This window comes from Myxococcus sp. AB025B (assembly GCF_006518215.1).
GTDB classification, from domain to species: Bacteria; Myxococcota; Myxococcia; order Myxococcales; family Myxococcaceae; genus Myxococcus; species Myxococcus fulvus.
This window is the reverse complement of sequence record NZ_SRLW01000009.1, coordinates 1-57,671: the sequence shown is the minus strand read 5'-3', so window position 1 is coordinate 57,671 and position 57,671 is coordinate 1. Positions and strand designations below refer to the sequence as shown.

27 protein-coding genes and 1 tRNA gene (2 of these 28 only partly in view) are annotated in these 57,671 nt (G+C 70.7%); 7 read left to right on the top strand and 21 right to left on the bottom strand.

Translation table 11 applies throughout. From position 1 onward, the window contains the following. Positions 1–3: the beginning of a dihydroorotase gene (locus FL311_RS02980; RefSeq protein ID WP_141323313.1), read on the bottom strand. 1,302 nt of this gene lie to the left of the window's left edge; the window shows 3 of its 1,305 coding nt (coding positions 1–3); its start codon is at positions 1–3; its stop codon lies beyond the left edge, outside the window. Next, a protein-coding gene (locus tag FL311_RS02975) for an aspartate carbamoyltransferase catalytic subunit (RefSeq protein ID WP_141323311.1) crosses the window boundary here: on the bottom strand, positions 1–893 show its 5' portion. It extends 1 nt beyond the left edge of the window; 893 of the gene's 894 nt are visible here — the first part of the coding sequence; it begins with the start codon at positions 891–893; the stop codon is cut by the window's left edge — 2 of its three bases fall inside, at positions 1–2. The genes FL311_RS02980 and FL311_RS02975 overlap by 4 nt, the downstream gene beginning before the upstream one ends. A gap of 85 nt (positions 894–978) precedes the next feature. Beyond that, positions 979–2,226 (bottom strand): signal peptidase I, encoded by a 1,248-nt coding sequence (gene lepB / locus FL311_RS02970; protein ID WP_141323309.1) that lies wholly within the window; start codon positions 2,224–2,226, stop codon positions 979–981. A gap of 76 nt (positions 2,227–2,302) precedes the next feature. Next, positions 2,303–3,559 (bottom strand): signal peptidase I, encoded by a 1,257-nt coding sequence (gene lepB, locus FL311_RS02965; protein ID WP_141323307.1) that lies wholly within the window; start codon positions 3,557–3,559, stop codon positions 2,303–2,305. Between the two features lie 3 nt (positions 3,560–3,562). Beyond that, entirely contained in the window at positions 3,563–5,374 is a 1,812-nt protein-coding gene (lepA, locus tag FL311_RS02960) for a translation elongation factor 4 (protein ID WP_141323305.1), read from the bottom strand. 213 nt (positions 5,375–5,587) lie between these two features. Next, positions 5,588–6,529 carry an NAD-dependent epimerase/dehydratase family protein gene (locus FL311_RS02955; RefSeq protein WP_046714082.1) on the bottom strand — a complete coding sequence of 314 codons (942 nt, stop codon included), beginning with the start codon at positions 6,527–6,529 and terminating at the stop codon, positions 5,588–5,590. A gap of 71 nt (positions 6,530–6,600) precedes the next feature. Continuing rightward, positions 6,601–7,557 (bottom strand): UDP-glucuronic acid decarboxylase family protein, encoded by a 957-nt coding sequence (locus FL311_RS02950; RefSeq protein ID WP_141323332.1) that lies wholly within the window; start codon positions 7,555–7,557, stop codon positions 6,601–6,603. Positions 7,558–7,585: 28 nt separating this feature from the next. Then, positions 7,586–7,765: a ribbon-helix-helix domain-containing protein gene (locus tag FL311_RS02945; protein ID WP_046714083.1), complete on the bottom strand. Its 180-nt coding sequence runs from the start codon at positions 7,763–7,765 to the stop codon at positions 7,586–7,588. Between the two features lie 94 nt (positions 7,766–7,859). On the opposite strand from FL311_RS02945, the gene FL311_RS02940 reads away from it, so the two are divergent. Further along, positions 7,860–8,483, top strand: coding sequence for a hypothetical protein (locus tag FL311_RS02940; protein ID WP_141323303.1), 624 nt, complete (start codon positions 7,860–7,862; stop codon positions 8,481–8,483). A gap of 42 nt (positions 8,484–8,525) precedes the next feature. Here FL311_RS02940 and FL311_RS02935 read toward each other — a convergent pair whose 3' ends face one another. From FL311_RS02935 to FL311_RS02900, 8 genes are all read right to left on the bottom strand, one after another. Further along, positions 8,526–8,888, bottom strand: coding sequence for a cupin domain-containing protein (locus FL311_RS02935; RefSeq protein WP_046714085.1), 363 nt, complete (start codon positions 8,886–8,888; stop codon positions 8,526–8,528). 28 nt (positions 8,889–8,916) lie between these two features. Next, positions 8,917–9,804: an SPOR domain-containing protein gene (locus FL311_RS02930; RefSeq protein WP_141323301.1), complete on the bottom strand. Its 888-nt coding sequence runs from the start codon at positions 9,802–9,804 to the stop codon at positions 8,917–8,919. A 136-nt stretch (positions 9,805–9,940) separates the two neighbouring features. Further along, on the bottom strand, positions 9,941–10,306 hold the full coding sequence (locus FL311_RS02925; protein ID WP_141323299.1) for an integration host factor subunit beta: 366 nt from the start codon (positions 10,304–10,306) through the stop codon (positions 9,941–9,943). A 77-nt stretch (positions 10,307–10,383) separates the two neighbouring features. Continuing rightward, positions 10,384–11,151: a hypothetical protein gene (locus tag FL311_RS02920; RefSeq protein WP_141323298.1), complete on the bottom strand. Its 768-nt coding sequence runs from the start codon at positions 11,149–11,151 to the stop codon at positions 10,384–10,386. Between the two features lie 29 nt (positions 11,152–11,180). Then, entirely contained in the window at positions 11,181–12,227 is a 1,047-nt protein-coding gene (gene mnmA / locus FL311_RS02915; protein ID WP_141323296.1) for a tRNA 2-thiouridine(34) synthase MnmA, read from the bottom strand. A 324-nt stretch (positions 12,228–12,551) separates the two neighbouring features. Next, the gene (locus tag FL311_RS02910; RefSeq protein WP_141323294.1) at positions 12,552–13,823 is read right to left on the bottom strand and encodes a CCA tRNA nucleotidyltransferase; all 1,272 of its coding nucleotides are present in this window, start codon (positions 13,821–13,823) and stop codon (positions 12,552–12,554) included. Positions 13,824–13,916: 93 nt separating this feature from the next. After that, the gene (locus FL311_RS02905) at positions 13,917–15,443 is read right to left on the bottom strand and encodes a kelch repeat-containing protein (protein WP_194869026.1); all 1,527 of its coding nucleotides are present in this window, start codon (positions 15,441–15,443) and stop codon (positions 13,917–13,919) included. A gap of 111 nt (positions 15,444–15,554) precedes the next feature. Beyond that, complete coding sequence (locus tag FL311_RS02900; protein WP_141323291.1) at positions 15,555–16,526, bottom strand: M91 family zinc metallopeptidase; 972 nt, start codon at positions 16,524–16,526, stop codon at positions 15,555–15,557. A 306-nt stretch (positions 16,527–16,832) separates the two neighbouring features. On the opposite strand from FL311_RS02900, the gene FL311_RS02895 reads away from it, so the two are divergent. From FL311_RS02895 to FL311_RS02875, 5 genes are all read left to right on the top strand, one after another. Beyond that, a complete protein-coding gene (locus tag FL311_RS02895) occupies positions 16,833–17,252 on the top strand; it encodes a hypothetical protein (protein ID WP_141323290.1) in 420 nt (139 codons plus the stop codon). 343 nt (positions 17,253–17,595) lie between these two features. Next, the gene (locus FL311_RS02890; RefSeq protein ID WP_228556635.1) at positions 17,596–18,018 is read left to right on the top strand and encodes a DUF1579 domain-containing protein; all 423 of its coding nucleotides are present in this window, start codon (positions 17,596–17,598) and stop codon (positions 18,016–18,018) included. 222 nt (positions 18,019–18,240) lie between these two features. Beyond that, on the top strand, positions 18,241–18,663 hold the full coding sequence (locus FL311_RS02885; RefSeq protein WP_141323287.1) for a hypothetical protein: 423 nt from the start codon (positions 18,241–18,243) through the stop codon (positions 18,661–18,663). A 191-nt stretch (positions 18,664–18,854) separates the two neighbouring features. After that, on the top strand, positions 18,855–20,333 hold the full coding sequence (locus tag FL311_RS02880) for an FAD-dependent monooxygenase (RefSeq protein ID WP_141323286.1): 1,479 nt from the start codon (positions 18,855–18,857) through the stop codon (positions 20,331–20,333). Between the two features lie 39 nt (positions 20,334–20,372). Further along, the gene (locus tag FL311_RS02875) at positions 20,373–21,587 is read left to right on the top strand and encodes a methyltransferase (RefSeq protein WP_141323284.1); all 1,215 of its coding nucleotides are present in this window, start codon (positions 20,373–20,375) and stop codon (positions 21,585–21,587) included. A gap of 606 nt (positions 21,588–22,193) precedes the next feature. Here FL311_RS02875 and FL311_RS02870 read toward each other — a convergent pair. Then, positions 22,194–22,267, bottom strand: a tRNA-Arg gene (locus FL311_RS02870). A gap of 516 nt (positions 22,268–22,783) precedes the next feature. On the opposite strand from FL311_RS02870, the gene FL311_RS43940 reads away from it, so the two are divergent. Continuing rightward, the gene (locus FL311_RS43940; protein WP_194869025.1) at positions 22,784–23,215 is read left to right on the top strand and encodes a hypothetical protein; all 432 of its coding nucleotides are present in this window, start codon (positions 22,784–22,786) and stop codon (positions 23,213–23,215) included. Between the two features lie 51 nt (positions 23,216–23,266). On the opposite strand, the gene FL311_RS02860 is transcribed toward FL311_RS43940, so the two are convergent. The 4 genes from FL311_RS02860 to FL311_RS02845 all read right to left on the bottom strand — a co-directional run. Further along, on the bottom strand, positions 23,267–55,345 hold the full coding sequence (locus FL311_RS02860; RefSeq protein ID WP_194869024.1) for an Ig-like domain-containing protein: 32,079 nt from the start codon (positions 55,343–55,345) through the stop codon (positions 23,267–23,269). 464 nt (positions 55,346–55,809) lie between these two features. Next, entirely contained in the window at positions 55,810–55,959 is a 150-nt protein-coding gene (locus tag FL311_RS02855; protein ID WP_153882664.1) for a hypothetical protein, read from the bottom strand. Between the two features lie 178 nt (positions 55,960–56,137). After that, entirely contained in the window at positions 56,138–56,467 is a 330-nt protein-coding gene (locus FL311_RS02850; protein ID WP_141323281.1) for a hypothetical protein, read from the bottom strand. Next, positions 56,464–57,671: RHS repeat-associated core domain-containing protein (locus tag FL311_RS02845; protein WP_141323280.1), on the bottom strand; the 1,208-nt coding region annotated here is incomplete at its 5' end. The genes FL311_RS02845 and FL311_RS02850, both read right to left, overlap by 4 nt.

The following is a 57,671-nucleotide window of genomic DNA, read 5'->3' as shown; positions in this document are numbered from 1 at the left end:
CATGACGTGCAGACCTCGAGGATGGCCCGCCGCACGGCGACGCCGTTGGACACCTGCTCCAGGATGACGCTGCGCGCTCCGTCCGCCACCGAGGGCGCCAGCTCCAGCCCCCGGTTGATGGGGCCCGGGTGCATCACCAGCGCGCCCGCCTTCATCCGCTCCTCGCGCGCGGCGGTGAGCCCGAACAGCCGCGAGTACTCCTTCGTGGAGGGCAGGAACGCCTCGCCCATCCGCTCCAGTTGCAGCCGCAGGCACATCACCGCGTCCGCCTGCGGCAGCGCGGCGTCCAGGTTGTGCGTCACCTCCGCGCCCAGTTCCTCCAGCCCCGGCGGCATCAGCGTGGGCGGGCCGCAGAACACCACGCGCGCCCCCAGCGCCTTCAGGCACCAGAGGTTGGAGCGGGCCACGCGGCTGTGGAGGATGTCGCCGACGATGAGCACCGTGCGGCCGTCCAGGCCGCCCCAGCGCTGGCGCAGGGTGAAGGCGTCCAGCAGCGCCTGGGAGGGGTGCTCGTGGGTGCCGTCGCCCGCGTTGATGACGGCGCAGCGCACGTGCCTGGCGACGAGGTGCGGCGCGCCCGAGGAGCGGTGCCGCATGACGATGGCCACCGGCCCCGTCGCCTCGATGTTCCGGGCGGTGTCCAGCAGCGTCTCGCCCTTGGAGGTGGACGAGCCGGAGGGGCTCCAGTTGAGCACGCCCGCTCCCAGGCCGCGGGCGGCCATGTGGAACGAGGTGCGAGTGCGCGTCGAGTCCTCGAAGAAGAGGTTGGCGACGACCTTGCCGCGCAGGGTGTGGGTGGCATCCGGGCCACCGGGCAGGTGCGCACGCGCCCTGTCGAGCACCGCTTCGAGCTCGTCCCGGCGCCAGCCTTCGATTCCAAGGAGGTGTCTCATGGCCGGGGCCGCCGCGTACCCCGGGCCGTGCGGCGCGTCAAGCACCGTCCGAGGGACGGCGGGTCGCTCGCCCCCCCGGTGTGGTTCAGCGCACGGGCTCGAAGAAGCGGTCCACCCGCAGACCGGTGCCGCCGAACAGTCCGTGCAACAGACCGCCGTGGCTCACCGACAGCCACATCACCAGCGCCTTGCCCTTGATGTGGCCATACGGGACGTAGGCCGGCTCGCCGTAGCCCCCGGGCCTGCCGAGCCCATGGCGGCTGTCCGCGCTGTTGTCCCGGTTGTCCCCCAGGACGAAGACATGGCCCTCGGGGACGACGTAGGGCCCCTCGTGGCGAGGCGTCCGCGTGGGCGTCTGGAGCACCGCGTGGGACACACCACCCAGGTCCTCCCGGTAGAGCGCCTCCTTCCGCTCGAACCACGTCCCCTCCGCGAGGTCGTGCACGACGAACTCCGGGTCCTCGAGCTGGCGGGCCTGCGGCTGGCCGTTGATGTGCACCACGCCGTCGAACAGCTCCACCGTGTCCCCCGGCACGGCCACCACGCGCTTGATGTAGTCGGCAGACGTGTCGACCGGGTTGTTGAACACGATGACATCCCCGCGGGCCGGGGGACGCAGGATGACGAACGGAACCACGTTGGCGAACGGCACGCGCACGCCGTAGATGAACTTGTTGATGAGGACGAAGTCGCCGATGTGCAGCGTGGGCAGCATGGAGCCGGACGGAATCCGATAGGGCTCCACGCAGGCGGTGCGGAACACCAGGGCGATGAGCAGGAACTTCGCCACGCCGCCGAAGAGCTCCACGGTGGACTCCTTGCGGAAGGCGCCCAGGTGCCGCTCCGTGAGGGCCGACAGGAGCTTCACCTCGCCGTGCAGCACGTCCGCGTCCCCGCGCACCGAGGCTGACTCCACCTTCAGCGCCTGCTCGGGGAAGAGCTCGCCCGTCCCCGCCGCCAATGCCTGCTTCGCCTGCGCCCGGGACAGCGCCCGCTCGCTCTCGTCGAGCTGCTCACGTGCCGCGCGGCGGGCCTGGAACCAGGTGGACTGGACGCCACGCCGGACCCAGAGGACGACGTAGTACGCCACCATGAGCAGCCCCAGCCCCTTCATCAGCGGCTGCGCCCAGCTCGCCGCCGAGGGCACGTACGCAATCAGCGTCATGTACGGGAACAGCGCCGCGGCGAGGATGAGCACCGGGGCCCACAGGCTGGCGAGCCGCTCTCGCCACCGGAGCCGCTGGTAGGCCTGCCGTTGCGCGACGGTGCGCCGGGCCGCCATCTGGGAGGGCAACGACACCACGGACACGGCGGAGGGACGCGAGGAGCTCATGGTCGACCGCTCCCCTCTACGAACCACGAGGGGCAGCGATTGCCAGGGAACTCCCGTCAGCCCGGGACGGGCGACGTCAGCGCACGGGCTCGAAGAAGCGGTCCAGCCGCAGGCCGGTGCCACCGAACAGCCCGTGGAACAGGCCGTGGTAGCCCAGGGACAGCCACACCACCATGGCCTTGCCCTTGATGTGGCCGTACGGCACGAACTCCGTGCGGCCGTAGCCGGTGACGCCCAGGCCGTGGCGGCTGTCGGAGCTGTTGTCCCGGTTGTCACCCATCACGAAGACGTGGCCCTCGGGGACGACATAGGGGCCCTCGTGGCGGGGCATGCGCGTGGGCGTCTGGAGCACGCTGTGCGGCACGCCGCTCAGGTTCTCCTGGTAGAGCGCCTCCTGCTGGTCGTACCACTGGCCGCTGTCGGTGATGTTGTGGACGATGTACTCGCCGTCCACCAGCTGGCGCGCCTGCGGCTGGCCGTTGATGTGGACCACGCCGTCGTACATCTCCACCGTGTCGCCCGGCACGCCCACCACACGCTTGATGTAGTCGGTGGCCTCGTTGACGGGGTTGTTGAACACGATGACGTCGCCGCGCGCGGGGGGCCGGACGATGACGAACGGCACCACGTTGGCGAACGGCACACGCACGCCGTAGATGAACTTGTTGATGAAGACCTGGTCGCCGATCTGCAGCGTGGGCAGCATGGAGCCGGACGGAATCCGGTAGGGCTCCACGATGAAGGTGCGGAACACCAGCGCCACCAGCAGCATCTTCACGAAGCCGCCCACGAAGTCCGCCGCCGACTCCTTGCGGAACGCCCCCAGGTGCTGCGTGGTCAGCGCCTCCAGCGCCTTCACCTCGCGCACCAGCGCGTCCGAGTCACCCGCCGCCGACGCGCCCTCCACCTTCAGCGCCTGCTCGGCGATCTGCTCCGCCACCGCCGGGGAGACCTTCTCCCGCACGCCCGGCTTCTGGAGGATGCGCTCGTTCTCCGAGATGAGCTCGTGCGCCTCGTGCCGCAGGCGCCGCAGCTGCTTCTCCTTGGGCGACACGTTGCGCCACACGAGCAGCGCCGCGAAGTACGCCACCATCAACAGCCCCAGCCCCTTCATCGCCGGCTGCGCCCACGAGGCCGCCGTGGGCACGTACTCGATGAGCACCGTGTACGGGAACAGGACGATGGCGATGATGCACAGCGGGGCCCACAGACTGGTGAGCATCTCCCGCCACACCAGCGTGCGCCGGGCGCGCACCTGTTCAGGGGTGCGCCGGGCCGCCATCACGGACGCCAGCTTCGCGGGAGGGGTGGCCGAAGGACTGGCGGCGTTCATGGGCTACTGCTCCGTCTTCAGGACCGCGAGGAAGGCCTCCTGCGGAATCTCCACCGTGCCCACCTGCTTCATGCGCTTCTTGCCCTCCTTCTGCTTCTCAAGGAGCTTGCGCTTGCGGCTGATGTCGCCGCCATAGCACTTGGCGAGCACGTTCTTGCGCATGGCGGAGATGGTCTCGCGCGAGATGATCTTCGCGCCGATGGCCGCCTGGATGGCCACCTCGTACATCTGCTTCGGGATGACCTCCTTGAGCTTCTGGCACACCTCGCGGCCGCGCAGGTACGCGCGCTCGCGGTGCACGATGACGCTCAGCGCGTCCACCGGGTCCCCGTTGATGAGGATGTCCAGGCGCGCCAGGTCCGCCTCCTCGTAGCCCGTCAGCTCGTAGTCCAGGCTCGCGTAGCCGCGCGACACGCTCTTGAGCTTGTCGAAGAAGTCGAAGACCACCTCCGCCATCGGCATCTCGTACGTCACCTGCACGCGCTGACCGCTGCTGCCCAGGTACTTCATGTCCTTCTGCACGCCGCGGCGCTCCTGGCACAGCTTCAGGATGGCGCCCAGGTGATCATTCGGGACGTGGATGTGACAGGTGAGGATGGGCTCCTCGAACTTCTCGATGCTCTGCACCGGCGGCAGCTTCGCGGGGTTGTCCACGAGCAGGACGTCCCCCTTGCTGGTGGTGATGCGGTACACCACGCTGGGCGCCGTGGTGATGAGGTCCAGGTTGTACTCGCGCTCCAGGCGCTCCTGGACGATCTCCATGTGGAGCAGGCCCAGGTAGCCGCAGCGGAAGCCGAAGCCGAGCGCCGTGGAGGACTCGGGCTCGTACGTGAAGGCGGAGTCGTTGAGCTTCAGCTTCGCCAGCGCGTCGCGCAGGTTCTCGTACTGGTCCGAGTCCACCGGGAAGATGCCGGAGAACACCATCGGCTTGACTTCCTGGAAGCCGGGGAACGGCGCGTCCGTGGGACGGGCCTCCTCCGTGACGGTGTCACCGACCTTGGCGTCCTGGAGCTCCTTGATGTTGGCCACCAGCACGCCCACCTCGCCGGCCATCAGCTGCTGCACCGGACGGGAGAACGGGCTGAAGACCCCCAGCTCCTGGACCTCGAAGACCTTGTTGTTGCTCCACAGCTTGATCTTCTGCTTGAGCTTCAGCGTGCCCTCGAGCACGCGCACCAGCGTCACCACGCCCCGGTAGTTGTCGTACCAGGAGTCGAACACGAGCGCCTTGAGGGGCGCGTCCGGCATGCCCGTCGGCGGGGGCACGCGGGCCACCACGGACTCGAGGATCTCGTGGATGCCGATGCCCTCCTTCGCGGACGCGGGCACGGCCACCGACGCGTCGATGCCGATGACGTCTTCAATCTCGGCGCGCGTGCGGTCCACGTCGGCGCTGGGCAGGTCGATCTTGTTGATGACCGGGATGATCTCCAGGTCGTGATCCAACGCCATGTAGACGTTGGCGAGCGTCTGCGCCTCCACGCCCTGCGACGCGTCCACCACCAGCAGCGCGCCCTCGCACGCGGCCAGGCTGCGGCTCACCTCGTAGGCGAAGTCGACGTGCCCCGGCGTGTCGATGAGGTTCAGGACGTACTGCTTGCCGTCCTTCGCCGTGTAGTTCATCCGCACGGACTGGGCCTTGATGGTGATGCCCCGTTCGCGCTCGATGTCCATGTTGTCGAGGAACTGGGCCTGCGCCTCGCGCTTGCTCAGCGTCCCCGTCTTGTCGAGGAGGCGGTCGGCCAGCGTCGACTTCCCATGGTCGATATGGGCGATGATGCAGAAGTTGCGGATGTGCGCGTTTTCAGCCGGCATGTTCGGGGCGCTCGTCGAAAGAAGCGGGCGTGAGTAACATCGAACCGCGCGAAAATCTACGCGCGAACGACTGCCCGACGAGCAACCCGTCAGGGGCGCTCGATTGTTCCCCAAGCATCATGCCGCCCGAGGCACGCCCCAGGCCATGACAGGACGCCGGGAGGCGCCCCGAGGGCCCCACCCGGACTCCCCTGCCCTGCGACCCGGCGGGCTTCAGCCGTGGGCGCGGCCGGGCTCGGCCTTCTCGCGGAAGTACGCCACCGTGCGGCGGGCGCCCTCGCGCAGGTCCACGGTGGGCTCCCAGCCCAGGACCTTCTTCGCGAGCGAGTTGTCGATACACGAGCGCAGCTGCTCACCCGGCTTGCCCGGGGCGTGGGCCGCGGGCGCGGACGAGCCGGCCGCCTCGGCCAGCAGACCATAGAGGCGGTTGATGTCCGTCTCCACGCCGGTGCCGATGTTGATGGCGCCCACGTAGTCCTTCTCGAAGGCCAGCCGGTTGGCGCGGGCCACGTCGGGACCGAAGACGAAGTCACGCGTCTGCTTGCCCTCGCCGAAGATGGTGCAGCCCTGCCCGGACAAGAGGCGCTGGCAGAAGATGGCCACCACGCCCGCCTCGCCGTGCGGATTCTGGCGCGGGCCGTAGACGTTCGCGTACCGGAGGGCGACGTACGGCAGGCCGTACTGGGCCTTGTAGTAGCCCAGGTACAGCTCACCGGCCGCCTTGGAGACGCCATAGGGCGACACCGGCCGCGTGGCGTGGGACTCCGGCGCGGGGAACACGTCCTGCTCGCCGTAGATGGCGCCGCCCGTGGAGCTGAAGATGACCTTCTTGACGCCGGAGACGCGCGCGGCCTCCAGGAGGTTGAGCATGCCCCGGATGTTCACGTCCGCGTCGAAGCCCGGGTCATCCACGCTGCGCCGCACGTCCATCTGCGCGGCCAGGTGACAGAGGACGTCCGGCTTCTCCGCCTTGATGAGCTCCGAGGCCTCCCGGCTGCGGATGTCATGCACCGCCAGCCGGACGCGAGGGTCCAGGTTCTCCTTCCGGCCGCCGGACAGGTCATCCAGGGCGATGACCTCATGCCCACCCCGGAGGAACTCGTCACACACGTGCGAGCCAATGAAGCCCGCGCCACCCGTCACCAGGACTTTCACGCTATCGCTCTCCCCGCCATCCGGCCGTGGCCGGACCCGTCTTCACATCCAGGATCACTCGCGGCGGCAACCTATGCCGGGGAGCGTCGCACGGCAACCTCGCGGAAGTACGCGATGGTCTCTCGCAAACCCTCTTCCAGCGGCACCTTGGGCTCCCAGTTCAGGATCGTGCGGGCCCGGGTGATGTCTGGCTGACGCTGCTTGGGGTCGTCCTTGGGCAGGGGCTTCTCGATGATCTTCCCGCCCCCGCCCGCCGCCGTGCGCACGGCCTCCGCGAACTGGCGGATGGTCATCTCCCGGGGGTTGCCGATGTTGACCGGGTTGGGCTCGTCCGACAGCGCCAGCCGCACCAGCCCGTCCACCAGGTCCTTCACGTAACAGAACGAGCGCGTCTGGCTGCCGTCACCGAACACCGTGAAGTCCTCGCCCTGCAGCGCCTGGCCCACGAAGGCCGGCACCACGCGGCCGTCGTTGAGGCGCATGCGCGGGCCGTAGGTGTTGAAGATGCGCACGATGCGCACCTGCACGCCCTTGCGCCCGTAGGCCGCGGTGATCGCCTCCGAGTAGCGCTTGGCCTCGTCGTACACCGAGCGCGGACCGATGGGATTGACGTTGCCCCAGTAGTCCTCGCGCTGCGGGTGCACCAACGGGTCTCCATACACCTCGGAGGTGGAGGCCATCAGGAAGACGGCGTGGTGCTTCTCCGCCAGCTTCAGCCCGTTCTCCGTGCCGATGGAGCCCACGCGCAAGGTCTCCAGCGGGAGGTTCGCGTAGTCGATGGGCGAGGCGGGCGAGGCCAGGTTCAACACGTAGTCGAGCGGCCCCTCCACGGGGATGCCCTCGGTGATGTCCGCCTTCACGTACGAGAAGCCCGGGCGCCCCTTCAGCGTGCGCAGGTTCTCCTCATTGCCCGTGATCAGGTTGTCCACCGCCGTCACCGCGGCCGCGCCGTCATCCAGCAGGCGCTCACACAGGTGCGAGCCAACGAAGCCCGCGCCCCCCAGGACCACCACTCGCTTCCCCTGCATGCTCTTCACGTGCCGCCTCTTTCTTCTCTCAAATCTCGTCGAAGGTCGCCTGCCCCGGCAGCTGCGCCTTGTACTTCTCCAGGACCAGGTCGATGCCCTGGCGGATGTACTCGGCCACGGGCACCTTGGTCTTCTGGTTCAGCGCCTTGAGGAGCTCGTTCTGCTCCGGGGTAATGTAGATGGTGGTGCTGACTTTCTTTCGGGCCATGGCGATATGTGAAAATATATGGAATGACGTGGCGCGCGGAAGCATCTCGTGCACATGTCCTGGCCCAGACGCCCCATCGTCGCGGGAGCCCCGGATGACAGTCGGCAAGCGCTGGATTTTCCTCGGATTCGTCACCACGGGCCTGCTCGCGGGCTGCGCCGGGAACAAGGCCTCCGGGCCCAGCCAGGGCGCCTCGGGTCAATCCTCACCCACCACCACGGGCGAGTCCGTGCAGCCCGAGCGGGCGCGGGGCGAGCACGTCACGGCGCAGGATGTGAATGGCGACGGCAGGCCCGACGTGTGGACGTACACGGTGGACGTGGAGGGCTCGGACACGCTGCGCAAGGTGCGCCAGGAGCTGGACCTGAACTGGGACGGCCGCGTGGACCTGACGCGCTACTTCGACGAGTCCGGCGCGCTGATGCGCGAGGTGATGGACCTGGACTACGACGGCAAGGTGGACGCCACCTACTTCTACGAGAAGGGGGCCAACACGCGCCGCGAGCGGGACTTCGACGGGGACGGCAAGCCCGACAGCGTCACGTACTACGAGCGCGGCGTGCTGGTGCGCAAGGAGCGCGACACCAACGGCGACGGCCGCGTGGACTACTGGGAGTACTGGGAGAAGGGCCAGGTGGACCGCATCGGCGAGGACCTGGACGGCGACGGCACCGTCGACAAGTGGACCCGCAATCCCAACAACGCGGCCAGCGACTGAGGGCGCCGGGCCGCGTCCACCTTCCGGGTACGGCGAGGACGGCTACGGCTTGCTGGTGCCGGTGCGACCGTAGGAGTCCTCCAGCCGGACGACGTCATCCAGCTCGGGGGTGCTCACCTCGAGGATGTCGCAGTCGGTGAGGGCCACCATGCGGTGCTTGGTGAGCGGCTTGATGTGGTAGCTCTCGCCCGGGTTCATCTCCTTCTCGATGAGCCCTTGTCCCTCGTCGACGACGAAGAGCAGCTTGCCGCTCTGGACGTGGATCGTCTCGTCCTTCTGGTTGTGGTACTGCAGGCTGAGCTTGTGGCCCTGCTTCACGTGCAGCAGCTTGCCCACATAGCGCTCGGTGTGGGCCCAGATGAGCTCGTGGCCCCAGGGCTTCTCCACCCGCCTCGTCGTCGTCATGGTGCTTCCTGTCTTCCTCGGCCGCTCTTCAGTTCGTGCCGGCCACGAACGCGTCGAGCTGCGTCTCTCGCTTGAAGTCTGACAGATACCGGGTGGCAGCGTCCTTCGAGGCGAAGGTGCCCATGCGCACGCGATACCAGGTGCCCTTGCCGGCCACCTCCGCGGTGACGATATACGGGGCATAGCCGCGGTCGCGCAACCGACCCATGAACCGCTCGGCCTCCTGCTTGTCCTGGAACGCCGAGAGCTGGAGCGTGAACGCCCCACCCTTCACCGCGGGGTCCGGCAGCTGCGCGGCCCGGGCGATGGCCTCCTTCAGTCCGCCACCCTCCTTCTGCGTGGTGCGCGTGGGGACGGCCGCCACCTCCACCTTGCCGGACACCACCGCGGGCTTCACCGCGAGGGCCGCGGGCTTCTCGGCGGCGGGGGCGGGCTTCTCCACCGGCTTCTCGGCGGCCACGGGCTTGGGCGCCTCGGCGACGGCCTTGGGCTCCTCGGCCGGCTCCTCCGGGGGCAGCTCACCGGTGTCCGGGTCCGGCGTCGGGGCGAGCGCGGCGGTCTTCACCGGCTCGGCGGGCTTCGCCACGGGCTTCTCGGCGACGACGGGCGCCTTGGGGGCGGGCTTGGGCGCGGCAGGCGCGATGGGCTCCGCGCTGGCCTTGCGCGTCAGCTCGTCCTGGAACGTCAGCTGCGGCTCCTTGCGCACCGCCTGCAGCGCCTGGGCGTTGGCGTCCAGGGCGGAGAGCAGGTCCGGGGCGCTGGCCGTCTGGGCATCGCCCGCGAGCTTCTTGCCCACGACGACGCCCAGCACGAAGACGGCGCCGAGCACCACGATGCCGGCGATCAACAGGCTGACAATCTGCCGGTTGTCCAGAGAGACATCGAACTTCTCTTTCATCCGGTGGGCATCACGCATGACTCAGGAATCCTCGCGCGCGGACAGAGCGGGCCACACGAGTCCGTGTTGCGGCCTGTAGCGTCGGCGTCGAGGGAAGGTACGCCCCACCTCCCACACGGTCAAATTCACGGAAAGCCGCGCGCCCGCGCCCCCGCTACGGTGCGAGCGACGTCGACGCGAGCGGCTGCGTGGCGAGCACCGCCGGGGGCAGCACGGAGCCCACGGGCTCCTGTCGGGGCGCTGGCGCGTTGAGGCGCGCGCGCAGCTCCTTGCCCGCGGCGAACGAGAGCGTGCGGCGCTCCGGCACGGCGACGCTCTTGCCCGTCTTCGGGTTGCGGCCGGTGCGCGCGCGCCGGGTGCGCAGTGAGAAGACGCCGAAGCCGCGCAGCTCGATGCGCCGGCCGGCCACGAGGGCCTCCGCCATGCAGTCGAAGACGGCGTGGACGATGGACTCCAACTCACGTCGCGGCACGTGGGGCGCACGCTCCGCGATGCGTTCGATGAGCTCACTCCTCGTCATGGCACACCCCGGCCGAGAGGGACGAGGGACTCTACAGAAGCCGGCCCCGCGAGGACAAACCGTCCCCGGGTCCAGGCTCAACGCAGGCGCACGTCGGCGGGCCCTTCCACCTCCACCTCGACGCCGCCCGCGCCCTTGAGGGTGACCTCCGCGCCGTCCGGCACCAGCAGGCGCACGGTGCGGCCCAGCGGCACCTCGCGCCCCTCCAGCAGCACCGCGGTGGCCAGGTCATCCGTCTCCGCCACGGCGAAGCCGTCCTCCACCACCGCCACCAGCCCGCCCTCGCCCAGGTCTCCGGCGTGGATGAAGGGGACCTTGGGGCGGAACGGCGGCGCGGGCAGCGGCTGGTGGGGCCCCTCGTGCTTCGTGTCGGAGCCGAGCCGGCTCAAGCCGTTGGGCGTGAAGAAGGCGACGAAGTACTGGGTGGACGTGTACGCGTCCTCGTGCGCGCTCTTGGGCGTCACCTGCACGTTGGTGTAGCGGGCGGCGACGATGCGCAGCGCGCGGGGCGCCTCCTGCACGCCGCCGTCCGCCCAGCGGTACGACGGGAGGTTGGAGCCGTGCAGCTTCGCCTCGTCCGCGTCGCCCACCTCCAGCGTGTCGCCCTTCTCCAGGAAGCGCAGGCCGCCGCCGAAGTACTCGAGCACCGCGGGCCCGGTGGCGGTGAGCTTCACGTCGCCCAAGAGCTGCGCGCCCACGGCGATGGTGTACTCGGCCTTGCCTTCCTTGCGCACCACGGGGGCGCCGGCCGCGAGCAGTCCGGCGATGGGCTTGTCCGAGCGCTCCTTGCAGCCAGCGACGAGACTGGCCGCGACCAGCAGGCATCCCACGAGGCGCTGCGCCATGTCCCGTACTCCTCCCGGTTGACTCGAGCTCAGACGATCCACCCACCACCCAGGACCCGGTCCTGAGCGTAGACCACGGCGGCCTGTCCCGGCGTGACGGCGCGCGCCGGCGCCTCCAGCTTCACCGAAACGAGCCCGTGGGGGGAGATCTCCACGCGCCCGGCGGCGCCGGCGTGGCGGTGGCGGATGCGGACCTCCACGGGCGTCTCGGGCGACGGGGGCGCGTCCACCCAGTGGGGCTGGAGCAGCCCGAAGCGATCCCGCCCCGTGTCCTCGGCGGTGCCCACGACGACGCGGTGGGTGTCCGGCTCCAGGCGCTGGACGTAGCGCACCTGGCCGCCGCCCAGGTTGAGGCCCTTGCGCTGGCCCACCGTGTAGCGATGGATGCCGTGGTGCTTGCCGAGCACCTGCCCTTCCGCGTCGACGATGTCGCCCTCGGGCTGGGGGCCGGCGACCTTCTCCACGAAGCCCGCGTAGTCGCCGTCCGGCACGAAGCAGATCTCCATGCTCTCCGGCTTGTGGCTGGTGGGCAGCGCGTGGCGCTCGGCGACGGCACGCACCTGGGCCTTGGTCATGTCGCCCACGGGGAAGACGATGTCGCGCAGTTCGTCCTGGCCCAGCGTGAAGAGGAAGTAGCTCTGGTCCTTGGCCAGGTCCGCGGCGCGGCGCAGGACGTAGCGGCCGTCCTGCTCCTCGACGCGCGCGTAGTGGCCGGTGGCCAACCTGGCGCCGAGCGCCCGGGCCCGCTTGAGCAGGAAGTTGAACTTCACGTCGCGGTTGCAGGCCACGCACGGGATGGGCGTGCGTCCGCCCAGGTACGACTGGACGAAGGGGTTGACGACGCGGTCCTGGAAGATCTCCTCCGCGTTGGCGACGTAGTACGGGATGCCCAGCGCCTGGGCGACGGCGCGCGCGTCATCGATGTCGTCGGGACTGCAGCAACTGCCGCACTTCGCCTTGCCCTCGTAGGACCAGACGCGCAGGGTGATGCCGATGACCTCGTGGCCCTGCTCCTTGAGCAGGGCGGCAGCGGCCGAGGAATCCACCCCGCCGCTCATCGCAACGACGACTCGCATGGTGCCCTTCCTACACGCCCCGGCCTCCGGGCGCACGCGGCAGGACGCCCGATGCCCCCGGAACCCGACCGGGAGCCCCCCCTTGGACAGGGCAGCCCCGGCCGACACGAGAGCAGGCGCGCCCTCGTGCGCCCCGGTGGGCCCACGCCCGACAGGGGAAGCGAGCCGCCCTGGCGGCGCTGGCAAGCCACGTGTCAGCTCGGGCGCCGGGCCGCCAACCTCGGCCCCTCTGACAAGCCATGCGCCGCCGCGCGAGGGGCTCACCTCGGGCCTTCGACCGAGCCAGGTGTCAGCCCGCGCACCGCCGCGCGAGCAGTCCCCGCCTCAAGCCTTCGGGCGGGCCGCGTGCCAGTCCTTGAGCCGCTGCGCCAGGGCCTCGCGGGTGTTCAGCGCCGGGTCATCCAGCACGGAGTCCATGAGGAAGCGGGTGGCCTCTCCGACGATGGGCGACGGGCCGACCCCGAGCGTGGACATGATGTCGCCGCCGGTGAGCGCCAGGTCCTTGGCCACCAGGGGCGGCTTCGCGGCGGCGAGCGCCTCCAGCCGCGCACACAGCCGCTCCAGCTCCGCCGAACGCTCGGGCGCCCGGACCTGGACGCGGGCCCGGGCCACGGTGAGCAGCGCGGGCAGTTGCGCCAGCCCCACCCGGGCCAGGAGCCGGCGCAGCGCGGGGTCCGGGTCCGCGAAGCGCTCCTCGAGCTTCGCGGTCTCCACGAGCAGCGCCACCAGGTCCGCGACCTTGTTGGGGAACTTCAGGCGCAGGCCGATGTCCCGGGCCTGGCTCCGGTCCACCAGGTCCGCGAGGAGCGCGGCCATCCGGACCTCCACCTCCGCCGGCGCGGCCTGCACGGCGGCGCGCGCGAGCCGGGCCTCTTCGGGCGCGGCGCGGGCCACCTCGGGGAGGAACACGTCCAGCAAGCCCGTCTCCACGAGCAACACGAGCCCGCCCTCGGCGCGCGGGGACAACAGCAGCTTGACCAGCTCCTCGCGCACGCGCTCCAGCGCGACCTTGCGGAAGACGCCGAGCGTGGCGGGGATGGCGTCGCGCGTGGCCGAGTCCAGCGAGAAGCCGAGCACCGCGGCGAAGCGGACCGCGCGCATGGGGCGCAGGCCATCCTCGGAGAAGCGCTCGAACGCGGAGCCCACGCACTTGATGAGCTGGGCCCGCAGGTCCGTCTGGCCGCCGAACGGGTCCACCAGGTCGCGGTCCAACGGGTTGTAGGCCATCGCGTTGATGGTGAAGTCGCGGCGGGACAGGTCCTTGACGATGTCGCGCTCGAAGGCGACGGAGCTGGGCCGGCGCCCGTCCAGGTAGTCCCCCTCCGAGCGGAACGTCGTCACCTCCACATGCGTGCCGCCCTGGACGACGGTGACGGTGCCGTGCTGGATGCCGGTGGGGATGACCTTGCGGAAGGCGCGCTGGACCTCCTCAGGCAGCGCGCTGGTGGCCACGTCGAAGTCCTTCGGGGGGACCTGGCGCACCATGTCCCGCACGCAGCCGCCCACCAGGTACACGGCGTGGTTGAGCTCCCGCAGCCGCGCGATGACGTCGAGCACGGGGCGGGGAATGTCGGCGTTATGGAGATTGGCGAGCATGCGTCCCAGGTCGGCGGGCGTCGTGCCCGCCTGACACCTGGGTTGTACTTGCGCCCCCCGCTCTGGATCCAGGCCCAGGATGCGCCGTCGTGTTCAGGACTCCGGCGCGCAGGACAGTCCGACGGACGCTTGGGGCTGCGCGGAGTTGGCGCAGGCGATGATGAAACACTCGTTCTTGGAGCGGCACACCCCGTCACAGCACAACTGCTGCCCCGTCGGGCACGCGCCACCGTCCGGGCACGGGCCGCAGTTCACCGACGTCCCACAGTTGTTGGCAACGCAGCCGCAGCGGTTCTCGCAGGTGGTGAGGAGGGGGTCCGGCACACAGCTCGACTCGCAGTAGTTCAGCGGGTTGCACTCGTAGCCGACCCCGCAGGAGCCACACTCCAGCTTGCCGCCGCAGCCATCCGAGGGGCTGCCGCACTGCCAGTTGTTCGCCAGGCACGACGTCTTCGGCACGCAGCCCGTCGAGTACAGCTCGCTGGGCTGGCGGGACCACACGCCATTCGAGTCGACGTTCCACCCGCCGTTGAGCAGCACCTGGTCCGGCGCGTTTCCGACGAGCGACATGCCGAAGTCCCGCCGCGCCAGCGCGAGCGCCGTCAACGCGGACCAGCCGCCCGTGCCGATGTCGTAGCGCGAGACCCACTGCGCCGGCGCGCCCGTCGTCGGGTGATATCCGCCGACCACCAGCACCGAGCCGTTGCTCAGCTCCACCGCGCCGTGTCCGACGCGAGGGAACGGCGCCCAGATGGCGGTCGTCCAGGTGTTCGCGACAGGGTCGTAGCGGGAGGCCATCTGGCTGGGCACATCGCTCTGCCACTGCGGTCCCACGACGAGCACCTCGCCATTGACCGTGGTCGTCAGCAACGTCGCCGAGTGTCCCGCCGCGAGCACCGCGCCGCTGTTCGCCGTGGCGATCCACGTGTTGGTGCTCGGCCGATAGCGCTCGTGCTGGTTGCGGTTTCCCAGGAGCAGCACGTCGCCATTGCGCAGCAGCGTCGCGGTGTGGCCGGAGTACCCGCCCCTCGAAGGCGAGGCGGCGAGGGTCCACGTACCGGTCGCTGGGTCATACAGCTCCGCGGAGCCAAGGCCCTGCGTGGTGGCGGTGCCGTCGCCGCCCACCACCAGCACCTTGCCGTTCTGGAGCAGCGTCTGGGTGTGTCGGGCCCGCGCCGCGATGAGCGAGCCGGTGGCGGTCCACGTCCCCGTGGCCGGGTCATACAGCTCCGCGTCGCGGCCATTTCCCAGGGGGGTGATGCCTCCGGACACGAGCACGCGCCCGTCCTGGAGCCGGGTGGCGGCATGCTCGTACCGCGCCACCACCATGTCCCCGGTGGCGCTCCACGGCGTCGAGGCGCCCGGCGTGTAGAGCTCGGTGGCGCGGAAGTCGGCGGGAGCGCCCTGCGCGGTGCCTCCGGCCACGAGCACCCGCCCATCCGCGAGCGTCGTCTGCGTGAAGCCCGTCCGGTTGTACGTGGGCGAGGCCGTCAGGACCCGCGTCTGTTGGGACACCAGCGCGGCGGGCTCGGCGCTCTTCGGCGCGGGCGAGCCGCACGCCATCACGAAGAACACTCCCAGGAGCGCGGCGCCCCTCTTCATCCCAGCCTGCTGGCTCACGACGCCTCCGGAGAACAGTCCGTGACGTATACGGAGCGGGCCCGGAAGTCCGGCAGTTGCCTCCTCGCATTCCCCTACCCGGCCCCTTGTGGGAGCCGGGCGTCGGGGGGCTCAGCCCTCGATGTCGCCGAGGATCTTCCCGATGGGGGTCGGGGTGCCGATCATCTTCTGGAAGACGCTCCGGTTGTCGGAGCCCTCGTCGTAGCGCTGGATGGCCTCGTTCGTCGGGTTGGGCAGGTTCGGCGCGCGGCCCGAGTAGTCATTGCGGCTGGGCAGGCCGTGCTCGGCGCGGATCTTGTTCTCCGTGGGCGCCCAGCCCGCGGGCGTGTGCGGCGTGGGCTTCAGGCCCACCGTCTCGAACTCCTCGGTCAGCATCGTGCGACGGTTGAGGTTCGCCTTCATGTTGTCGGCGAAGTCGGGGTAGCGCTTGAAGACGTCGGCGTTGGCGTGCTTGCTCGACTCGATGGAGCCCACCTGGAGGCCGTTGGAGGCGCGCCACGCGTGGACCGACTCGTGGCCCAGGCTGTTGAAGCGCATGTTGCCGGGGGCCGTCTCATCGTAGTTGATGCGGCTGGGCAGGCCCGCGCTGGGCTGACCATCGTGACGGTAGGCCGGGCGGATGGACTCGTAGGTGCCCTGGTGCCGCGGCAGGTGCGACATGGGCATGTCGGCGTTGCGGCCCGAGTAGATGTCCGTGGAGGTGATGGGGTTGCGCACGGTGCCCGTCTGGCCGGGGTTGAGCGCCTGGGTGCGGCCGTCCAGCTCCGTCAACATGCGATTGCCGGTGGGCCGGTTCATCAACGTGTGGGTGGACTCGCGCGTGTCGCGGGTGAAGTCCGCGAACTGGGCGCCGCTCTGGCCGCCATCGCGGCGGGTCCGGATGCCTGGGAGGTCCGGGTGCGTGACGCCGTAGTCGGTGGGCTTGAGGTGGTTCTTCCCATCCTGGAGCTCCGTGGCGGACGGGCGGGCCTTGGGCAGCGACGTCGTTTCGGGCTTCGCCGGGGTGCTGTTGGAGCGGGGGCGCGACGTCGTGTCCGTCTTGGGGGCCGGCGAGGAGAACGACGGGCGGGAGCGGAGCTTCATGGGGGATCGCCTCGGAGTGGGAGTCGGTGACGAGGAAGCCCTGGAGCATTCGCCGTGCCGACCCTTCCCCACCCCGGCTCTGACCATCGGGTGTCGTGATTTCAGTGGGTTGGAGCGTCGAGGCGGCGGTTTCGGGCTGCGGCGGTGATGTCTGGAGGCAAGGGGGTGATGACGGTCGTCATCAGGGGCGGGGGCCGGGATTGGAGGCGCGGGGCCTGGACGTGGCACGCTGGGCGGTGGCCTTGGGCCGTGCGCATGGCCAAGGTGCAGAAGCGGGGTACCCCACCGGTTGCTGGAGGGTCGCTGATGCTTCGCCACACGCTCACGCAGGCATTGAAGGAACTCCGGACCCGGATTGCCTCGGGCGACCCGGACCTGACAGCCGCGCGGCACCTGGTCGAGCGACAGGTGCGAATGTCACCCGAGGCCCACGCGTACCTCGACAAGCTCCTGGCCGAGATGCGCGAGGAGTCGAGTCGCGAGGAGCTGCTGCGGCCGTTCCCGGAGGAGCTACCGGCGGCCCAGGTCGTCGAGCACCGGGTCTGGGAGGAGGCCTGTGAGAGCGCGCGGCGGAACATGGCGCCGCCGTTGAGCCTCACGGTGTGGCGGGATGAGGGAGGTCTGACGCGCCTGGAGGTGCTGGGGTTGTTGACGTTGGCGTTGCGCAGGCTCGCGGCGACGCCGGAGTTCGGCGCCGGGCCGCTGCTGCCCGGACTGCAGCGGTGAGGTGAGACGCTTCGTCGGCGAGCCCTCCTGACGCAAGCTCACCGGGCCTGCCTGGACCTCCCAGATTCGCGGGATGCACGTGCCCGCAGCGCTCCACGCTTCCTGAGATGGCGGGCCCTGTGCCGAGCGAGGGCCCGCCACCCTCGGATCCGCCGATCCGGACGTAAACGGCGCTCTCCCCCGAGGCAAGCGGCTCCTCTAGATGCAAGGCGTTTCCACCGCGGCCTTGCCAGAGGAATCCATGTCCATCCGTCCATCCACCGTCTTGTTCGTCGCCATGGTCAGCCTGATGGGATGTCGAGGCACCTCCCCTGCCTCCCCCCATGCAAGAACCCCGGCCCCGATGGCTGACGTTGCCAGGGAGCTGACCGGGACCTGGACCTGCAATGGCTCCATCCATGGTCCAGGAGGCGCGAGCCCGAGCAAGGTCCGATTCGAGGCCCGGCTCGAGCTCGACAAGGCCTGGCTGCGCACCGACTTCGTGGCGGTGTCCGGTGCGTACCCCTACAAGTTCACGTCGTACCGGACGTTCGATTCGAAGTCTCGCACGTGGAGGAATGTCATCCTCGACAACATGGGCGGCGAGGCCACGTCGTCGTCCACGGACGGCAGCACCTGGGTCGGCGAGTCGACCGGCCCCATGGGCAGGATGAAGATCCAGGACACCGAGCACCTCGTCTCGCCTGGGAAGCTGACCCTGCGTGGCCAGTACTCGATGGATGGCATGAGTTGGAGCACCGGCTATGACCTGACCTGCGAGAAGTGACGAGGCTCTGGATGCGGGGCCTGGGCGACGCAGGTGTCTGGCATCGACCCAGGTTGCTCCTCGCATTTGAATTCCGGACGATGCGCGCGGCCCGGTGGTCCTTCGCTCGCACATCTTCACTTCACGAGCGACCCGAACGGCACTGTGGAGCTGCGTCCGACTCAGCCCATCGTGCCGAGCGGGTTCATCGGATGCCCGCTCTTCAACTTCGAGCCCAGGTGCATGAATGATCGGCTGATGGCCGCGGTGATTGCGTTACCGGGGGACATCTCTCGGACGGAGTCGGTGGAAGAACTTCGTCCGCAGATTGAGAGCGTCTGCGGGAACTGGGCCTCGCCACGAAGGGGTGAAGTGCTCACGGTGCAAGGCGACTCGGGGCAGATGCGATTAATTACCTGCCACTCCGGAGAGCTCAGCAACGCCTTCTTTGCCTATCGGGAGGTGCTGTTCACCCAAGGCGAGGAGAAAGAGATCGCATCCATCGAATATGAGGTCTCGGGCTCCGAGTTCCTCACGATGCCCTTCTTCTTCACGTATCTGCTGCCCTTCAACATCTGCCTCTATGTGATTGGACGGGTCGCTGGGAGGCAATGGTACGGCCCGCCGCTCCCAGCAGCAGAGGGCGGACTCCCCACCGTCACATAGAGGGCTCCGGGCAGGAAATCACCTGGCCGCGGCGTGGCGCTTCTTCGCGGCGCTCGCCCTGGCCGACCGCCACGGCGCGGGCCCGCCTTCCTTCCACCATCAGCAAATGCCAGACCCCGGGTATTGCCGCAAGCCCCCCCGGTCATGGTCCACCCTCGCCCGTTTCGACCCAGGAGCGGGAGGACCGAGCCATGCACAGGGACATGATAACGCAACACGCCGTGGTGATTGCGGGAGGAGGCCCGACCGGGCTGATGCTGGCGGCGGAGCTGGCGTTGGCGAAGGTGGACGTGGCCATCGTCGAGCGTCGTGCCAGTCAGGATGTCGCCGGCTCGCGCTCGCGAGGCCTGCACGCGCGCAGCCTGGAGGTGCTCGATCAGCGCGGAGTCGTCGAGCGCTTCGTCTCACAAGGGCAGCCGGTCCAGAACGTGGCGTTCGGACAGACGCCGCTGGACCTCAGTGACTTCCCGACGCGTCACAACCACGGGCTCGCGCTTCTGCAGGAGCGCTTCGAGCGCATCCTGGCGCAGTGGGTCGAGGAGCTCGCGGTGCCCATCTACCGAGGATGCGAGGTGACGGGCTTCGCGCAGGACGACACGGGCGTCGACGTGGCGCTGTCCGACGGCCGCTCGCTGCGGGCGAAGTACCTCGTCGGGTGCGATGGGGGCCGGAGTCTGGTCCGCAAGTCAGCGGGCATCGAGTTCCCGGGCTGGGACGCGTCGATCAGCTACCTCATCGCCGAGGTCGAGATGACGGGAGCCCCCGCGTTCGGCATCCGCCGGGACGAGAAGGGCACGTTCGCCATGGGCAAGCAGGCGGACGGAAGCGTCGGCGTCGTGCTGCGGGAGGAACAGGTCAACACGGGCGAGGCGCCGACACTCGAGACGCTGCGCGAGGGCCTCGTCAGGCTCTACGGGTCGGACTTCGGCTTGCGAAGCGCCACGTACCTCTCCAGGTTCACCGACATGACGCGGCAGGCGGCGTCCTACCGGGACCGACGGGTGCTGCTGGCCGGAGACGCGGCCCACGTACACTCGCCGATGGGCGGACAGGGGCTCAACCTCGGTGTGCAGGATGCCGTGAACCTGGGGTGGAAGCTGGCGCAGGTCGTGCGAGGCGTTTCGCCGGAGAGCCTGCTCGACACGTACCAGGCCGAGCGGCACCCCGTCGCGGCCCGCGCGTTGCGCAAGACCATGGCGCAGACCGCGCTCAGCCGCGGCGACACGAGGATGGACGCAGTACGCGAGACGCTGTCGGAATTGCTGCGGATGGAGGAGCCCCGCAAGCAGTACGCGGCGATGATGTCGGGGCTGGACGTCCAGTATGACCTGGGCGCTGGACACCCCTTGCTCGGGCGGCGCGTGCCGGACCTCGACCTGGTGACCGCCGACGGCCCACGGCGCGTGTTCCACCTGTTGCACGAGGCACGGGCGGTGCTGCTCGACCTGGGCGAACCAGGGTTGCTCGACCTCGCGCCCTGGGCGGACCGGGTTCAACGGGTCGCGGCCCGCTACCCGGGCGAGTGGGAGCTGCCGGTGCTCGGCGTGGTCACCTCGCCGGTGGCGGTGCTGATTCGTCCGGACGGCCACGTCGCGTGGGTCGGCGAGGGCACGGACCAGGGACTGCATGAAGCCCTGGCCCGCTGGTTCGGGGCGCCGAGCACGACGTGACACGTGCTCGCCCCCGGGTGGCGCATAGGATGCGCCCCCATGGACTTCCAGGCGCGGCTCGAGGCGCTCACGCACCAACTCCGCCCCTGGTCCGCGCTCTGGTCCCGCTCCATCCTCCAGGGCTGGCCCGAGTCCGGCGCCGCCTATCCCGAGGATTGGCGGGCCTATGCCCGGTCACTCGATGAAGCAGGCGAGCGGAGCTTGGACCAAGGAGCGCTCCAGGGAGTGCCGCCTCCCTCCCTGGGTGCGCTCCTGGGCTCGCTCCAGGAGCTGACGGCGATTCCCTGGCACGACGGCCGTCACCCGCTGACGGTCACGGAGACGCAGGGGCTCAGCGACAAGAAGGCCCACGAGCTCGAACGGGTGCTGGCCCTGCTGGGGCCCAGAACGCGCTTCATCCAACAGGCGGTCGATATCGGCGGCGGCATGGGACATCTCGCCCGCCTGTGTGCGCGGACGTTCGGGTGGACCTTCCACAGCATCGACAGGGACGCGGTATTGCAGGACAAGGGCCGACAATGGCTGAAGAGGACCCGCTCCCCTGTCGGGGGCCCCTTGAGCTTCATCCAAGCCTCCGTCGAGGACGGCAGCCAACCGCGGCTCGACCCGCTCTTCTCCGGTCCAGACCGGGCGTCCATCGGCCTGCACACCTGCGGGCCACTCGCGCTCACGCAGATCCGCAAGAGCCAGGGGGCGGGCTTCATCCTGAGCATCGGCTGTTGCTACGACAAGCTCGAGGTCCCAAGGGACTACCCCGTCTCCCGAGTCGGCCGCGAACATCCCCTGCCCTTCACGCAACATGCCCTGGCACTGACGACGCGGGGACGGCCGCGGAAGACCGAGGCGGAGTTCGCGCGGATGAAGCAGGTGTACGCGTGGCGCTTCGCGTTCCATCTCCTGTCGAAGCGGCGGTTTCCCGAGCGAGACTTCGTGAGGGCGGGAGACGCGCCCCGGGCGCTCTATGACGGTCCCTTCGCCATCTATGCGCTCGACCGCCTGGAGCGCCTGGGGCTCTCCTCGGGAATGACCGAGGCCGAACTGGATGCCTTCGAGGTCTCCGTTCGCGCCGAGACGCGGGACCTCCTGCTCTGCCATCTGCTGAGGGATCGCTTCGCGAGGGCGTTGGAGGTCGTGCTCCTGCTCGATCGCGCGATGTTCCTGGAGGAACTGGGCTTCCAGGTCGAGTTGCTCCAGCTCTTCGAGCCCGACGTGTCTCCGCGAAACCTCGCGCTCATCGCGTCACGGAACACCTGAGGAAAGCAGGAGGAGCACCACGACGGGGCTCCCCCGCCCAGGAGACTGGAGGAGCCCGCGATGGCGGCCTACCAATCAACGTCGACGCAGGACCATCCGCCCAGACACGTGCACTGACTCTTCCCTCCAGCGCTGTTGCAGCAGAGGACACTCTCTCCTCCCCAGCACTGCTGACTGGTGACCGAGTTGCACGGCGCATACGCGCACGTGGGATCCGGAGGATTCGTGGGAGGACACGCGTGGAAGACCCCACTGCATGTCACTCCCGAGTAGTCGACGGCCTGGCACGGCGTTCCCGAGCAGCTGATGGGCCCGTTGGCGCAGTTGGCATAGCACGTCGCCAGCTCCTGCGAGCTTTCACTCAATGCCTCGTCGCCGACGACTTCTGTCGCGGCTCCGCCACACCCCAGTGCGAACATGACGGCGAAAGCCACCCACAGCAGCTTCAAGCTCTTCATGAGGGTTCCCCTGTCGTAAGCGTGTGCGAGCGAGGGACCACCGAGCCGCGGACATCCTCCGAGATTTGAGGGCCCAGGGCAAACCATGCTCAATGGCAACATCCTCCGCCGCCCCAGGAAACCGCTGGGGTTCCAGGGAGTTGGCGAGTGACCCCGACAGGAATCGAACCTGTGGCCTGCGGTTTAGGAAACCGCCGCTCTATCCAACTGAGCTACGGGGTCGTGCCAACAAACGCCTGAAACAACGGCGCTTTCTAGCAAGAGCCCCGGGGTACCTCAAGCACCACGTACGTCCCCCCTCGCCCGGCTGCCCGAGCGCACCGAATCCGGTCGAATTCCGGCAAACCGACACCGGGTACGGCCCTGCTGGCCCCTGGGTGTGGGTTCGCGGCACCGACCGCCAGGACTCCGTCCACCCATCAACAGATCGCCCGTCCGCGCCGTGGGCCACGGGACCCGGCATGAACCGCGCAGAGGCCGGGCGCCCCCACATTCCTGGGATGGACCTGCCCGTGAGGCCTCGCTCACGCTGGGTCTCCACCCAGGAGCGTCACAAGCGCTCAGTCCCTGGAGCACCCGCCAGGATTCCCGGGGGAAGGCACGATGCTGGCTCCACTGACGCTTGCGTTGCTCCTGCGCCACCTCGTCGCGGCCTGGTTGGGGCGTCGCGACGCGGAGGCCTCGGCACCCACGCAGCCCCTCGAGGAGTCGTGAATGCAACCAGGACCATCCTGCCGTGTGGCACTGCTCTCCACCCTGCTCGCCCTGACGGGCTGCGGAGACAATGCCGCCCCGGAGGCCCTCCCCTTCGCAGACGGCCGCTTCCTCCTCGACGACGCGGGGGGTGACCCGGATGGCGGAGCGTCCGAGGACGCGGGAGAAGAGGACGCAGGCGAGGAGGACGCGGGCGAGGAGGACGCCGGGAGCGAGGATGCGGGCAGCGAGGACGCCGGCACCGATGAGGACGCTGGAACGGGCGGCGGCCCCACCAACCCTGGCGGCCCCAACGGCCCGTACATCTGCCCCTACTTCCTCAACGTCGAGACGACCTATTACAGCGACGGGTACTACACCTACTCGGTCGGCACCGACATCTGCCGCTGCGGCGTGGGCTACAAATCCGGCGCCGAGACGAACTGGTACCTCACCTTCGACTTCGGCCACTGCTGAACGACGCTCCGGCCCGCGCTCCTCCTCGAGCGCGGGCCGTGTTCCCTCCACTCACTCCTGACGGATGCTGAGCTGGAAGCTGCCGACGTCCCAGTCGCTGTAGCCATCCACGACGATGGAGATGGCCTGACCGGCCGCCAGCGGCATCCGGACCTCCGAGACGCCCTCGCCCCGGTAGTTCCCATCACACGTGAGCACCTGCCGAGGCTCGCACGTGCGCGGGTACACCGCCACCACCGTGCCGATGCTCGAGCCCGCCGTATCAATCACATACGTGCCCGCCGCCGGCGCCTCCCAGAAGAACACCTTCTCAGGCGCCGAGGAGGGATAGCGGCACGCCGGCACATCGTGGTCGATATGACTGGCCCCCGACGTGCTCCCCGCCGTCCAGAGGGGCAGCGCCCCCGTCAGCGTCACCCCCTCCACGCCCTGGCAGTTGGCGCGCTCCGTCCGGCCGGAGGCCGCCTGACAATCGGCGTCCTGCGGATAGTCCACGTCTCCGTCGTCGTCGTTGTCCACGCCGTCGAAGCACGTGGGCAGCACCGCCGGGTCCACCTCGGACTCGTCCTTGGGCGAATCGCACCCCGGCTCGCTCGGGTAGTCCACGCGCCCGTCACCATCGTCGTCGCGCCCGTTGCTGCACGCGTACGGCATGTCCACGTTCAGCGTGAAGTCCTGCGGGCCGTAGCTCTCCAGGACGACGACCACGCGCTCGTTCGCGGCGAGCGTCACCTCGCCCATCACGCCGTCCGGCCAGTTGTTCCGGCTGCACTTCGCGACGAACCCACCCCGGCAGTTCTCCTGGCGCAGGGACAGGTAGAGGTTCGAGCGCCCCTCCACCGCGAACCGGTACGTCCCCGCGATGGGCGCCACCAGGTCGTAGGCCACCGCGTTGATGGACGCTCCGCTCACCCCGCCACACTGCGACGACACGTACCGCCCCGCCCGCGCCGTCCTCCCCACGAGGACCAGCGGCGCCGTGGGGAGGTTCTGCGCCGGCAGGACCTGACCACACGCGACCTCGTCGTCATCCGCGGCGCTCGTGCAGGACGGGTCTCCTCCCGGCGCCAGGGCGAAGTCGATCAACCCATCCGTGAAGCCCACCGGCTCGCTGTCCACCGAGTCGCCACACGCCGGCACCGGGGTCGGGTCCGTCTCGTCATCGTCCATCGGACTCTCGCACCCCGGGTCGTACGGGAAGTCGTTCTTCCCATCCTCGTCCGAGTCCTCCCCGTCCGAGCATCGGGGCAGCCGGCACTGGAACAACGTGGAGGACACGCCTCCCCCTTCCAGCTCCTTCGGCCGGCAGACCTGCGTCTCCGAGCACTGGAACCAGGGCTGCAGCGGGTCGCATGCGGCGTCGTCATCGAGCAGGCCGGACACGTCGATGCGTCCCAGGCCCGTCCCCTCGACGACGGCGAAGACCACGCCTGCCTCCGGCAGGTACGTGTAGCCGGTGGCCTGCGCTTCCGACGCCACGTTGCAAGCCAGCGTCCGCGAGTCCAGCGCGCACGCATCCCGCAGCGAGATGCCCTGCACCTGCGGGTCTCCCACCACGAAGACCGAGCCGGGCCCCGGCACCCGGATGCCCACCACCCGGTCCACCTGCCCCGGCGTCGAGCAGCTCAACCGGTGGTCATCCACCGCCTCGGTGAAGTCGAGCGGCAGCACGGCCCGCGGCGCCAGGCCCACGCTCGCCTCCGTCGTCAGGTCGATGGGCGCCTCGCAGCTCTCGCCCTCCCCCGACTCGGACGTCCCGGCCGCGCTGCCACACCCCGGGTCCTCCGGCCAGTCCACCAGGCCGTCCCCGTCGTCGTCGTCGCCATCCGAGCAGGCGGGCTGCGTCAGCGGGTCCGTCTCGTCGTCGTCCTCGGGCGACTCGCAGCCCGGGTCGCTCGGGTAGTCGTAGACCAGGTCTCCGTCCGCGTTGTTCTTGCCGTCGTCACACGCGTTCGCCTGGCAGCGGTACGCCGGTGAGCCATCCGGGTTCTGCTCGTCCTCCTGCTCGCCGCAGACACCATGGCCGCAGACGAAGTTCGCGTCCCCGGGCGTGCACCGCGCCCCGACCCCCAGCACGGCGCTCGCCAGCCGCAGCCCCACGCCCGGCCCGGAGTTCGGGAAGTAGATCTTCGCGTCCCTCGACAGCGGCCCCGTCGTGAGGCTCGTCACCGCCGTCGTCCGGCACGTGGCGCGCTCGGGGACCGGCGTGCAGCCCGCCTCGCCCGTCATGTCCTGGATGAAGAACGCCAGCGGCAGGTAGTAGCCCGAGCTCCCCGACACCTCCAGGCGCTCGACCGGGCCATCGAACGGCAGCGACAACCACGTCCCGCTGCCCGAGCTGGAGCCATACCCGCAGGGCTGCTGCACCGTCGTGGCATGCACCACGTTCAGCGGGAAGAAGTCCATGCCCGTGGGAATCGTGATGGAGGACTGGCAGGCCCCGCCCCGGTCGGACGGATAGACAGGCACCTGGAGCGGCGCGGACGTCGCGGTCGCGCCGAGCCAGTCCGCCGCGAACGACGTGACGGTCATCGTCCCCGGGGTCGACGGCGTGTGCGTGCCCGTCAGCGTGTAACCGGAGTACGGACTCACGTCGATCCCACCGTTGCCGCCCAGCGGCACGCCGTCCGCCGTCAGCGACATCAGCGCGATGCGCTTCTCGTCGTAGACGGTCGCCCGCACCTGGATGGGACGGCCGGCCAGCGCATAGCTCTCACGTGAGGAGAGGTAGAACCACGGCGCGCGGTTCACCGCGACCTGGTACGTGGCCTCGATGGACACGGACAGCCCCCGGACGTCGGTGAGGTCCGCCTCGAGGTGCAGCGCACCCGCCGGGAAGGCCCTGGACGGGAGCGCCACGTAGCAGTTGTTCGTGCCCGAGCAGGTGGTCGACGCGGTGAAGACCGCGCCCGTGGAGTCGGTCACCGTCAGCGACACCGACTGGAGCCCCACGTCATCCCACGCGCTGACCCCCGCCTCGACGGGATGGTCCGCGACCAGCTCCCGGCCCCACGGCCATGAGCCGAAGTTGAAGGTGCCCTCGGGCACCTCGTTCTCGCTGATGTTCAGCTCGGTGTAGCGCCGGCTCTCGTGGCCCATCAAATCCCGGGCGACCACCATCACCACCAGGGACGTCTTGCCCGCCAGCACCGGGTCCGACAGCAGCGGGACCGGGAAGGTGGCCTCGACATAGCCGTCGGTGCTGGTGGCCAGGTGCTGCGGCGTCCCGCCTCCCACGATGTGCGTGGGGCTCACCCAGGTCGCGCCGTAGATGATCCACGCGCTCACCGTGTCCAGGTCTCCGTCCACGTCGCTGGCCTCGGCGCTCATGTTCGTGGACGTCCCCTCCGCTCGCGTCTCGTACATCGACACGTACTCGATGTCCGGCAGGGCCACCGGCTCCAGCAGCGTGTAGCTGCGCTCACCCGTATCCACGCGCTGGCCCAGGGTGTCCTCCACCACCAGCCGCAGCGTCACCGTGTCTCCCGCCTGCTTCGTCGGGAACTCGAGCAGGTGCTCGAAGCCGTGCTCGCCGCCCTGCTCGTCCGAGGCGCTGCTCGCGACGACCACCCCGTCCACGGAGAAGCGCAGCACGGACGGCCCGTCGTCCCACGCCGACAGGTAGAGCGGGTTCTTCGCGGGGCTCGCGAACAGGCGCGGCGGCAGACCCGACAGCAGCGTCGGCGGACTCGACGAGTCACGCACCTGGAGCGGCAGGGTTCCACGCACCGACTGGCCCAGGGCGTCCACCACGTCGACATGGACCTCGGGGTTGCCCACCAGGTGCGCCGGGAGCCGGACGACCCCCGCGTAGTTTCTCGGAGCGCCCACGACGGGCGACAGCACACCGACGAACACGTCCTCCATGCTCACCGTCACGGTGTACGGCCGGGCGCCGCCGGACACGTCCACCCGGACCGGGACCAGCTGACCGCTGGCGAACTCCTGATAGGCATACGGCTCCTGCATCGACACCCACAGCGACTCCTCCTCGGGAGCGCTCACGCGGATGACCTGGACCTCGGACTGAGCCTCGGCGCCGCTGGCGGTCCGTCCGCGGACCTGGAGCAACCACTCCGAGCCGGGCAGCGCCGACTCCGGCACCCACCACTGCCCCGACACCGCTCCAGTCTCCAGGTGCGCGAAGGGCGCCCCGTCCACCCACAGCGTCGCGCTCCCCAGCCGTGCCCCGGACGTGCGGGCGTCGAACGACACCAGCGTGCCCGGCTCCACGATGAGCGGCGCGGCCGCCAACCGCAGGGTCGCCGAAGGAGGCGCGAGCTGCGCGGGCGCCGTGAACACCGACAGGCCCTGGAAGCCCCGCGCCACGACGACCTGGTCGCCGGCCAGCACCGCGTCGCGCGCGTCCGGCGCGTCGAGCGTGGCCCTCAGCACGGGCGTATGGGACGAGACATCCCAGAGCTGCACGTCCTCGTCCGTCGACACCAGCGCCAGCAGGCCCACCATCCGGATGCGGCGCACGGCCCCCTCGGTGGGCACCGTGCCCACCTCGCGCAGGCTCCCCGCCGCGTCCAGCGTGTACACGCGGAAGCCGTCGTCGTTGCCCGCCAGCAGTCGCTGTCCCTCCAGCGCCACCACGTTCGCGGCCTGACCGGACACGCTCGCCCTCCGGAGGATGTCTCCGGCGCTGTCACGCTCCGCCCAGGTGAAGCCCAGGGTGCCCTGCGCGATGACGGCGCGGCGCTCATCACCCGCCACGTCGAGCGTGGGCCCCTGCAGGTCCAGCTTCTTGATGGACTCCACCGTGGGCAGGCTGGCCGTGGCGAGCACTCCGCCGCCCACCGTCCACAGCCGGCCGGTGCTCACGGCGAACCGCTCCACGCTCCCGATGCCGCCCAGCCGGCTTCCCCGCGTGGAGTCCACGGTGAAGGCTCCCGTGCTGTTCGCGTCGGTATGCACGGACATTGTCGCGGCGTTCAGCAGGAAGGTGTCCCCGCCGAGCCGCTCCGTCTGCCGCACCGCCTTCAGCGTGGTGGAGACCGCGCGATTCAAGACCGGGTGGGACGGGTCGGCCAGGTCCAGCAGCGACGCGCCACCCAGCCCGGCCGCCACGATGACACCCCGCCGCGCCGCGGCCACGCCCACCACGGCATCGGTCGTGGACCAGCCCTCGCCCAGCATCGGCGGCTGCGTCCCGTCCGAGACCCGGTCGACGAGCTTCAGCACCACCAGCCCCCGCGGGGTCGCCGCCAGCAGCGCGCCACCCGACACGCGCAGCGAACGGGCCGCCACCGGCAGCTGCCCCAGCACTCGCGGCGCCGTGGGCTCGCGGAGGTCCACCACGCGCAGCACGTCGTCGTCGCCGGCCACGTAGGCCAGACCCCGACTGACAGTCAGCGCCCGCGTCCCGATGCCCAGCTGCGCCTCGCCCAGCGCCACCATGTTCGACGCGCCCAGGTGCACCACGTGGATGCCCCGCGCCGTGCCCACCACCGCCATGCCCCCCTCCACGTCCACCTGCCGGACCGTGGACTGCAGGCCCACGGACATGGGCCCACCGCAGCAAGGCACCGACTCCGACTCCACCTTGTGCGCGTAGAGCGTCTGCGCGGACGCGTAGAACAGCCGGTCGTTCGACACGCCCAGCAGCGGCGTGTTCAGCCACGGGTTGTAGCGCTCCACGTACCGCCGCAGCTCGGGCGCCGAGGGCTCCGTCAGGTGCACCTCGTCGACGTTGTACGAGGACTCGTGCGCCACGAAGGCCCGGCTCGACGCGCCCATCGACATCACCAACGACGTCTCGTGCCGGCCCACCACGCGCGGGGCCTCCGGCCTCGACACGTCCACCACCCACAGGCCGCCCTGCTCCACCGCCACCAGGGCGTGATGTCCCTGGACCACCAGCGAGCGGGGCGTGCCCTCCACGCGCACCTGTCCCACGGGCGTCACGGTGACGCCCTGCGCGTCCTCCACCCGGAGACCCACGGCCACTCCCGAGGGCGTGGCGACGAGGACCCGGTCGCCGAGCACCGCGAGGTCCACCGCGTTGGCGAACATGCCCGCCACCGTCACCGCGCCGTCGGACAACACCGGCGCGCTCACGGTCCGCTCCCGGAACGCCTCGCCGACGCGGCCCTGGAGGTCCTTCACCCAACCCTCCACGCGCAGCACGGTGCCCGAGGGCGTGCCCACCGGCACGGTGTAGCTCAGCGCCGGCCCACCCGAGGCCACCAGCGCCCCGCCCAGCTTCACGCGCAGCACCTGCTCCGCCAGCGGCAGCGTCCCATCCGCGGCTACCAGCTTCGCCGTCACCGTCGAGCCCGCGGACACCTCGGTCCCCGTCGGCGTCACCACGATGTCGGAGATGGTCGGGTTCGACACATCCTCCAGCACCAGCACCTGCGTGCTCGCCACCGACTCGCGGCCGTCACCATCGACCAGGCGCGCGGTGATGAGCATCTGCGCCTGGACCTCTCCCTGGGCCAGGTTCGGCATCCGGGGCGTGGCCACGGTGGCGGGCGAGACGATGACCTGCTGCTCCGTCTGCGTCATCGTCGTCCTGCCCACCGAGAAGCTCACCGTGTACCGCTCCGGCGCGCTCACCCCGCTGCCGAAGGCCAGCGTCACCTGCACCGGCTGGCCCTCGACGACCTGGGCCACCGCGGGAGTCAGCGTGAACGCCGTCCCCACCGGCTGGGGGTTGGTGAAGACGAGCACGGGCGCGGGCGCGGAGATGGCCGTGTGGACGTCGTCCGTCGCGGTCGCCTCCACCGTCACGCCATGGCCCACGCCGGTGCCCACCATGGGCACGCGCAGCACCGCCCGCAGGAAGGGCGCGCTCACGGTGACGCTGTCGAGCACCGTCGCCCCATCCTTCAGCGTCACCGTCACCTGCTTCACCCGCGACGGGTCCACGAACCTCGGGACCACCGTCATGAGCGTGCCCTCGTACACCTGCGCGGGCGCGTCCAGCGACACGAACTCCGGGCCCGTCGTCGGCGGGGTCAGCCCCACCTCGACGACCTTCGCGTCGGACCTGCCCGCCTGGTCGAACACCGACAGCTCGAGTCGGGCCGTGGCCCCCGTCAGCGGCAGGTCCACCGCGTCCGGCAGCCGTCCGTCCAGCACCTGCACCGTGTGGCCATTCACCTTCAGCACCGAGACGAAGGCCTCGAAGGTGTCCGCCTCGTCGGTCATGGACGCGGTCAGCGCCAGGCGGCTCCCCGCCACGGCCGTCGACGACGCCACCTGGAGCGACAGCTCGGGCCTGGCCGGCCCACGGACCAGCGGCAGGCGCGCCACCGTCCCGGCCTCCGCGGACAGGAGGTCTCCCGCCGCCAGGACCGCCGCCCCCGTCAGCGCGGGGAAATCACCCACGCCGACCGGATACGCACCACCCGACACCGGCTCCGAGCGCACGTCGAACACGCGCACGCCCAGGTCCGTCCCCACCGCGAGCCACGGCCCGAGCACGGAGGCCGAGCGCACCGGCGCATCCACGCCGGCCCCCGTCCCCTGCTGCTCCAGGAGGCTCCCGGCTTCCTCGAAGCAGCGCACGGTGTTGGTCCCCATCACACAGGCCTGGTCCGCGCCCACGCCCACGACGAGCTGCCCATCCGTCACGGGCGCCGACGCCTTCTGCGTGGGCGCGTGCGGCGTGGACAGGTCCAGCGACACCAGTCGGGTGGACTCGAGCACCAGCGCGCGCGTCCCGTTCGCCGACAGGGACTTCACCGGCGCTCCGGACAGCCGCGCGGCGAGCGCACCCGAGGCCGTGAGGACCTCCACGCCCTCGTCCGTGCCCACCAGCAACAGCGCGCCACGCACCGAGGCCAGCGCCGTGGGCGTGCGCCGCACGGGCACCGTCGTCACCGTCAGGTCGGGCAGCGACATCAGCTCGATGACGCCCGCGCCGTCGCGACGCACCGCCACCGCGAGCGAGTCCTCGACAAAGGCCAGGCCCACCGCGCGGCCCTTCACCCGACGCTCGGCCAACACCCCCAGCGCGCCGCGCGAGCGCAGCTCCACCAGGCTCTCGCCCGCCGGGTCCTCACGCACCACCGCCCACGCGTCGCTCCGCGCGGCCACCGCGATGACCGGCAGCGACGGCTCCCGCACCACGGACGCCTCCGTGCCCGCGAACACCGCCAGCGTTCCGGACTTCGTGCTCGCCAGCCGCTGCGAGCCCGTCTCCAGCGCCTCCACCCTCGCCACCACCGGCGCCGACTCAGGCCCGGACGGCAGGTGGTAAACGCCCGGCGCCGTCTCCGTGAGGGCGACCGCGCCTACCTGGAGCGAGGGCACGGGCGTCATGTACCCCGCCTCGGCGCCCACGCGCAGCGACGAGCCTCCCAGCCACATCGGCCCCACGGGGCGCGTCGCGACCTGGATGACCGGGTCCGGCAGCGCGTTCACCACGGAGAAGAAGCGCACCAGCTGCTCGCTCTGGAGTCCGTCCACGTCCGTGGCAACCGCCCGGACGGGCACGTAGTACGGCGCGTCCTTCACCAGCACGGGCACCCTGAACGTGTACCGCCACGGCGCGTTCGTCAGCGTCACCGACTGCGTGTCCATCTCCAGCCGCACGGACGCGATGCCGGCGGGCGCGCTCACGTCCACGAGCACGTCCACGAGCGCCCCTTCCGCGAGCGTGTTGCCCACGGCGGGCTCACGCAGGCTCACCATCGGCCGCGTCGCGCTCGAGCTCGCGCCCAGCACGGTGACGTCCACCGTCGCCTCCGCGTCGTTGTCGCGCGCGTCGTAGGCCCGCAGGCGCAGCTTCACCTGCGTGTCCTGGGACACGGTCGGCGCCACCCAGCGCACCGGCCCGGGCACGCCCGTGAACGAGGCGACCTGCTTCGCCGCGCCGGTCCCCACCAGCTCCTCGATGGTGACGCGAGCAACGCGGTTGTCGTCCGTCACCTTCACGCGCAGGTCCAGCCCCGCGCCCGAGGGCAGCTTCGCGCCCGCCGTCGGCAACAACCACGCCACCGTCGGGTCCTGCACGTCCGGCGTCACCGTCACCTGCAACAGGGCGGGCGGAGACGTCTGGCCCCGCGAGTCCGTCGCCACCGCGACCAGCTCGTGGACCTCGCCCGTCGAGCCCGACAGCGTCAGCGGGAGCGACTCCGTCAAGTCATACAGCTGGCCCGACAGGCCCGTGACGCGCCGGAACGGCTGGCCGTCCAGGCTGAGCTCCAGGGCGTTGAGGGCGTCGGGGTCCTCCGCGCGGACCACCAGCGGGAGCGTGCCCCCCTCCGTGCGCTCCACGGCGGACAGCGTGGGCTCGAGGAAGCGCACCGAGGGAACCCGGTCATTCGTCAGGAAGACGGTGGCCGACAGCTCGGCGTCGTTGCCGCTGGGGTCCGTCACCCGGGCCACGAGCGTGGACTGGCCGCTGGGCGGGATGCTCCGCCACGTGTAGCGGAAGTGCGGCGTCCAGCGGTCCACGCGCGACACCTCCTCGCCGTCGATGAAGAACTCCATCTCCAGATTCGTCCCGCTGGCGTCCGTGCCTGACACCGCGAAGACGTACTCCGTGCCAATACCGAGCGTGGCGTTGTGCACGGGCATCGCGCGGCCGACGAAGGCCAGCGCCACCGTCGGGTCGATGGTGTCCTGGGCGTAGTAGTAGTGCGCGTCCGGCGAAGCCTGGACGTTGCCCACCAGGTCGTAGACGTTCTTCAGCGTCAGCTTGTACGTGCCGTTCGACTCCAGGTTCGCCGCGCTCGTGCCGCGCGTCACCGTCAACGTCGAGCCCGACAGGCTCACCGTGCCCGCCACGGTCGCGCCCGTGGTGGCGTTCGTCAGCACCGCGGTGGTGGCCGGCTCGCTCCCCGTGTGCATCCGGATGGGCTCGTCGAACGTCGCGCTGAACACCTTCTGCGCGAGCGGCACGGCGCCCACGGGCGCGTACACGGGCCGCGACGTCGGCGGCTTCAGGTCGCCTCGGGAGAGGGACTCGGGCAGCACCAGGCTCGCGCCGGGCTGCGACAGGTACAGCGGCACCCAGCCCGCCACTCCGGCGGGCACCTGGACATCCACGCGGGTCGACGTGAAGCCGGACAGCTTCGCGGCGGGAGCACTCGGCGCGAAGCGGACCTCCAGGCCCCGGGTGAAGCCCGTGCCCTTCAGCGTCACCCAGCCCCCGGCGAAGTCCAGCCGGTTCGGGGTGACCTCCGACACGGTGATGGGGGCCGTGTAGACGAACCCGCCCGGGACACGCGCCTCGTCACCACCGTCGACGACGCGCACCGTCACCGGCCCCGCGAACAGGGTCGACGGCGCCAGCACCCGCAGCTCCGTGCCGCTCGCGGTGTGCGTCGGGTCGGCCTCTGCCCGCGTCGCGCCGAAGTACACCTGGGACGCGGCGGAGAAGCCCTGGCCCGTGAGCGTCACCACGGTGCCACCGGCCACCGGCCCGTGGTCCGGGCTGATGTGGCTGACGCGCACGCCCGCTTCGCCGGCGCCGCCCTTGAACGAGAAGGACCAGGGGCTCAGCACCGTTCCGCCACGGTACGGCGTCGCGCCCAGGGTGACGCGCGCGGTGTAGTCACGCGAGGACACCAGCGTGTCCTCGGGCAGCGCACGCACCACCGAGCCCGAACGCTCCACGCTCGCGAGCACCTCCGTCTCCCCTTCCAGCAGGAGGATGGAGGACTGCGCCGCCACCGTCAGCGGCAGCTCGCTGGCCAGGGACACCGTCACCGGAGCCTCCGGCGACAGCGCGCCTCCCGGAGGCGGCGACGTGTGCCGGACCGTCGGATACGGCAGCGTGTCGAAGAGCTGCGTGCGCGAAGCGCCCGCGAGCAGCGCGATGCCGTCTCCCAGCAGCGCCTTCGGCAGCGACGACACCGTGTGCATGAAGAACGTGCGCTCCACGAAGCCCGGCGCCGTCGTGGTGTCGATCCACGCCGCGCGGTTCGTCCCCGCGGCCAGCAGCCACGGGCCCGCGAGCGCCACGGTGCGCGGAGTGCTCGTCGACTCATCCACCGACGTCCACGAGCCCAGCCGCCTCGGGAACGCCGGGTCCAACACCTCCACGACATGGGCCGTGCGGCCCGTGGCCACGGCGACGCGGCTGCCATCCACGGCCAGGGCCTGGGCCACGCCCGCCAGCCCGCTCACCACGGAGAGCGGCTCCAGCTCGCCGTCGCTCAGGTCTCGCAGCTCCATGCGCGACACCTGGCCCTCGTCCATCAGCACCGCCAGCGCCTCGCCCACCACGCCCAGGGCGACGACCCGCGCGGGCGCCACCGAGTGCTGAGCCACGACGACCAGCGCGTCCCGGGTCTGCGCGCCCTCGCGCAGCTCACCGAGCACCACCAGCTCGCTTCCTCCCGCCACGACCACCGTCGTCGCGCCGGGCCCCACGGCCACCGTCGACAGGGGCGCGCCGGTCACCAACGGGACACGGTCCAGCTCCTCGGGCGCGCAAGGCACACCCGGGCCGCTGCCACAGGCCCCCAGGTCGTAGCGCACCACCCCGTTCGTCCCGAGCAGCACGGCGCGGTCGCCCGACACCGCCAGCGACAGCGCGCCTTCCACACCGGCCACGCGGCCCAGCTCCAGCTTGTTGCCGGACGTCGACAGGTCGATGGCGACCAGGTCCTTGTCCCGCGCCTGCAGCAGCGTGGTCCCCACGAGCGCGCTCGCGGCCCCGCCCACCGTCAGGCTCTCGCGCTGGGCGAGCGTGAAGGTGAAGCCCGCCACCAGGGAGCTGCCCTGGGCGTTGCCGCCCGAGCCCGTCTCCACGCGTACGTCCACCGGACCGACGATTCCATCCGGCACCGTCGCCGTCAGCGTGCCCGACACATCCACCGTCGTGGTGAGCGCCGGCACGCCGCCGAACGTCACCTTCGAGCCCGCGTAGAAGCCCTCGCCCGACAGGCGGACCTGCGCGCGGCTCATCGTCTCCGCGAAGGCCGGCTCCACCTTCGTGAGCTTGGGCACCGGCAGGTAGCGGTAGGCCCCCAGCCGCGACACGGACAGGCCATCCGGATTGATGACCTCCACCGCCGCGGCGCCCGCGACGCCCGGAGGCGCCAGGACGGTGATGACCTTGCCACCCTGCGACACCGCGCAGGCACCCAGGGACGTCGCGCCCGCCAACTGCCCGCCGATGCGCACCGTGCAGCCGGACTCGAAGCCCGTGCCGTGGATCGTCAGCGTCTCACCGCCCGCCGTGAGGCCATACCCCGGGCTCACCTCACCCAGCGTCGGGCGCTCCACGGTGTTGCGCGTGGCCGTCTGGAAGCGCACCTCCGTGTCCGCGCCCAGCTCTCCGCCCTGCAGGTCCGAAAGGCCGGCTCCGACCTTGAGCACGTAGCGCGTGCCCACCGTCAGCGCGGACGCGGGGATGAACGTGGCCCTGGCGCCGCCCTCGTCCGAGCGGGCCTCCACCGTGCCCGCCACCTCCTGCGGCGACGCGGACAGCGTCTCCAGGCGAAGCTCATCCAGCGTGTCCGTGCTCGGCAGCTCCGACAGGAGCACCGCCGGGCGCGTGCCCACCGGCACCGTCTCGCCGTCCTCGGGAATGGAGCCACGCACCTCCAGGTGGTCGAGCATCACCGAGGCCAGGGTGCCGGCCAGCTCGCCGCGCCCGTCGTCGGGAGGCTGCACGGGCAGCTCCACCGCGCGACCGTTCTTGTCGAGCACCAGCGTGCTCACCATCAGGTAGCGGTCCATCATCGCCAGCGACGTGGCGTCGCCCTGGACGAGCGCATGCTCCAGCGGCGTGACAGCCCCGGCGTGCGTCACCCGGAAGCGCTGCACCTTGCCACCGCCCGCCGCGACGTACGCGATGCCCGCCGCCACGCGCGTCTGCTCCGCGGAGACGCGGCCACGGCCCGTCACGTCCGCCAGCACCAGCGCCCCCAGGAGCACCGGCGCGTCCGGCGTCTTCACGTCGATGATGGACACCTGGGCCTTGGCGCCGAGCGACACGAAGGCTCGCGAGCCGTCCATCGCGATGTGTCGCGCGGCGCCGATGAGCGCGTGCTCACCGACCTGCGCCAGGTCTCCGCGCCGCGCGTCCAGCACGAGCAGGCGCGTGCCGCCCGCGCCCTCCGTCGCGGCGAGCAGGTGGTGGCCATGCAGCGCCATCGCCGTCACGCCGCCCGGGATGAGCCGCTGCGACGTCAAACGGGGCTGCGGGTTCTCCGTGGTCCGATAGGCCCGGATGCCCGAGGCGTCCGCCGCGTAGAGCATGTCTCCCGCGACGGCCACGCCCACCGTGGCCCCCGTTCCCGGCAGCGTGTACTTCACGCTCGCCGCGGAGGGCCGCGCCACGTCCACCACCTTCACGCCCGCCGTGCCCGCGGCCACGTAGAGCGTGCTTCCCTGCTTCGCGAGCTGGTACGCCCCCGACGTCCCGCTGTCGGTGAACATCACCCGGGCCATCTGCCGGACCGCCGTCTGCTCGGAGAGGTCCGCGATGTACAGGCCGCCCTGCGACTGCGCACGCGAGCCGCCACCCTCCACCGCCGCGCCGTTGGGCCCGGTCACCTCCACCTGTCCGCCGATGGCGCCATACAGCACGCCCCGGTCCACCAGCACCTGCCGCAGCGGAGGCGTCTCCAGCCGCGCCATGGCGCCCGCGCCGTAGAGGAACGCGTCGGGCCGCACCCCTTCCTTGATCTGCGTCCCACCCGAGTGGGTGGGCAGCTCCAGCCGCGCCGTGAGGTCCACCAGGCCCGCGCCGTGGGGCGGCGCCACCGCCGTGGCCTCGTTGGCCGAGCGCACGTGCACCGTGAAGGAGCGCGCGTCACCGAAGAAGACCTTCATGTCGGGCAGGAAGCCCGCGCCGCGCAGCGCCACCTCGACGCCGCCCTGCTGACCCGAGTTGTCAGGAACGGGCGCGCTCAACTGGAGCGCCTCACGGTAGGTGAACGTCCCCAGCCGCGTCGCCGTCATGCCATCCGCGTACCCCACGCGCACCGCCGCCGGGCCGGAGTTCGTCGAGGGAGGAATGCGCACGGTGAGCGCTTCCGTCTCGGAGTCGTACACCACGTCACCCGCGCCGGTGAGGGGCGTCTCGCCCACGAACACCACCAGCCCCGGGCTGCCCAGGTTCGTGCCGTCGATGCGCACCGTCGTCGTCTCGGTCTTCAGGCCGCTCGACGGAGTCAGCTGGGTGATGGAGGGCCGCGCCCGGCCCGCCTGGTCCACCTTGAAGCGGAAGTGCACGGGCGTCGCCAGCGGATACGTCAGGCCGGCCTCGGTCAGCATCGACCGCACGCCTCCCGCCGTCAGCGACACCTCGACCTCCTCCTCCGGCTCGAAGACATGGCCCGCGTCGGGCGTGAAGAACAGGGACGACGTCCTCAGCCCCGTCGCCTCCACCCGCAGCGTCCCCTGCACGATGCGCCCCGTCGGGTGGGCGGCGGAGACGGCCTCCACCACCAGCGCGCCCGGCTGCAGCGTGTTGAGCGCCACGGGCATCGTGAAGTCGATGCGGACGTCCGTGCCCACCGGCGCCATGGCCCCATCCGCGGGAGCCGAGCCCACCGCGAGCAGCTCCGAGGACGGCACCTCCACGACGCTGCGATTCTGACCGCGCGTGGCCACCCACAGCGCGCCGCCGAACCACGTCAGGCCCGTGCCCTCCGCCTCCAGCAACGTGGACTGGAGCAGCTTCGGCTGGCCCTCGTTCGCCGTCGTCACGTCGAAGACGTACAGGCGCGTGCCCACCGTGACGTAGGCCCGGCCGGCGCGCACGGTGATGCGGGCGCGCATCATCTGCTCCAGCGTCGCGTTCGCGTCGACGGTGACACCGCCCACCCGCGCACCCGCGCGGTCATGGATGGCCAGGCGCAGGCCGTTTCCACCCGAGGCGTTGATGTTCGACGTGAGGACGTAGAAGCGGTCCGGCCCCAGGTCCAACGCGAGCCCGTCCTCCGGGTACAGCAGGATGGCGTGGTCGAACTCGGGCTGCGGTCCCAGCAGCTCGAAGACCTGGATCTGCCCGCTGGGCACGCCGGGCTGGGTGATGCTGACGTACGCCATCGAGCCCTCGATGCGCACCCCTGTGGCCAGGCCACCGGTGTTCACCCGGCCGGTGATGTACGGCAGCCGGCTCCTGCTCGCGTCCACCACGGTGAGCCCCGAGCCCTCGGCCAGCAGCACCAGCGAGCCGCTCACGTCCAGGCCGTTGACCGGGTTGTCTGTCCGCACGCCGCCCAGGCGGATGGGACGCTCCTCGAGCGTCACGTCGAAGATGTCCAGCCCCACCGCGTTCGCCGGTCCGCCCACGCCCACGTACAGCGTGTTCCCGGAGAGCCGCAGCTCGGAGATGCTCTTGGGCGGATAGCCGGGCAGCCCCAGGTTCGAGCCGAACGGCAGGTCGTAGGCGAAGGTCGCCACGTTCCACGTGTGCGTCGTCTCCGGCGTGGAGCCCGGGCGCACCAGCGTCACCGTCGCGAGCCCCGGCGCGGTCGCCGCGGGCACCGTGAAGCGCACCGTGCGCAGGTCGACGATGTCGACCGCCTCCGCCTCCAGCGACTCGCCGAAGCGGACCTTCATGCCGGGCTCGAGGACGGACTTGTCGAACGTCAGGGTGGCGCGCGTGCCCCCGCCCACCGGACCGTGGTTCGGCGAGAGGGTGGCCACCGCCTGGCCCGGGTCATCGACGAAGAAGAGCGCGAAGGGCAGCTCGGACCTCGGGCCCCCGGGGTGCTTCACCGACACGTCCACGGGGCCCGCCTGCGCCGCCGCCCTGGCGGTCAGCGACATCCGCGTGCCGCTCTCCGTCACCAGACACGTGCCCGCCACCAAGGCGCAGTTCACCACGTCCGTCCCCACCCGCACCTCCTCCGTGCCCGTGAAGCCCGAGCCCGCCAGGGTGATGGGGCCGCCCATGGTGCGCGGCAGCGTGGTGGGCGACACGGACACCAGCATGGGCACCCGGGCGTTCGCCTTGCCCGTCGTGAAGGTGGCACGGAACTCGGACAGCAGCCGTCCGGCGCGCTCATCCGTCACGTCCTTCGTGAGCACCAGCGTGTAGTCCTCCTCGGGCTTCAGCGTGCCCTGCACGGTGGCCTTCACCGTGTAGTGCCGCTTCGCATCCACGCGCTCCACCGTGAGGTCCAGGGAGACCGGCTGGCCGTTCGCGCCGAGCGCGGGCTGACCGTTCTCGCCCAGCAGGTACACGGAGCTGGGCGTCACGCTGGGCCCATGCACGGGCCGGTTGAGTCGCACCGCGAGCACGGGGCTGTCAGGGGTGATGATGGCGCCACGCTCCGGCGAGACGTCGGTGACGAAGGAGAACGGAATCTCCAGCTCCGTGAGCTTGTCGCCCCCCGCGAGCAGCAGCCGGTCTCCCGCCAGCGCCGTGTCCAGCGCGGACTCCGTGTTGCCGCCACTCACCAGCTCCGGCTCACGCGGGTTCGCCACGTTCACCAGCACCACGCCGCCATCCTTCGCGGACACGAAGAGCATGTCGCCCACCAGCCGCAGGCGCTGCGGCTGACCCGGCGTGTTGGAGAGCGTCTCGTCGAAGTCGATGCGCAGCGACTCCAGCTCCTCGGCGGTCGCCGGGTCGCTGATGTCGATGAAGAGCAGGCCCAGCTCCGCCGCCGCGACGATGGCCGTGTCGCCCACCACCACCACGTCGGTGAGGTTCGCGTCGTAGTCCAGCCGCTTCACCACCGAGGCGTCCGGGCGCGCCGAGTCGTAGATGACCAGGCTGCCGCGCGGGCCCGCCTCGGACGACCTCGCGTGGTACGTCGTGCGCTGACCACCACCAAGGCCGCCGCCGACGGAGTACTCGGGCGGCGGGGGCAGCGTGCCCTCCGGGTTGTTGCAGTAGTGCACGCCCTCGTGGTGCCCCGTGGCCACGAACAGCCGGCCACCGTGCACCATCATGCCGTACGGCTCACCGCCAGGACTGAGGCTGCCCACGAGCAGCGGGTCCGCGGGGTAGCGCGTGTCCATCAACCGGAGGACGCCGCCGTTGCCCGCCGCGGGCTCGAAGCCCTTGCAGGGCCCCGCGTCCGGCGGAGGATTCGGCACCATCTTGTTGAAGGCCACCCAGCTGCCCATGGGCGTCGGCAACAGGCGCGTCGCGAACTCGGGGTCCGCCCAGCCTCCGAACTTCGCGCGCCCCAGCTCCGTCATGGCGCGGTCATTCGCCGTCGTCACCGCGAGGCCCGACGCACCGTTGGCGATGAGGACCTGGCCCGGCAGCGTCGCCACGTCGAGCGAGTCCGACGTCAGCTCCAGCTCCGGCCACGGCGTCTGCGCGGGCAGGTAGCCGAACAGGATGGCCTGCAGCAGGTCCACCCGGGCCGGGTTCGGGTTCAGCGTCTGGCCAATCGAGGCCAGGGCCTGACCGGGCATCCGCACGTCGAACGTGGCGGCCGTGAACGCGTCGAAGAAGTACCCCTCGTCGACGTGCGTCCCCTGGAACTCCTTGCGCTGACGGTTGCCCCGGATGGAGGCGCCGGCGGCGGAGTACAGGTAGAGCGGCGAGTCGAGGTCCGCCACCAGGGCGCGGGTGTTGAAGTCGTTGACGGAGACCACGCCGTCCGAGGGCAGCACGGGTCCCGTCGCGTTCTCAGGACGTCCACGCTCCAGGCCGTAGCCCACCTTGCGCGCCAGGCGCACGTCCTCGAACAGGTCCGTCCCCGTCTCGGAGCCCCGGTTGTCCGGGAGCTGCGACGTCACGCGGACCTCGGCGAAGCCGTCCTCGCCGAACGAGCCCAGGGGCGCCGTCAGCGTCAGCTCCTCGGTGGACACCACCTGGACACCCGTGGCCTGCAACGTGCCGACATACACCTTCGGCGGTCCGAGCGCGCCATAGGCCCACGCCGGCAGGAAGCCGTCACCGCGCAGCCGCATGGGGCTGCCGCCGAACGGGTTGAGGAAGCGCGGCGTCGCGGCCGAGAGGAAGAGCGGCGCCTTGTACAGGAAGCCACCCGCCCTGCGGTCCCACAGCCCCGAGCCCGACACGAGCACGCCCGCGTCGTTCACGACGCCGTTGATGACGACCACGTCCGCGAGCCCCGGCTCTCCGCCCGGGACCATGACGACGAGCCGCTCCGACGACGCGGGCCCGTCCGACGGGAGCACGGTCGCCTTCGCGCCGCCAATCAGGACGGTGGTCTCCTCCGCGAAGTTGCGGCCCAGGATCTGGACGAACGAGCCACCCCCGGTGGGCCCCACGCGAGGCACCACCTGGGAAATCTCCGGACGCGCGCCCTCGTCGGCCGCGGCATCCAGCACCACCGAGAACGGCGTCAACAGGTGCTTGCCGTCCGGCGTGAGCAGGTCGGTGGACACGGAGAGCTGGAGCACCGCGCTCGGAGGCAGCGGCCTCTCCGGACGGAAGCGCACGAGCACCGTGCTGACGGGCTGCTCCGCGCTCCCAGCCTCCAGGTCCGCGCCGGGCGCATCCGGGCCCAGCCACTCCACGCCGTCCACCCTCAGCGACACGGCCTGCTTCGCGCTCTCCGGCGTCACCGTCGTCGAGAACGACAGCATCATCGAGGACAGGTCCAGCGGGACGACGTCGCCCGACTTCACGCTCGCGGAGACCAACGTCAGCTCCGCCGCCTGACCGAACTCCAGCGCCCAGCCCGCGGCGCCTCGGTTCCTGGCGCTCACGACGCGGCCTCCCGCCACCGCGACCCGCTCGGCGGCGCCACCGTTCGCACCCGCGACGTGGTGCATCAGCCGAGGCGCCGCCAGGTTGCTCAGGTCCACCACCGCCACGCCCGCCGCGCCCACCGCGACATAGGCCACGTCCCCCACCACCCGTACATCCGAGGCGAAGCCCTTGAGCACGTCCGTGCCCACCGACGCGCCCCGCTGGGGGGCATCGGGGTTGGACACGTTCACCAGCACCAGGCCCTCGTTGCCCGCCGCCACGACGGCCCAGTGGTCCCGCCGCAGGCGCACCCGCTGGACATCCAGCGCCAGCGAGCCCCGCTGCGACGGACGCTTGTCCACCCGCACCGTGTGCAGCTGGCCCCCGGTGAAGCGGTGCCCCGGCGTCCACGTGCCGGTCCCCACCACCGCGAGGCCCTCTTCCACGGCCAGCGCGCTGACCTCGGGGGCCAGCGGCGACTTCAGCGTGTGGAGCAGGAACGCCGCGTTCGTGATGTCGAAGCCGAGCAGACCGCCCTTGCCGGCCGCCGTCAGCAGCCGGTCTCCGCGCAGGTCCAGACCGAAGGCCGCGCCGTCACCGGCGGACGTGGTCCGCACCAGCTGGGGCCGCGCGGGGTTGGAGATGTCCAGCTCCAGGACCGTGGCCGCCGAGTACGAGCTCTGGCCCCGCATCGAGCCCGAGCCCAGGAACAGGCGGTCATTCCACTCGGACGCGTACGCGATGGAGAGCAGGTCCGCGCCCAGGTAGTCCCACTTCCCGATGATGCGGTCGTCCAGCCGGTCATTGTCCTCGTCGATGAGCTCGCTGCGGCGCTCGGGAGGAATCGGCGTCCCGGCCAGGCGCCCCTTCAGGTAGAGGCCCGACAGGTCGACGATGCGCAGCCCGCCCGCGCCCACCATGTAGACGTGGTCGCCGATGGCCACCATGTCGCGAATCTCGCCCTGGAACGCCACCGAGGCGTCCGTGGGCTGGTCGAAGATGTACGCATCCTCGAGCACCGCGGGCGGAGCGCCGTCCTGGACCACCGACACGTCCACCGCCCCACGAAGCCCGTTGGGCGTGTACGCCTCCAGCCGCTTCATGCCCAGCACGCGCACGCGCAGCGCCGGCGTGGTGCCGAACAGCACCCGGATGGTGCCGCTGGTGGAGAAGCCGTTGCCCTCGAGCACCACCTTCGTGCCGCCCGACGACGGGCCACGCCCCGGTGTGATCGAGACCAGCGACAGCGGCCGCGTGTAGATGAACGCACCCGCGCGTGTCAGCGAGGTGCCCGAGAGGTTGCGCACCTCGATGGCCACCGCGCCGTCCACCGTGGACACGGGCGTGCGCACGGTGACTTCGTTCGCCGACACGGACTGGATCTCCGCGGGGAGGCCGCCGATGCGGACCTCCAGGCCCGCCTCGAAGCCGCGTCCCGTCAGCGTGACGAGCGTGCCGCCCGCCACCGGGCCCTCGCGGGGCGAAATCGTGTCGACCACCACCTGCCGCGACACGGTGTCGCTGGAGGTCTCGAACTCGGTGACGAAGCGCCCGGGCATGAGCGAGCCGTCCGGCCCCTGGGCCTGGAGACCGGCGATGACCAGGCGGTAGCGCGTGCGTCCCGCGAGCGCGCTCACGGGGTCGATGACGAGCTTCTGGACGCCCTCCTCCACCGGCGTCCGGAGCTCCGTGGTGATCTCCTCACCCAGCGCGGAGCCATCCAGCGCGTACAGGCGCGCGTTCACCGACGACACGTTCCGGATGGGGACGTTGAGCTCGGCGACGAGCGTCTCCAGCGTGGACACGCCCAGCTCGGAAGCGGCCGGACGCATCGCGGTCACCATGGGGAACGGCACCGCGACGACGGCGAACCCATCATTCGGCGTGGGCAGGTTCCTCGGCGAGAAGACGCCGTTGATGCTGGCCACGACCACGCCCCGGTCGATGCCCACGTCGGCGAGCGACGTCGCCGGCCACAGGTCCACCGCATCCACGGCGAGCGGAGCGTCGATTTCGGAGGCGGCCGACAGCTGGAGCACGCCCGCGCCGGCGTTCACGCCCAGGTGCGGGCCCAGCGCGGACTGGAAGAAGCGCGTGCCCACCAGGGACGGAATGGACGCCACCTTGCGCGGCAGCGTGGGCGGAGACAGCGACACCGTGGCCGCCGTCTCGAGCGAGGCGAGGCCCCGGCCCGAGTGGATCGCGAGGTCCCCCACGTCCGGCGTCTCTCCCACCACGGGGAAGCCCGGGCGCGCCAGGTCCACCGTCAGGGTGGCCGCGGCGTTCCCCAGCCGGGCCCGCAGCACCGCGTGGCGGCCGAGGATGCGCACCTGCTCGATGGAGGGCGTCTTGACGGTGCCGTTCATGACGAACGACTTCACGGCGCCCAGCAACATGGGGCGCAGCGGCTCCACCAGCGAGAACACCGCCAGGCCGCTGTCTCCCGCGGCCACGAGCGCCAGGTCATCCACCACCGCGACATCCAGCGCCTCGCCCTCGTAGGGCAGCGCCTGCACCAGCTTGGGCTCGGTCGGCTTGCTCACATCCACCACGAGCAGCGACGGGCCACCCTCCCCCACCATGTCCACATGGGTCAGCTCGGCCGCGTCGGCCGCCACGTACGCGATGGTTCCGCGCACGGTGAGCGCCTTCGGCTCGTAGGGCGGCGGGAACGAGACGCCGCCCATCATCCCGGCGTTCTCCGGCACGGAGACGTCGATGACCGACAGCGCGCCTTGCGTGCTGCGCTTGAGCACGTCGATGACGTCGACGCCCTGCTGGATGGACGCCTCGGAGAGCACGTAGGCGCGGCCCCCGGAGATGACGAGCGGCCCGGGGCGGCCCTGCGGCATCCGGTCCGACGGGCGGCCGTCCGTGCCATCGATGGAGGGCTGGTACCGGCCGATGCGCTTCGTCGTCGACAGGTTCGTGTAGAGGTACGCGCTCTCGGCCACCGCGAGCTGCCCGTCCGGGTTGGCGACGAAGACGTCCGCCGGACCGTAGCCGCCCTCGGGCGTCTCCACGAGCAGCCGGCCCGGCGACAGCACCGTGACGGAGCGCGCCGGGCGCCCCCGCGCCGTCTGCGAGCCGTGGCCCCGGAAGTAGACCTCCGCGCCGTGCTGGAAGCCCGCGCCGGACAGCTCCACCATCTGCCCGCCCGCCAGCGGCCCCGAGGCCGGCGAGGCGTGGCTCACCTGGAGGATGTCCATGAAGATGAAGCCGCCCAGGAGGCTGCCCTGCAGCCCGCCGGGGTTGACCACGGTGACGCGCGCGGGGCCCTCCACCTGCTGCGGCGTGCGCGCGGTGAGGCGCGTGCCGGTCTCATCGACGGAGACCTCCGTCGCCTCCGCGTTGGAGAAGTACACGCGCGCGCCCTGCGCGAACCGCTCGCCGTGAATCGTCACGCGCGTGCCGCCATCCACCGGGCCCGCGCGAGGCACCACGCGGTCCACGCTGGGCAGCTCGCCCTCCGTCGTGCGCGTGCGGAAGCGCGAGAGGTAGCGCCGCTCCAGCGTCTGGCCGAAGGTGCTGCCCAGGCCCGCCTCCACCGCGATGGAGTGCTCCTTGCCGCGCGCCAGCTTCACGCCCGCGGGCAGCACCAGCTCGACGCGGAAGGCATCCGTCGCGCTCACGCGCACGTCGGCGGTCACCACGCGGCCGTTCAGCAGGCCCTCGCGCAGGATGACGCGCGACGCGCTCACCGTGGCCGCGTCCACCGGCTGCGAGAAGCCGACCGACAACACCGGCGCCTCGAACGACACCTGCTCCGCGCCGTCCGCCGGGGTGACGTCCGTCACCAGGAAGCGCGGCAGGGTGAACTCCGCCACGCCCTGGTGACCGAAGAGCGTCATCGGCCCGCCGGACGTCATCTCCACGTCGCCCGCCGCGGGGACGTTGGCGCGCACGGACGTCGTCGTGACGCCCTCCGCGTCCACGATGGAGGCCGTGAGCAGGCCCTTCACCGGCCGGTTCGTCGGGTCGATGAGCTGCACCGTCGACACCGACACGTTGCCCAGGCCGGACACGGAGCGCTGGCCGGTGGCCAGCAGGTCCGCGCGTCCCGGCGCGTGGGAAAGCAGCGACAGCACGCGCGGCGCGGCGCGCACGTCCACCACCGCCAGAGAGGCCGAGGCCCCCTGGCAGCCCACGTGGACGCGCTCGCCCACCACCGTCACCGTCTCCGCGCCACCCGGCACCGCCGCGTACCCCAGCTCACCGAGCTTCGGGTCCAGCAGGTCGAACACCCGCAGGCCGCTCGTCCCCGCGGCCACCAGCAGCTTGTCGCCAAGCACCGCCACGTCGCGCGCAGGCGCCGGCGTGGGCAGCGTCGTCACGCGCTGGGGGTAGTCGCGGTCCGACAGGTCCACCACCACCACGCCCGCGGCGCCGTTGGCCACGAAGGCGAGCTGCCCCGCCGCCGCCACGCCGCCCACCTCGGGGCCGGACAGCTCGATGCTTCCCTGCTGGAGGATGTTGGCCGCGTCGTTCGTCTTGAACAGCACCAGCTCACCGTTGCGCGCCGCCGAGTCGTGGCGGACGCTGACCAGCGCCAGGCCGTCGTGGAACGCCGACGCCACCGGCGCGCCCTGCAGGGCATGTCCCACCAGGGCCGCCAGGGGGGCGTCCGTCACGCGGAAGAACTCCACGCCACGCGAGAAGGGCGCGCCCTTGGGCAGGCCCGTGGCGCCGACGATGCCCAGCCCCTCGCCGTCCACCGCCAGGGCGGACAGCCGCGTGCTCTCACCCGAGCCACCGAAGGGCTTGTAGGGCGCGCGGGAGGGCCGCATGCCGGCCTCCACCTGGACCACGGGCGTCGCCTTCGGGTTGCCCGACAGGTCGCTCGCGAGCGCATGGAGCGTGATGGCCTTGCCGGCCATCGGCGTGGGCACCAGCCACGAGTAGCGGTACTGGGGCCGGTTCGCGCTGCTCGTCACCGGCACCACGGAGGCGCCGACCTGCTCGGACACCGGCTGGCCGGCGACGTTGGTGTAGGCGGCGTGGAAGGCGACCTCGTGGATGCCGGCGTTGTCCTCGGCGAAGGCGGACAGGAGCAGCGGGTCGCCTTCGGTGACGACGTCCAGGTGCGGCGGGTCCACCAGCTCCACCTCGGGCACGGTGGTGTCGGGGATGGTGCCCACCTTGCGCTCGGGCGTCTCCACCTCCTGCCCCGCCTTGTCCACCGCCACGGCCTTGATGAAGAACTCACGGCTGCCGCTGCCGATGGGCGCCACGAAGCTGCCCACGTAGGCGTTGGGGCGGCCGGGGATGCCCGCGGGCGTCAGCGCCGTGGCCACCTTGCGGCCGTCCACGAAGAACGACACCGCCTCGATGCCGCTGTCCACGTCGAAGGCGTTGGCCTCCAGCCGCAGCCGCGCGCCCGCGAAGACGGTGCCATCGGGCTCCGGCCGCGTCAGCTCCACCGAGGGGAGCTGGTCCGCCACCACGCTGAACGCGATGGGCTCCGACTGCGTCGCCTGTCCGGCGGTGTCCACCGCGCGAGCGGCGATCCACAGCCGCTTGCCCACGTCCGCCGGGTCCGCCACGTGGATGTGCTCGAACGGGAGCTGGAAGCGGCGCCCCACCTCGGCCAGCTGGTCCCTGGCGGGCCCCACCAGGAACGTCACGTAGGACACCGCGACGTCGTCGCCTGTCTCGGTCGCGAAGGTGCTCGGCAGCTTCGCCACCACCTTGAACGGCGGGTTTCGCAGCGACACCGTCGGCGGCCTGTCGTTGATGGCGCTCACGGTGACGATGTCCGACGAGGCCCGGTTGCTCAGGTCCACGGCCCGGGCGGTGAAGCGCAGCGGCACGCTCACGCCGGCCTCCGTCACCAGGTTCTTGGGCACCAGGTAGGAGAAGCGATACGGCGGCGCGGGGACCTGGGCCAGCTGCGTCTCCGCCCCGTCGCCCACCTTCACGAAGAACGTCACGCTCGCCACGCCCACGTTGTCCTCGGCGCGCGCCTCCACATCCATCCGCAGGCCGGACACCATCGCCGAGCCGTTCGCCGGGGACACCAGCTTCACCACCGGGTCCTGCGTGTCCGCCTTCGCCTGCACTGTCACTTCACGCGCCTGGACCGTCCTGCCCGACGAGTCCCGCGCGTTGGCGCGAATCGTCAGGTGACGCCCCGCCGAGCCATGCGGCAGCGGGACGCGGAAGGAGTACGGACGGGTGGCGCTGGCGAAGCGCAGCGGCCCCTCGACCCCACCCTCGACGGTGACCTCCACGCGCTGGACCTCGACGTCGTCCTGCGCGGCCACCAGCACGGCGAAGTCGCGGCCCTCGGTGACGATGGCGCCATGCGCCGGCTGCGCGATGGCCACCGTGGGAGGCTGGTCGCCCACCACGGAGAGCACCACCGTCTGCGAGCTCACCTCATGCCCGAAGCTGTCCACCGCGTGGCCGCGCAGGCGCAGGGTGCCCCCCGTCGACGCGGGCACCGGCACCAGGAAGCGGAACGGCGGCTGGTTCAGCGTGGCGACAGGCGCCGTCTGGTCATCCAGGTAGAGCGACACGGACGTGACGCCCACGTCGTCCTCCGCCGACAGGATGACCGGCAGCGGGTTGTCCGCGACCACGGTGGTCCCATCCGACGGGGAGAGGATGGCCAGCGCGGGCTCGCGGTCCCTCACGATGTCGATCTGCTGGTACTCCAGCTCGCCCTGGTTGCCGGAGACGTCACGGGCGCGCGTGGCGATGAAGTACGGGACCAGGTCCAGGCCGCCCAGCTCCGAGAGCCTCGGCACGGAGTACTGGAAGGTCACCACCGGCGAGTACACGTCGAACGGCGAGCCGGGCAGCCCGTTCTCCGACGGGAAGCCTCCGGCGACGTGGATGAGCTTCAGACCCTCCGCGCTCGGGCCGGCGTAGATCTCCACCCGGTCCACGAAGGCGTTGTCGTGCGCCTGCACCTGGATGAGCACGGGCGTGTTCTCGATGACGTCGCGGCCCAGGCTGGGGCGCAGCACGTTCGCCACCGGCAGGGCCGTGTCCTCGGCGATGCGGATGCGCCGCTCGACGGAGGAGCGGTTGCCCTCCAGGTCGCGAGCCTCGACGCGCAGGAGCACGTGGCTCTCCGTGCGCGTGGGGTCCAGGCGCACGAAGCCCGGGGGCAGAGACAGCAGCCCGCGGAAGATGCGGAAGCGGGAGATGTCCTCGGGCGCCACGCGCAGGGCCGCGAGCGTGTCTCGCACGGTGACGTCGGCGGCGACGGGGTTGCCCTCCGGGTCGAAGAGCGTGGGCACCACGGTGCCGTCGCGCTCGGCGAGCTGGAGCGCGGGCTTGCCGTTGACGAAGAACTCCACGCCCGTCACCTTCGTGTCGTCCGCGGCCAGCGCGCCCAGGCGCAGCTGGATGCTGCCTTCGACCAGGTAGGCATCCGCCGCGGGCTCCAGGAAGGCGAGCTGCGGCGCGCGCGGCCTGCGGCTCTCGATGACCAGCCGCGCGCTCTTCTCCTGATTCGCCGTGTCCTTGACGGTGAGGGTCAACACCGTGGGCTGCCCATCCGCGCCCATGGGCGGCGTGAACTTCACGTTCAGCGACTTGCTGCCCGTCGCCGCCGGCGTGAAGGGCCGCGTATCGGGCAGGCCGTCTCCGTAGGTCGTGGTGACGGAGGCCACGCCCACGTCGTCCTTGACGGTGAAGTGCAGTGTCGCCTCCTTGCCCTGCAGGAGGCTGACGAAGCCGTTCTCCAGCTCCGCGCGGTGGATGGTCTCCCCCGTGGCCACCAGGCGATCCAACTGGAGCGTCGGCGCGGCGTCGGGGACGATCTGCACGAACACCGGATGGGACACGGCGTCGTTGCCCGCGCGGTCCGTGACGAGCGCGTCGAGCTTGACGGGCCCCAGCGTCGTGCGCTGCAGGGTGAGCTCCACGTCCTGCGAGGTCCCCACCAGGAGGGTGTCGCCCTGGGGCTCACCGTTCACCAGCAGTTGGACCTTGGCCAGGCTCGCGTTGTCCGCGGCGCGCAGGCGCACCTTGAAGGGCTGGCCCGTCACCGCCGAGGCGCCCTCCCCCAAGCCGACGAAGGCCACCGTCGGGTCCACCGTGTCGGGCACCACCCTCAGGACGCGAGCGTCCTTCGCCACCACGCCCGCCGTGTCCACCGCGACGGTGGTGAGGCGCGCGTCCGTAGCCGTCCACGCCGCCGGGATGCGGAAGCCCGCTTGACGCACGCTCAGTTGCCCCGCCGTGAGCGTCGCGGACAGCGGGTCCACCGTCAGGCGCTGGCCCGCGGCAGCCACGCGGACCTGGTGCGGCTGGCCGGACTGGTAGCGCAGCGCCAGCTCGGAGACGAGCACCGGGCGCGAGTCCCCACCGACGGCGTGCAGCGACACGAGGACCTGCTCCACCTCCACCGCGTTCTTCGGGAAGCCGAGGTCCACCTCGTACAGGTTGCCCGCGTCGAGCGTGAGCACGCGCGTCTGCGTCAAATCACCGGAGGGGAATAGGGCCTTGAAGGCCGCCAGCTCCGCCTGCGCCTCGGTCGACAGCTGCGGCTTCGGTCGCAGGTGGTAGGAGACGTGCGCCTGGGCACCGTGCGAGTCCGCGGCGACCTTCAGGCGGAGCTGCCCGACGCCGTTGTCCGAGTTGTGGGCCGCGTGCGGCGTGACGCGCACCGCGCCGTCCTCCCCCGTCACCACGAAGGTGAACGGGGTGCCCGCCGACGTGCCGCTCCCCGGCTGGGCGCCGAAGGTGAGCGTCGCGCTCGACACCGCGTGGTTCGACAGCGAGAAGGGCACCTGCGGCGTGCCCGTGAGCAACGGGGCATCGAGCGCCAGGCCCGTGGCCGTCGCGGACTTCACCTCGGAGGTGGAGGCGACGAGCCACGCAGCGCGCAGCCCCACGTCATCCTGGAGCTCCATCGAGCCCGTGTAGCGCTGCTCCTCGATGAGGTCCCCGCTCGTGGGCGACACCCAGCGGACGACGGGCGCCGCGTCGGGCACCAGCAGGCACGAGTAGCCGGACACCGTGGTGCGCCCCAGCGTGTCCGTCGCCGTGGCCTCGAAGCTCACGGTGCGCGACGCACCGCTCGTCAGCGTGGGCATCACGAACGGACCGCTCAAGCTCACCGAGGCCGCGGGCAGCGTCTCCGGTCGCTGCTCGAGCCCCTCGATGCCCTCGGGCTCCTCCAGGCCATCATCGAAGCTCATGGCGAGCGACTGCACCGCGCTGTCGTCGGACGCCTGCGCCTGGAGGGTGACCTCCGAACCGGACACGCACGTCTTCGCGTCGGGCACGCCTCGCAGCGAGATGCGCACCACCGGCGGCAGCTTGTCCTCGGGGGTGATGATCTCGAACTCGACCTTGGACGTGTCGGTGGGGTTGCCGGCCGGGTCATACGCGCGAGCCCAGACGACGTGCTTCTCGGGCGCGGTGTTGGACGGGTCCGTGCCAGTGCGCTGGACGGGAATCGTCCCCGAGTAGGTGCCCACGTAGCGCCGGCTGACGAGGATGTCGCCGGGGCCCTGCGGGTTGGGGGCGCGGACCTCCTCGAAGTCCTCGTGGCTTGCGCGCAGGTAGTCCTTCTGCGGCTCGGGCCGGATCTCGACACCGTCCAGCACCACGGCGACGCGCGAGACGCGCACGTCGTCGGAGACATCCACGCGCAGCCCCAGGCTGCTGCGGTTGGCGACCTGCAGGGGCTGCGTGGCCGTGCCGGGAATCGGCGACAGGAGCAGCGCGGTGGGGTGCTCCACGTCGTCGATGACGTCGAGCAGCACGTCCTCGTGGCCGAGCTGGGGCACGGGGCTCACGTCCTTGGCGACGACACCCACCGAGCGCTCGGACGCGGGCGTCGTCGACGTGACGATGGGCGCGCGCACCACCAGCTTCTGCTGGATGGCCGTGTTGACCGGACCGATGAACGGCTCCAGCGTCACGCCGCCGGAGCGCCCCGCGACGCTCGCCACGCCCTCGTCGTCGGACACGGTGAAGGTGATGGTGACGTCCTGGCCCTCCTTCACGACTGAGTTCCGCGCGGGCAGCATCAGGTTGACCACGGGCGCGGTGTTCTCCACCGCCTGGAGCACCAGCCGGCGCTCCGCGGAGCGGTCCCCGTCATCCACCACCTCCGCGCGCAGCCGCAGCGGATGGCCCGCGTACGCGGCCGGCACGTCCAGCTTCCACTTGAACACCTGGTACAGCCCCTCCTCCGTCCCGGTGTTGACGGAGCCCACGGGCGACTCGGGCGCGTCCGGGTTCTTGGGCTGGAGGGGGTCCTGGAGGAAGAGCCGGGCGTTCTTGACGTGGACGTTGTCCGTGGCGACCACGACGACGTCCACGCTCCGGTTGGGGCCCGCGAACACGCGCGTGCCCTCGGCGGGGCTCCGGAAGGCCACCATGGGCGGCTCTTCGTCCACCTTCACGTCGAGCGTGAGGCTCACCGTCTTCGTGTTCTTCTCGTTGTTGCTGTCGGTGACCTCGGCCTCCAACCGCACGCTCCCCGCCGTCGAGGGCAGACGCAGGTCGAAGCGGTACGGCGGCAGCGTGGCGACACCGGCGGAGTGGCGCGTGGCGCCGCGGTACTCGAAGAGCTCCACCCTGGAAACGGCGACGTCGTCCTCGGCGTGGAGGACGATGGGGACGAGCGTGTTCGCGGTGCCGACGAAGCCGGGGCTCGGACTGAGGAACTCCACGGTGGGCGGAAGGTCCCCCTGGAGGGTGACGGTGTGGCTCACCTCGTCGTGATTGTCCGAGGTGTCGTAGGCGCGCGCGGTGAGCTTGAGGCTCGTCTTGGGGACCGCGCCGTCGAAGAAGTGCTCGGTGGGGATGACGGTGTAGCTGATGAACGAGCCGGGCACGCCCGCGTTGTCGCCGGGTGAGGTGTCGGTGAAGACGGGCGTGTTGAGCTCCTCGCCCAGGAAGAGCTCCACGCGTTTGGCGCCCACGTCGTCGAAGCCGGCGATGGTGACGAGCAGCCCCTGCGAGTTGGGCACCTTCACCAGGTGCTGCGGCGTGAGGATGTTGACCTTGGGCTTGTTGAGGTCCGGGCGGATCACCACGTCGACGGCGTTGCTCTCGCGCTCGTGGCCCTGGGCGTCGCGGGCCGTCGCGGTGAGGTGATAGGTGGTGGCCGTCGTCACCACGGACGTGCGCCACGTCACCCGGTAGGGCGGCACGGAGGACTGGCCCACGGGCACGCCGTTCACCTTCCACGTCACCTGCGGCGCCTCGCCGCTGTCATCCGAGGCGGCGGCGGTGAGCAGCACCTGCGTGCCCCCCACGTACGAGTCCGTGAAGGTGGGCGTCTGGATGGCCACGTTGGGAGGGCCGTCCTGCACGACGACCGCCTCGAAGCCGACGCGGCGCTCGATCCCGCCATGGTCGATGGCCTGAATCTCCACCCGAGGCCGACTGCCCGCGGAGCCCGCGGGCGGCGTCCACAGGAGCCGGAAGTTCTGCGAGCCCTGCGCGGTGCCGCCCTGCCCTCCTTCGTCCAGCCGCGTGGTGGCCACGGCGTTGCCGTTGACCAGCAGTGCCACCTTGACGCCGAAGGACAGCGCGTCGTCCCCCACGGTGCCCTCGACGGCGAGCGGCACCTTCTCCGTCACCTCCACCGTGCTGCCCAGCGGGGCGCGGCGGGTGATGAGCGGAGGCGCGTTGCCGACGATGCGCACGAGGACGGCGGAGCCCTCCGCGGTGGCGCCATGGCGGTCCACGGCGATGGCCTTGATGGAGGCGCCCGTGCCCGCGCTGCCCGGCGGCGGCACGTAGCTCACCTCCCACAGCGGGACGGCGACGATCTCCTGCGGCACCTTGTCGGGGATGGGGCGCAGCTCGATGCGGGCCGTGGACGACGCGCCCACGGGGGCCCCGTCCACGGTGAAGCGCACCACCTGGAAGTCCAGCGGGGACAGCGTGCCGGACGTCCAGGCGCCGCTCGTCACGCGGAGGATGTGCGGGATTCCCTCGATGAGGTTCGCGCCGGAGACGGGCTGTTCGTAGACGACCTGTCGGGTGCTCGGGCCCGGGGGCTGCGTCACCTTGACCTGGAGCACGGCGGGCGTGGACTCCTGGTCACCGGAGTCCACGGCGATGGCGGACAGCTTGAAGGTCGCCCCCACGCTCGGCGGGGCCTGGATGCGCAGGGTGTACGGCGCGGTGTCGTCGATGACGGTGGGCACGCCGTTGACGAGGAAGCTGACGTGCTTGACGGCCACGTCGTCGGAGGCCACGGCGCGCAGCTCCACGCTGGCGCCGGCGGCGATGGAGGTGGGGCCGGACAGGCGCACCGAGGGGACGCCGTCCTTCGCCTCGACGCGGCGGGTGTCCGTCCACGGCTCGTTCTCCGAGGTGAGGTGGGTGGCGGTGATGGTGGCGCTGCCGGGGGCGAGCGAGGTGACCTTGCCCTCGGAGCTGACGGCGACGATGGCCGGGTGCGAGGAGCTCCAGGTGGTGCGCAGGGTGCTCGGGGTCAGGTCGATGACGCGGCCGGTGACGGGGTGGTCCAGGCGGCCCTGCAACTGGAGCTGGAGGCTGTCCTTCACGCGCGCGAGCGTGACGGTGTCCGGGAGGATGCTCACGCCCGCGATGCGGGAGGGGTCCGTGACGATGACGGGGACCTCGCGGGTGCGCTCGGCATACGTCACCTTGACGGTGGCCTCGCCCTGCGCGAGCGCGATGACCTCACCGGACTGGGTGACGGCGACGACGGCGGGATTGCTGGACTCGTAGAGGACGCCGCGGCGGCCGCCGGAGAGGTCCGCCTGTCCGGCGACGGCGAAGTTGCCGAAGACCTTGAGGTCCTCGCGCTGGCCCACCTGCTCCAGTAGGAGCGAGCTGGGCTGGGCGGTGATGTCGACGAGCGGGTCGAAGGACGTGGAGCTGGTGAACTCGACGGCGGAGGTGTGGACGGTGCGGCCGAAGGGGTCCTGGAGGGAGACGTCGGCGATGACGACGCCGTCGGGGGGCAGCCTTCCGTCGGTGGTGGGGATGAAGAAGCTGATGCGGCCGGGGGTGGCGACGTGGGGGCGGCCGACCCGCCGGCGCGCGGTGACGAAGGCCTGGGCCTCGGCCTCGCCGAGGTCACCGTGCACGGTGCGCAGGGCGAGCGCGGAGGCGCCCATCATGGAGAGCTCGGCCAAGGCGACCTGGCCGGTGTAGGCGACCTGGAGGACGATACCGCCCGCGGTGGCGTCGGAGCGGACGGTGACGGGCGTGGCGGCGAAGCCGGGCGGGCTGCCCTTGGCGTTGAAGGTGGTGACGAAGGGGGTGCCCGGAACGGAGTCGGACCCGATGGGCGTGGCCGTGACCTTCAGGGCGCCGTCGTCGGGGAAGGCGACCTTGAGGGGCACGAGCACGTGGAAGGGCACGGCGCCCGCGAAGTCACGCTCGACCCGGAGGTTGGAGGTGGCGACGAAGGAGCCGTGGGCGTCCGAGGTGCCCTCGAGGGTGACGAGGACCTGGGAGACCTGCTGCTCGATGTCGAAGCCGATCTCGACACTCTGGGCGCCGGGGCGCAGAGGCGCGAGGGGATAGGCCGCCGTCACCACGGGGGGCTCCGCCCGGGCCACCAGAGCGAACCCCAGACACAGCACCGTGAGCACCGCGCGAACACCGCTCCAACCCTGACTGTTCACAGCCCCTCCCACCGACGAACCACGAACTCCGGAACCCCCACCTGCACGCCGCCCACTTCCCGACAATCGAGACGCACCTACCCACATACGGGGCCACCCATTAATTGAGGTCGTCAGGCCTTCCGCTTTCCCTCACGGGAGCGGGAATCGAGGCGCTCGGACACACCTCCGGCGTGGCGTCGCGGGTCAACCGCGACTGCGTTCACGCCTCGGGGTTATCGAGATTCTTCAGCGCGGAAGCGCCCTGTCAGGGCTCGCCTTCACGAACCAGGAACGCGCCGCCAGACGACGACATCGCATACCGGCCGGAACAGACGGGACAACAGTCGCTTACATAGTCCGTGCGAGTGCCTGGCCGCATCCGGCACCACGCACCGAAATAGGTGGGGGGTTCCATGAACGAATCACCTCAGGAGTTCGCGACTCACCGCTTCCCTGCCGCCACGATCCCCGAAGTCATCTCTTCACCCCACCTTCAAATACCCACGAACCCTCTCGACGGCCTCATCAAGAGGCGCCATCTCATGCTCCTCCCCCAACCCACTCGCCCCAGGAACGCCGAAGATCCACTTCCCACTCTTCTCGTAGATGATGAACGGATCAATCACCTTCATGCCCTCGAGTCGTCGCCGACCCACGATCCGGCATCCCCCCTTCTCGTTGAAATCAGCCAGAAAACCAGCCCCCCCGCAGAACAACCACCGCCTCATCAGGGTTCATTTCGCCCCCGGGCCATGCAACGCGATAGGAGCCCTCTTCTGAGGACACTCTCCTCCCGCCTCAGGAAGAGGCTCACAACTCGTCCCAGAAGAGAGGGTTCTCAGGGGGCGCAACGGGCACGGATGCCTCGTAGCGGCCATTTCTTACAATCACACGACACCACAACTCCGTCCGGCAATTCGGACAGACGTCAACGCCATAGGCCCAAAAACTGCCGCTCCGAAGCTCGTATCGAGGCGCATAGACCGGGCGCTTCTTGTTCGTCTCGCGACCGAAGACATCGTCTCCTCGCTCGAAGACTTGATCATCCAGCAGGCCAACATGGGACTGGAAGACGACCCTCACTTCGGTCCGGCAGTTCGGACAAGTACCATCCCAAACAAAACCGTTGGTCTGGCTCATGGCACCTCCGGCACCGACTGGTAGTGGATCCCGTTGACTTTCGCCTTCCTCCCATGGTTCCCCGCGAACCGCAAGAAGGTTCCGTCCGAGGAGACAAAGGGGATTCCCAAGGCTTCGGCAAACCCACTGTGGATGATGTCGTTGTAATGCGAGTGGTCACCACGTCTGGCTCGATCCCCTAGACCTGGCTTGTTCTTGTTCGCGGCGTCGCGAAGGATCTTCTCGACCTCCTTGAAGCGATCCGTATTCCTGAGATTCCTGGCGTTCTCTCCCGTCAACACCACGACATTCTTGAACTTTCTCAAGAAGCGTCGGTGCGCCGCCTGGCTTCTCTTGATGTTGAGGATCTCGCGATAGCCCGTCGGCGTGATGACCCAGAGATAATTGTCATTCCCAAGCAGTTTCAGCGCATCAACATGTCTCGGATTGGTGCTTCCCCTGTGCGCCTTGAATGCCATCATCACGACGTCACTATCGAGAACAGGGTCGACTGGCTCGGCCTTGCGCGGGGGAACCACCGAGGGCATCGCATCGTCGAGCATGCGCCGCTCGACCCCCGAGCCCGCGTGCAGGGCCTTGCTGTGGGCCTTGAGGAACCACGCTCCAAGTCCCGCGGTCGCCGCATTGAACGCCACTCCGCCTGGGGTGACATGGCCGAATGCGCCATAATCCACGGCCGTGCTGGCACCGGTCTCGACGGCCCAGAGGCCGACTGCCGCCGTCGTCCCGGACACCGCTCCTGATTCGAGCAGGGCCAGTGCAACGGGAGGTGCAGCGAGCGAAAGCCCGACTCCCACCACGGCAAAAGCTCCGCGGACGCTCTTCTGGAGCTCGCGCTGCCGCTCCTCCTCCATCCGCTCATAGGGCCCACGGAAGTCGGTCAAGTCCCCCTGGTAGAAGGGCGATGAACCCCATCGGCCAGACAAGGCCAGACGCAGCTCACAAGCACTGTGGCTCTCACCACTGATACAGGAGGAGCGTCCGTCGGGGTCCGTGTGCGTGAGGGGATTGGCGTTACCATAGCCCCAGGGCTGCATGCCCATCGGCTCATCCAGATACGACTCCGCGCCCACGGAGTCCTCGGACAGGAACCGTCCGGTCTTTCCGTCGTACCAGCGCTGCTGCGCGTACGTGAGCCCCGCAGCCGCGTCCCACGCGTGTCCCGTGAAGCCGACACTGGACTGGTTCTCACTCGGGACATGGC

Excerpts from the sequence above, each read along its gene's own strand:
- FL311_RS02850 (WP_141323281.1), bottom strand. The coding sequence starts at position 56,467 with ATGAGCCAGACCAACGGTTTTGTTTGGGATGGTACTTGTCCGAACTGC.
- FL311_RS02875 (WP_141323284.1), top strand. The coding sequence starts at position 20,373 with ATGGACTTCCAGGCGCGGCTCGAGGCGCTCACGCACCAACTCCGCCCC.
- mnmA (WP_141323296.1), bottom strand. The coding sequence starts at position 12,227 with ATGCGAGTCGTCGTTGCGATGAGCGGCGGGGTGGATTCCTCGGCCGCT.
- FL311_RS02950 (WP_141323332.1), bottom strand. The coding sequence starts at position 7,557 with ATGCAGGGGAAGCGAGTGGTGGTCCTGGGGGGCGCGGGCTTCGTTGGC.
- FL311_RS02930 (WP_141323301.1), bottom strand. The coding sequence starts at position 9,804 with ATGCGTGATGCCCACCGGATGAAAGAGAAGTTCGATGTCTCTCTGGAC.
- FL311_RS02925 (WP_141323299.1), bottom strand. The coding sequence starts at position 10,306 with ATGACGAGGAGTGAGCTCATCGAACGCATCGCGGAGCGTGCGCCCCAC.
- lepB (WP_141323307.1), bottom strand. The coding sequence starts at position 3,559 with ATGAACGCCGCCAGTCCTTCGGCCACCCCTCCCGCGAAGCTGGCGTCC.
- FL311_RS02935 (WP_046714085.1), bottom strand. The coding sequence starts at position 8,888 with ATGACGACGACGAGGCGGGTGGAGAAGCCCTGGGGCCACGAGCTCATC.
- FL311_RS02945 (WP_046714083.1), bottom strand. The coding sequence starts at position 7,765 with ATGGCCCGAAAGAAAGTCAGCACCACCATCTACATTACCCCGGAGCAG.
- lepA (WP_141323305.1), bottom strand. The coding sequence starts at position 5,374 with ATGCCGGCTGAAAACGCGCACATCCGCAACTTCTGCATCATCGCCCAT.
- FL311_RS02895 (WP_141323290.1), top strand. The coding sequence starts at position 16,833 with ATGCTTCGCCACACGCTCACGCAGGCATTGAAGGAACTCCGGACCCGG.
- FL311_RS02880 (WP_141323286.1), top strand. The coding sequence starts at position 18,855 with ATGCACAGGGACATGATAACGCAACACGCCGTGGTGATTGCGGGAGGA.
- FL311_RS02940 (WP_141323303.1), top strand. The coding sequence starts at position 7,860 with ATGACAGTCGGCAAGCGCTGGATTTTCCTCGGATTCGTCACCACGGGC.
- FL311_RS02900 (WP_141323291.1), bottom strand. The coding sequence starts at position 16,526 with ATGAAGCTCCGCTCCCGCCCGTCGTTCTCCTCGCCGGCCCCCAAGACG.
- FL311_RS02920 (WP_141323298.1), bottom strand. The coding sequence starts at position 11,151 with ATGGCGCAGCGCCTCGTGGGATGCCTGCTGGTCGCGGCCAGTCTCGTC.
- FL311_RS02890 (WP_228556635.1), top strand. The coding sequence starts at position 17,596 with ATGGCTGACGTTGCCAGGGAGCTGACCGGGACCTGGACCTGCAATGGC.
- FL311_RS02885 (WP_141323287.1), top strand. The coding sequence starts at position 18,241 with ATGAATGATCGGCTGATGGCCGCGGTGATTGCGTTACCGGGGGACATC.
- FL311_RS02910 (WP_141323294.1), bottom strand. The coding sequence starts at position 13,823 with ATGCTCGCCAATCTCCATAACGCCGACATTCCCCGCCCCGTGCTCGAC.
- FL311_RS02855 (WP_153882664.1), bottom strand. The coding sequence starts at position 55,959 with ATGAAGGTGATTGATCCGTTCATCATCTACGAGAAGAGTGGGAAGTGG.
- lepB (WP_141323309.1), bottom strand. The coding sequence starts at position 2,226 with ATGAGCTCCTCGCGTCCCTCCGCCGTGTCCGTGGTGTCGTTGCCCTCC.